The organism is Streptomyces sp. NPDC003032 (assembly GCF_053591415.1).
Genome location: NZ_JBSFTT010000043.1, coordinates 1 through 54,249 on the forward strand (window position 1 = coordinate 1; position 54,249 = coordinate 54,249).

The window sequence follows — 54,249 nt, forward strand, 5'->3', positions numbered from 1 at the left end:
GTCTTCCTCCCGCGTCAGCATCCAGGCCCCCGAGCAGGCCGAACCAGCGCACGCAGGCTTTCCGGACCAACCGCCAGATACGACGACACACCGGGTAAGATCACACGATGGATGGGGAGATCAACAGAGCAGGTTTGCCCCAGCCCTTAGCAGCAAGTGGGGAGATTCAAGAAGCGCCATCAGCACTCGATGGCGTGCACGGCGAGGGGGGCCGTGCCACTGGCCTGTGGCGCACAGCCAGACGGCGAGGAGCAGGCCGGACAGCCGCCAGCCCATGCAGTACGGACACGAGATGAGCGTGATGGCGGCCGTGCGGGTCTTGGATGTTTCCTTGCGGGCGTGCCAGTCGAAGACGAGCTACCTTTCGCCGCCCCCGAGCGCCTGATCGTCTCCCGGGGCTCCCCGGTGGGGCTGAGCAAACCCATCGGGCCAGGAGGGCGCCGACTGCCATGCCGAGGCGGTCGGCAGGCGTGAGGGCACGCCTGCGGCCGTCGGCGCCCCTTGGACCGCACACTCAGGGAGCCGTCATTTCCCGTACGTGCACCCGCACTTGGGTGCCGTGACGCGGAGCGTCGCACAGTATGTGGGGGCGGTGTCTGCGCTCTCGACGTTTCGCGGAACCCGTCACGCGCCCGACGGCGGCGTCCTAGAGTCAACGATGCGGCAAAGTCGCGTGCTCTCCCGGTCAACCTGTTATCGAACCCGGGAGGACCCCATGCGTCTCTGCCACCGACTACAGAAGAGCGTCAAGAAGGGGATGGACCGTCTCGTTCGGTTCATCAAGCTGGCGGCGGAAGCCATCCGCCGCCAGGCGAAGCGAAGCAGCTGGTTGTTGCCTCACATCGCGCTAGTGGCCGTGTCGGATCATCCTGACGGTGGACGTAGTCGCGCTGTACTGGATGATCCGACACGGCCACTAACCAGTCGTTCATCCGCCAGGGGCCCTCGGCAATTAGACACTGTTGGGAAATGGCCCAACTGACTGCGTCCCGCCGCCGTCAGGCGGCGGGACGCAGTGCTTCGAAGCGCGAGGTACGAGTTCCGCTTCGGGGGACGCCATTGGTCCAGGCGTCAAGGCGGGTGAGGTTCATCGCTGCGGCGGTGAACAGGTGCTGTAGCTGGGTTTTGTCCCGTCCCCGATAGCGGGACTGGCGCAAGCCGAAGGCCCGGACGCCCTGCGAGATGGCGCTCTCGATGCCGTTGCGGGCCCGGTGACGTTGCCTCCAGTCGTCGGTGTCCGTGGCGGCCCGCGCCGTGCGGATCGCCTCGTGTTCGTCCCGGGGGCGCAGGGTGATCCATCTGCCATGGGGGGAACTGGTGCACTGCTCCCGGGTGGGACAGACCGAACAGTCCCGCTTGGCGAATTTAGCCCGGACCACGGGTGTGCCCCGGTGGCTGGTCGTGTCCCGCCAGACCACGCTGGTCTCACCGTTGGGGCAGGTCACGGCTCGGTTGTCCCAGTCCACGGCGAAGGCGTCCTGGTGGTACTGGCCCTGTGCCCTGGCGGTGGTGTCGCCTTTCGGCGGCCCGAGGAGTTCGATGTCCCAGTCCCGGCGGGCGGCGACGAGGTTGTGCCCGTCGATGTAGTTGCCGTCCACCAGGTGCACAGCGGGAAGCCGGTCACGTTCGGCCAGCGCGGCGTGGATGACGCCGGTCATCTTCACGTCGCCGACCGAGGCGTCGGTGGTGGCGACGTAAGTGATCAGGTTCGGCAGATCTGGTTCGCAGGTCTCGGTCAGGTGGACGGCGTATCCCGTCCAGCCGGCGAAACCACGCTTGGCCCCGGGCCTGGCGCCGGGGTCATAAGGGGAACCGGACCGCATTCTTCCCGGCGGGAGGTCTTTCTCCTCCCGCCAGCGCACTACCCCCTCCACCACATGGAAGTGGTGCACCCAGACCTGTCGCAGCAACTCGACCGCCCCCAGACGCCGCAGACCGCCCGGGGCCGACGGGCCGAACACCGCCTCCAGCAGACGCATCCCGTCGCTGCCGGTCCGCTCGGCCCTCTCCCGGCGCTTGGTCTGGCTCTTGGGCAGCCTGGCGTCCTCGACACGATGCCCGTAGCGGTCGAACCACTTCGGGTCGGCCTGCGCCGACAGCCACTGGGGCGCGACCGCCGCCAGCGCGTTGAGCGCGGCGCGGAGCGTCTCTCCAAGGTTCTCCAACTGATTGACCGCCCGGATCGCCCCCAGCACCCGCGTGGAGTCTGTCCGGGCTCGCCCCGCCGGCTTCAGCAGGCCCCGGCCACGGGCGGTCACGAGCACCCGCTCGAAGACTTCCTCAGCCATGCCGCCCTCAAGCAGCCGGGCGCGGAAGTCGCTCAGCACCGAGTAGTCGAACCCGGTGTCCGTCAGGTCCACCCCTATCGCGTACTTCCAGTCGATCCGTGTCCGGACCGCTTCCGCGGTCTGCCGGTCAGACAGCCCCTCGGTGAACTGCAACACCGTGACCAGCATCAACACCCCGGGCGGCACTGCCGGACGACCTGCCGCCGGGAAGAGCTGCCCAACCTCCTCAGCGGAGAAGACTTCCGCGAACTCGTCCCGCAGCCGCATCGCCAGCGTGCCTCTTGGACACGCCGTCCACGCCACACGCGCCGTCTCCGCCGGAACCTCTCCCAGCCCCCACTGCCGCAGCGACACCGAACACCCTCCCCAAACACAACGTCGGCCTTCACCGCCACAACCAGGCGGTGAAGGCCGACGTCACGCTCAGCCCCCATTTCCCAACAGTGTCAATTAGCCGGGGGCTCTGCGCTTTCACCGGCCTGGACCGCGTCCACTGGAGAGGCGGCCGGTTCGTGGCCTAGGCCACGAACACCCGCACGCATAAGCTATGCGTGCAAATCCCGTGTCTCACAGCATGCCACGGCACTACGAACGTGCGACGGGGAATCCCAACCTGGGTTGCATTTCTTGTATCTGAAGCTGAATCGGGAGCGGGTGACCGGGCTACGCCGCCTCGTAGTGGTGAGCCTGTCCGCCGCGCCACTGCACCCACGCCTGGTCGTCGAGCAGTGCTTCACCGTGCGGCAGCCCGGCACGGCGCAGGAACTCGATCACGTCCGCATCCGAGTGCGCGAGGCCGAGGATCTGCCCGCGCACCGTCACCCGCCGGCCGCCCGTGCCGGACGGCGGGTGCACGACTATCGGCGCATCCATAGATCCAGGGTGCGGTGGAGGCGCACGATTCGCAGCCCGACCGGCGCCGCCCGAGTCGCGGTGGCGAGTGCGAGCCCTTAGACCGGATGCATGAGCGACGACGAGCAGGTCTTCAAGCCGGGTGAGATCGTCCCCGAGTCGGGGATCTACGAGTGCGAGTGCGAAGACCACGACCGGTACAGCACCGACGTGCGCGGCCACCGCTTCCCGCCCCCGCACCAGGGGTGCACGGGTACCGGGTGGAAGCTCGTCACCACCGCGCACGACTGACCGCGGGGCGAGCACGTGGTGCTGCGGCCGCCGGTCGAGCCGATGCTGGCGCAGGCGCGCGAGACCCTGCCCCCGCCCGCAGCACTCCCCGGCGAGCTGATCTTTCAGCCCAAGTGGGACGGCTTCCGCGCGCTGCTGTTCACGCCGGCCCCATCTCCTGGCGCCGTGCTGCTGCAGTCCCGCCGCGGCACCCTGCTCCAGGACCGGTTCCCTGATCTGGTGCGCGCCGCTACTGACCTGCCCGACGGCCTGGTCCTGGACGGCGAGCTGATCGTGACCGACGGGGGAATCATGTCCTTCGAGGCCCTGCAGCGCCGCGCCGCCGCCCGCGGCCGGACCGCGGCGCGGCTCTCCGCCGATCTGCCGGCGCACTTCGTCGCCTTCGACATCCTCCAGGCCGGGCATGAACTCCTCACCACTCCGTACAGCGAGCGCCGCGAGCTGCTGGCGGGCCTCTTCGCCGAGCGGCAGCTGGCCTGGCCCTGGACGCTGTGCCCCGAGACGACCGACACGACGACCGCGCACGAGTGGCTCACGACGTGGACGGACGTCCCCGGCATCGAGGGCCTGGTCGTGCGTGGCAGCCGCCAGCGCTACCTGCCCGGCGCCCGCGCCCTGATCAAGGTGCGTCGCCGGGATACGACGGAGGCCATCATCGGCGCCATCACTGGTAGGCCAAGCCGCCCTCGGAGTGTGGTGCTGGGGCGGTTCGACCAGGCCGGGGAGCTGCGGGCCGTCGGCCGCAGTACGCCGCTGCGGGACGACGCCGCCCGGCAGTTGGCCGCTTGCCTGACCCCGGCCGTCCCCGGCAGCGCCCATCCCTGGCAGGGCGTGCGCTTCACCGCCTCGTGGGGATCGCGTACGACGCTCGATGTCGTCCTGGTGGAGCCCGAGTTGGTTGCCGAGATCGAGGTCGACACCGCCCGCGAGCGTGGTGCGTGGCGACATCCGGTGAGGTTCGCTCGGCTGCGCACAGACCGCAGGCCGACAGAGGTGCCGACGCTCAACTCCTGACGTCAGCCAGAGGTCCTGGGCCAGTACTCGTCACCGAGGGTGCCGACGTGCCCGGTGATGGGGTAATCGGGGTCCACGCCGGAGAGGTCGCGGTAACCGTCGGTGCTGGCCGACGAGACACTCCGTGGGGGCTTTGCCTTGGTAGTCGGCGACCGGTGCGCCCTCCCGATCGGCAGCAGGTGCTACCCCACCGCCCTTGGGTCAGTACTCGTCACCGGCCAGCGCGATACCGCCGCCCCTGGGCCAGAGCTCCTCGCCGGTGGTGGCGATTTCGGCCGAGAGCGCGATCGCCCCGCCCGCGAGGACGGCGATGACGGCCTACCTGATCGTGCTGCGCATGACTTGCCCCGTGATGCTCGACAGCAGTCCCGTCACCATGCCCGAGCGCACGGCTTCGGGGAACGGGTTCGACGGAAGCTGCACAAGCGGGAGATCGCCATCACTCCACGCCGAGCTCGGTGTCAGGGCGGCAGTGCGGGCAGGCCTCGACCCGGCCCGCCGCGAGTTCGCGCCACACCTGCTCGCGCGTGGCGCCCTTCGATCGCTTGCCCGCCATGTGGCAGTCGCCCCGGTGGGCATAGACCGCGGCCCTGCCGTTGAGGCCCTTCTCGATCAGCCAGTCCGGGGCTGGAGGGCGGGCCTGTTCGCCGCGGAGTCGCTCAGCCTCGTGCTGCTCTTCCTGGGCAATCCACTCGTCGGTGCGCGCGAGATCCCGCATCTGTACGCGCCGTAGGAAGCGCAGCAGGTCGAGGCGGGAAACCGGAAGCTTATCGTTCACATGTTCGAGTCTAGCGATCGGGCGCTCTTGCGATCCGAGGCGACCTCGGCGACGAGGCCCTGCCCGTGACGCTCTCGCGTGTGAGGCGCGACGTCGCGATCCCCGACGACATCGACGCGCGACAGCTGCTGTTCACCGTCGCCATGCGCGCCGAGTGGCCGCGTCGGCGCCTCGCCAGTGGACCACGCCAGCAACAGGAGATCAGCGACGGGAGCAGACCCGGAGATAAGATCTGTTGAAACTCGAACAGACAGGACGCCATGACCACCCCCGCCTCCGAAGAGGTCACGTACGAGCCCCCGCTCACGGGCGCAGGCCCGTGCGCCCGCGGCGGGTGTGAGAACCACGCGCAGAAGTACGGCGACGCTACCGGCGGTCGACCCTCCAGCCCTCTGTGCAACGTGTGCCTGGCGGAAGTCCAGCGAGGTCAGAAGCGGGCTTCTGGTCGACAGTAGAGCGCCCCCCTGGGCCGTGTGCCGGTGCATCGGGACTGCGGCGTGAGACTGCGGGCCTACAGCAACTCGTCCCACTACACGCCGGGGGCCTGCACCCCGCGCAGGGACGTCGATCTCGCGTCGGGGTACGAGCGCTTCACGCCCCCCAGTGTCAGCGGATGCCAAGCGATCGCGATGGGGCGCTCAGCCAGCGGGAACCGCTCGCAATGGATCCCGTCCCACTGCTCGTGGAAGTGCTGCCACAGGTCGCCGACCTCCGTGGACCCGAGATGGCAGGGCTGCCCGCACGAGCCACAGAGGCGCACCTCACCTTGATACTCGCGGATCGACTCCATCAGGTGACTCCTCTTCGCTGACCGGATGCGGGGACCCTACGGACATCGCCGTCGCCTCACGCGGCGAACCCTCGAACGAGCTACATCGCCTCCACGCGCGGCCGGGCCGCGGTGCCGTCGAACCCGGGTTCAGGTGACAGAGCCGCCGGTAAGGTCCGGCACGTCAGAGGTCCAAGATTTTCTCCCGACAAGCCCGTTATCGGGTGTAACGTAGCGTCACCGGACGTTACTGCTGGGGGCAGCTGGACGGATGGCAACGTAAGAGCCCTCGGCGGACTGGACTCCGACGAGGGCTGAACCAGAGGAGATAGAGGCGCTCCCATGGTGTTCAGCAACACTAGCCGCACCACCCCCAGCCGCAGTCGGCGGTGCGCATGACGGCGCTCCTGGGCGGCGCCCAGGGGATAGCCCAGCGCCCACGGGTCAACGTGTACGTGGACGAGACCGGCGATCGCGGCCTGGGCCCACGGGCGTCGCCGTTCTTCGCCATGACGGCTCTGATGGTCCCCGAAGAGGACGACTGGACGGTCCGGGTCACCGCAGGTGGGTTGCGAGCACTGATCCACCAGAACAACCCCCACATGGCCAAGCCGCTCCACTGGGTAGACAACTTCAAGGCCAAGTACCCCGAGAGGCGCTCGCGAGCAGCTCTAACGCTGGCCCAGATGCCTTCCGCCAAGGTCGTCCACGTCATCGCCCCGAAGGTGTCGGCGCAGCAGTGGTCAGGGCTCCGGGACTCGACGCGGTTCTACAACTACACGACACGTCTCCTCCTTGAACGGGTCGCCTACGCGGCGCAGGCGTGGCCTGAGGGCCCCCGTACCGCCGTCGTGCGTCTCGGCACCGTCAAGGGGCTGGACCACGGCGACACCAGGGCCTACCTCACTTGGGTCCGGCAAGGTCGCGTGGAGACCTATGGTGTGCCGTGGGACCACATCAAGTGGCCGCCCACCTGGCATGGAACAGACTGGGACGGCATCCAGCTGGCGGACATCCACGCTGGCCTACTGAACGCGGCGCTCTCCGGATCTGTCTCCGACGACGAGTGCGCCGAGAACCTGCTCCTGTGCAAGCACCAGCTCTACCGTAAGCGGGAGCGGCTGCTCGGGTGCGGGGTCAAGGTGATGGGCGACACCAGCTTCGTTACCGGCCGCTGCTGGTGGCCTAAATGGCAGGTGGCGTGACACGGCGAAGCCCCTTGGAGGGACCCGGGGGCCTCTGCCGCTCGAAGCGGAGGATCCAGTTGCCTGGTTCCGGCGTATCCCGGCGTCCCACCAAGGGGCTCCGTCCTTCCACCGTAGCGTACGAAGGAGTACACCGCAGGGGTCGTGCAAGCCCGGCGTTGAGCGTCACCCTCACACGGCGGTGTCGTCGAGGAAGTTGTTCACGACCGGGGCGGAGCGGTGTTTCACGAGGGCGGCGCGCAGCTCGGCGAGGGCGCTGCCGGGCGGGGGAGAGCTTCTCCGTGCTTGTCGTGGTCATCGAATCGGCCGTCCTTCCCGCTCACGCTCAAGTTTCAACTGCTTCCTCGTCGCCTCCCGGGCCTTGTCCCGGAGATAGATCGCCTCCTTGTGCGTGATCGGCGCGTCGTGAAGGTTGTGCGAGCCCCGCAAGAAGTTCTCCGTGCGGTCGGCGATGGAGTAAGCCAGCGCCTGCTCGACCACCGCGCTGGTCTGGCGCACCTCGCCCAACTCGTTGCGCAGCTTTCGCAGCAACCCGTCCCGCTCGCGTTCAGCGACCTCGATGTTCGCCAGGCGTGCCACCACGCTGCCCAGCAGCGGGTCGCGGGAGCGGAACAGCTCGACGGCGCGCTCGGTGGCAGGATCGGCATCAAGGCGCAGGTCGAGCTGCGCCAGCAGGAACGCCGTCACCAGCGTGCCCTGACTCAGCCGCTGGCTGAACTCCCGGGCAGCGCTGTCGCTCACGCCCAGCTCACGGACTGCGGCTGCTTGCAGCTGTTCCCGCAGCGCGTTCATGATGCTCTCGGGCAGCGCCTTGATGTGCGGCTGGCTCTGCACGCCGGCAAGCCGGAAGCCCGACTGGGGGAGCGTCGCGGCTGCGTCGGTGGTGCTGCCCGTGCCCCCCTTTGAGGCCGCACTCTGCACGGCGTCCTGATGGTCGGTGAGCTGGAGCGAACCGGGCGTTACGTGCTCGGGTTCATCCGGTGAGGCGACGACGTCATGAGCAGCGACTTCGGCTGTAGCGGCGTCCTCGGCGTCCGGCTGTGCCCCGGGGGCCGGAACAGCATCAGCCGCAGGGCCCGCCGGCGCACCGCCCGGGAGCACCCCGTCTGCGGCGTTCTGTTCACCGCCGGCACCACCGCGCTGATTGGATCCGCCGGCCCGCTCGGAGTCGCCGGCGTCGGGCTCGTGGTCCGGCTCCAGGTTCGGGCGATCCGCTTCGGTGTCCACGTCGGTATCAGCCTGCGGGCCTTCAGCCTCGAGTTGAGAGTCGCCGTCGACGGCCTCATCGAGCCGCCCTTCCGGCTCGGGCGTTGCCACCTCAGGCTCTGGCTGTGCCGCCTGGGTCTGGACGCGCTTGAGCTCCTCGCTCCCGCCGCGCCGGTAGGCGTCGAGGAAGGACGTGTCTACCTCCATCACCTCGTCGGTGGGCGTAGCCGCTTCCAGTATCTCTGCGAAGTCCCGGCTCATACGAGCTCACCGTCCTCCTCGTCATCCAGGAGGTAGTTGTCGCCGCGGGTGAGCCCGATCAGCGAGTCGAAGCCCGTGGTGACGACGCGTTCAAGGTTCGCCGAGTTCTTCGCCAGCGCCGCGACCTGGTCGACGAGCTCGTTGAGCCGCGCGATCTCCAGGGTCGGCAGGTCGTAGTCGAGGTTCTCACGCCGGATCTTCTCGACCACCGCCTCTGCCACGTACTCGTTCACCGAGGAGAACCCGCGCTTGTTGGCCCAGTACTCCGCGCGCTGCTTGTCGTCGGGATCCAGCCGGACGAACATGCCGTGGCGGCCACTACTGCTGCTCTGCGTCGCGCCCGGCGGCTTCTTGTTCATGCCACGCACAGGCTGCGTCGTCTTCTCCGACTCCTGTGTAACGGTCATACGCGGCTTCTCCTTGCCTTGTTCGACGGACCTATGAGGGCATCGTATCAACGCTATTAGATAAGCTACCTGCGCTCTTTGCGCTTGGGCTCGAATACCAGTAGAGTCGCAGCCGCGCCCAGTCAGTCCCCCCTCTGGCGGTGCATCACCGCAGCAGGTGGCCCTGCTCGATTCCTTTCCTCTCGGACGGGGCCGCCTGCTGCGGACCACGCCCGCCTTCGCGTGACGGCGAGAAGAGAAAAGGGCCGGTGCGACACATCGCACCGGCCCTTCGTCTGACTGATGGACTCCCGCTCAGAAGCCGGGCATGGGACTCCGCGTCGGGTTCGTCGTGCAGTCGGCAAGCCCCTGGGTGAACTTCGGCGACTGCCAGATCGCCTTGTCCTTGTCGCTGGGCAGATGCTCGACGATTGACCCAGCGCCAAGGCGTGCGCCGCCGGCGAAGAAGTGCAGCGCCTCCTGGCTGAAGCCCGCGTCGTAGACCAGAGTCGACAGGCACTGGCCGGCCGCCGCGTAGGTCTTCTTCTGACTCTCGTCCCGGGCGTAGGAGGAGAACATCGCGGCCAGGCCCTTGGTGAACTCGATGGACGAGTTGACCGGCTGGTCCGCGCGGACCGGGTAAGCCGGCTTCAGGCTCGGCTTGCCAGCTACAGGCTTCGCGGCTGCCTTCGGCGGCGCGTAACTCTGAGTCTTGGGGCTGCAGCCGTTCGGAAGTGCAGCCTTGTCGATGCACGCGTCGAAGTCCTCGCGCAGTGACCGCGAGGCCAGGAGTGCAGCGTCGTCCTCGCTCACCTTGTTCAGTCCATCGATGACTGCACCCATGTCGTCGCTGTCGGCCTTGACGATGTGGGCCAGTGCTCCCTCCGGCATTCCCGCCTTCCGCACTGCTCTGGTTAGGCAGGCCTCGCCGTCCTTGCTGGAACTCTCAGTGCCCTGGAGAGTGAGCTTGTCCAGCGCCTCGCCGAGGGTCATATCGGTGACCTTGACGGTGCTCGCGGTCGGACTCGGCGCAGACGGCGCCTGGGTTGTGCTGCCGTCGCTACTGGAGCATCCGGCGAGCAGAGCGCCCGCGGCCACAGCGAGTGCTGCGGCCGAGGCCGCAGCCTTCCTCGTTCTCCCGGTCTTCATCGCTTCTCGCTTCGCCTCTCCTGTCGCCGTCCAGTCTGATTGGATCGACTGGTCTTAGAGGGTATCTTATCTAAATGCCTATTGAATTACAGTCTGTGGTGAGTCAGAATGCCATGAGATAGGGGGTGCAGAGGGCGCGCCGAGCGGGGCTCGGGCGCGCAGGGTGCCTGCGGGTCTGCTTGGTGCTTGGGGATCAACGGAGTTGATCCGGAGGGCTCTGTGACACGTCGTGCGCGTTTCGTCGGGCGGCCGTTCGTGGGCTTCTCATCTCCTCCTACGAAGGACTGCTCGACATGACTGCTCTTGCTTCTGCTCGGGCCACCACCGACGTCGATCTGCTGACGCTCACGCTGCACGTGAGCGATGACCAGAAGACCTGGCACTCGACCGTCTTCGAGGGTGAGAGCCCGGTCTACGTCGACAAGCAGGCCGACGCCTGGCTCAAGGAACGGCCGTACCTCGCCGTCGAGATGGATGGCTCGACCTGCTGCGGCCAGTTCCCTCGGGCCTTCAACGCGGTGTTCGCGTCCATCACCCGCGACCAGCAGCTCGTGCAGGTGCACACGCTCTGACGCGCGCCCGCTTCCAGAAGGAGAGCACCGGCCATGACTATGCATGCTGCGCACGCTCCCGCGCCCATGAAGCCCGGTCCGGTCGTCTACACCGACCGGCAGCTCCTATGCGTGCTCATCCGCCTGGCGCAGGGGGAGAGCACCCTCGGACGTCGCACGTTCGAACAGCGCCGCAGGGAGGCCGACCCGTCGGCTCCGCTCTACGAGCGCCGCTTCGGCAGCTGGAACCGTGCGATAGAGCTCGCGGGCCTCGACGCGGTCGCACAGCCCGAACAGCTGCAGGATGCGACGACGAAGTGGGCCCAGGAGCAGCTCATCGCCGCGATCCGCCGGTGTCTGCTGGAAACAGGATCCGCGACGCTGGCGGCCTACGAGGCCTGGCGCACGGATCCGGCGAATCCGAAGTCTGATGTCCCGCCGGCCACCACCATCCGCTTCCGGATGGGGAGTTGGTCGCGGGCCACAGAGCTGGCTTGCGGCTGAAATCCATCGGCATCTGCGACACCGTTCGATCCCCGAATGGGTCGCTGAACCGCAAGGATCTGGAAAGGGGAACTGTTATGTCAACCGTAAAGCGGCCTCTCACGGGTCTCCGCGTACGAGTCCATGTGAAGGGTGAGACCGTGTATGGGCTTGCCAGGGTCCGCTACAGGGATGGTCACGAGCACGCTGGCCATTACGAGGTGGAGCGTGTCTCGGCTCCCCCGATTCTGGTTCCGTTCGGGGATGCCGAACCGGGACCGAACGCCGATCAGATTCCGCCTGGGGTGGAATTTCCGGATCGTCGTGTGGCCTATCGCCCGCTGTTCGCTGAGCCGGGAGTCAAGGAGACAGCTGCCAGGGTCTCTGGTGCAAACGTTATCTTCCCCGGAAACATGGAAAAGCTCCGGGAACTGATCGCGCTTGTCCGATCAGGCTGGACCGTGCACTGGACCAGTCGCGAGGCCAATGAGTACCGGGGGCAACTGAGAGTTGCCGAAGTCAGTGCATCCGAGGTGAGGATGAATCCGACCAAGGGATCGCCGAGCCGGTACACATGGCCATTGGAAGGTGACGATTTCACCATCGAGAGTACTGCCATCACCAGGTACAAGGCTAACCATGCGTACACCGGCGATCGAGCGTCCACGCTGACGCTGCGGTTCGAAGCATCGCGCTAACCAACAGTCCTAGAGAGACGTCAAGGTCTCCTAGTCCGGTGCGAGTCCGGCTAAGGAAGGAATCCGCACCGCATGGCCATTTCCCGACGGAATCGGATCACCACAGTCGAGGGGCGGCAAGGGGCCTTGGCGCGCGGCCAGTCACCGACCCGTCACGAGTCGCACCTGGAGCCGGTGAATCTGACCAAGCCGTACGTCTACGGGCAGAGCGATCCGATATCCCGGCCGGTGGTGCCGGAGGTCAAGCGGCGTGAGCGGCGCAGCGCCCGGGACGTCGTCAAGTCCGTGCTGTCGCGGGCGACGCGCATGGTCGAGCGGCCCACCGACCGCTCGGAGGGTGAGCCGACGGTCCGGGAGCAGCTGACGTACGCGCGCATCGTGATCGACGACATGCTCCTCGGCCTGGACGCCGGTGACGTGAAGGAGCAAGACGCCCGGTCCCTGCTGCGGACGGTCGAGGACATCTACGCCCAGGTGTCGGGCGTCGAGGTGATCGAGGTTGAGGATGCGAGCGCGTCAGCAAAAGGGCGAGCCTCAGTTCCGAATGAAAGTCCGTGAGTAAGAGGGGCGCAATTTCAGTCAGGTGTTTGTTGTGCACATCGATGGAACGCGCACGCCCATCGGCGGGGAGGAATGAACGTGGCGAACAAGAAGACCGAGACGGAAAACGAGCCGGAGACGTATGTCAGGTATTCGGCGTTCAGCAGGGAGGTTCGGCCGATTGGTTACCCGATCACTCATGCCGAGGACTCAGCAGAAATGCTGGCGGAGAACGGGACGCTGGTGCGGGCCCGGCCGCATTACCACGTGCCGACCAGTCAGAGTTGCCTCAGGGTGGTCCGGTCGCCGTTCTCCTTTGAGGCGTACGTAAAGCGTGTGATCTGCGACGAAATGGTCCTGGTCGAATTCGTCTGGAAAACCGAAAGAGCACCTTGGCAGATGACGGGCGCGTTCAAGCCGAGCGAACTGCACAAGGCGCATTTCTGCGAGTGCGCCGCGCGCAAGGGAAAGAACGGAATTCAGGAAAGGGACGAGGCGTAATTCAATGTCGAAGATTACAGAGCTGGGCATGGATGACGGCCTTCCTGGTGCGCGATGGGCCCGCGAGACGAAGGCGCAGATGCTCACGGATGGTGCGGAGCCAGGCATCCACCGGTTCGAGCGGCTGCCGTCCTACGAGGGCTACGCCGGTATGTGCGCGTGCGGGTTCCGGACGCCGCAGCCCTTGTACGAGCATGTGGGCGACCTGACCAGGCTCATCTGGGAGCACCTGGAACAGGACGTCTTCCCGCCGGTCGATGAGGCCCTGCTGCTGAAGGAAGCCCAGTTGATCGAGCTCGGCGACCTGATCGGCTACCACCGCCTGGTCGAGGCGACCGAAGAGCACGGCATCCGGCACGTGGGCTGGCTCGTCGCGGGGACGCGCGGATCGATGCGCCTCAAAGACGGCGCGGAGTTCGGCGCATTCCAGGGCTCGTGCTCGTGGATCAAGTTCAGCACCGAGAAGCAGGAGGGCTGAACATGGCAGTCGTCGGCTACACGTATGGACACGACAACCTCTGCCCCTCCTGCACGGTCGGACGGATGCGAGTGAACGGCATCAAGGTCGCCCGCAGCAGTGAGCAGGATGAGGCCATCCGACGCGCCGCCGAGCGGGTCGGAGTCGACTACAGCGACGAGCGTTCCTACGACTCCAGCGACTTCCCGAAGACGATCACCAGCCAGCAGGCCCGCACGGAGCTGACTGAGCTGCCGGACGGAGAGCGCGGTGAGATCGAGGACGAGAAGTGCGACCGGTGCGGGAAGTGGATGAAGCTCGGGCAGAAGTCGCCGACCGAGGCCGGTCTGACCCGCTGGGTCCGTGACGACTACGAGCTGCCGCCGTCCCTGGCCCGAGAGATCGCCAGGAAGTTGCGCGAGTGGGGCCTGTCGCACCCGGAGTTCATCGCGGAGGACAACGTCCGCCAGGCCGCCGCGATGTTCCCGCACGACTACGTCACCGTGCACCTGTCCGGCGACGCGAGCCTCGGGCTGATGCTGGCGCCCGAATACGACGAGGACCCGTGCTTCTACTGCGAACAGCCCTGGGTGAAGCACACGTTCACCTGCACCACCTGCGGCAACCACGTGCCGGCCGATGCGCCGCACGGCCACGAGGTCCAGGTCAAGGGACAGATCAAGTTCCGTGAGGCCAAGTCCACGACATAAGAGGGAAAACACCCATGCCCGCCGTCTCCGAGCCGTACGACGCCAACGGATCGCACAACGTGCTGACCGGCATGCTGGCAGCGCTCCGCAGCACTCAACGCCGAGGCGTGAAGCTGACGCCGGTTCAGAGCGGCTTCCTGCAGCACTACGGCGCGATCGACAAGGCGGCCCGAGAGGGCGGCCAGCTTCCGGACGCCTGGTACGCCCAGCCCGGCATGCAGACCGACCACCCGCGCATGACGGTGCTCGTCTGCTCAGGGGACCGGGTGATCTCCGAGGAGAACCGCAACATCCTCAAGGTCAAGTGCGGGGAGCTGCGGTCGGCGCTCGAAGCGTGGAAGCAGCTTAGGGCGGAGGGCGACAGCCCGCGCGCCGAACGCGAGGAACTGGAGCGAGCGGCCGGCGAAGCAGAGAACGTCGCCAAGCACCTTCAGATCCTCGGCGTGGTGGACGGCCTTTTCGAGGGCTGGGAGATCTGAAAGCCCGCCCGGCCGACGAGCAGCGAAAGCCGTCCTCCCCTATGCGGCATTCGGCGGGTTCGATTCCCGCACCAGGCACTTACACACATTCGTCTCAGCAGCAGAAAGGGAAACCATGGGTGCGAATATGGGTGAAATGCGCGAGTCGGCTCGTGAATACCTCGAAGGAGAGGGTCGCGACCCGGAGCGGTACAACATCGACGGCATCGTTCGGGACGCCTGGGTCAACGGCGACGGGTCGGACGAGGTGTGGAAGGCGGCCGTCGAGAAGCACCACGTCTGGTTCATGGTCGGTGACTGGGTGCGCATCACGGTGGAGGTCGAGGACGGTTTCACCGAGCACCACTACGGTCCGATTGAGAACTTCCGCAAGCCCGACGGGAATTTCTACCGCCGTAACGTGGCCAAGCCGTACGCCGCTTTGCTCCACCCGGAGTACACCCGCAGCCACGTCGTGCCGCTGTCCGAGCTGGTCGCGGAGATCGAGGACTTCGAGATCGTCATCGAGTGGTCTCAGGTCCACGAGGGCGGGCCGCGGCACAACTACGGGGTCTACCAGTGCATCGGCGGTCACGGCCCCTACCCGCCGCCCGCCAGGGTGATGGTGACCCACAAGGTGTCCGGGCGGAAGAAGCGGTTCTGCGACGCCTGCAACACCCCGGAGAAGCGGGCCGACCTCGCCGGCGAGGCACTGATGTACCAGCGCAACGCCAAGCAGACGATCTTGAAGCTGCGCGCGAACCCGGAGCTGATCACCGGCCCGACCGGCGACCCCTTCTCCTCCTACGACAAGACCGAAGCCGACGTGTACCGGGAGTTCGCTGACACCTTCACCTGGCTCGTGCCGGCCAAGGCAGCCGAGGTGTATGCCGCGTGGAAGGAGCAGCAGGGTGCGCACGCCGCTGCGTAAGACGTGCACGACGGGCGGCTGCCAGAGCAGGGCGACCCACCTCCTAGAGTACAACGATGACTCCCCGCTCGCGGACAACGTGCGCCGGGTGCACGACCAGGTGTGCGAGGAATGCGGCAACAGCTACATGCGCACCAACCGGGTCAAGCGCTGGCGCCCGTACCTGGCCCGCAACGGTGGCGCAGAGCAGAGCATGTCGCCGAGGATCAGGGTCCGGATTCAGTTGGACGACGAGCCCGACGCGTACCCCCGGGATAGCGACTGGTGGGACGTCAAGGACGCAGCAGAAATGCGCGCGGGTCTGCTCCAGGTGTACGTCATCGACATCATCGACAGCGTCGGCGAGGTCATCACGGAGTGCCCGAACCGGCTGGCCGGCCCGGGCTTCGAGGGCGTCTACCAGCGGCCCGCCGAAATCGAAGAGAAGTGGCTGGCGTACTGCGCCGCCGATCACTGGACCCCGTATTTCGGGATCGGGCCCGGCGAATTGGTCACCTTCGGTGGAGAAAACCTGCTGGTGGTCAATTACGACCAGATCGACCAGGACTACGGCGACATCGGTGCCAACACCGGATTCATTCTCTGCCAGCCCACCACCACGACGGCCGTCCGCATCCTGGTGTGGGTCGAGGAACTGAAGAAGGTCAGGGAGGTCACGGCATGACGAAGGAAGAGCGCACCCCGAGAGCGACAGTCCAGGGTGGACGATCGTCCAGGCCCGGCGCTCGGAGTGGCGCGGCGAGTTCTACGGCGTGTTCCTCGGTGAGCGAGACGGCGAATGGATCGCGGGCCGCTCCACCGACGAGATGGATCGGGCGTGCGTGTACCGGGTGGTCAACGGGGTGACGGAGCCGAAGCCGTACATCACCTGGGACGCACAGCTCGTTGAGGCGGGGGAACTCATCAAGGCCAAGCCGATGCTCACACCGGGGTGGCTGTTCATCCTGGACGTGTCGTGACCGCTGCACCTTCGTGGAGGACATCAGGACGGAACCGCGAGAACAAACATCTGATGACCGCACGCGCAAGGCGATCTGGCGACTTCCCTGGAAGGGACGACCGATTGATGAGTCAGCACATCCTGCGCCACGACGGCGCCCGACCCACCACGGTGAAGTGTCCCGAGTGTGGCGACAGCTCCCTCAACAAGGGGACTTGTTCGTGGGTGCTGCCGCATCCGGCGACCCGTAAGAAGGACCGGAACATCGTTGAGGAGTTGCATAACGCGGGCCATCTTCCCGAGATCGACTACCGATGAGCTTCCTCGACGCTCAACTGCCCGGCGATCGCCTCGACACCGAGATGCGGCTGATCGCGGCCAACCTCACCCCACCTCACCCGGCGGTACAAGGTGCTCCCGGTCGGCCGCGCCTCCGTCGTCATCCAGCGCCCCGAGCTGTGATGCGTCACCACCGAGGACGAAAGCAACCTCACCCTCGTCCTCGGATCCAGCGCGCACGCCAAGGTTCCGTCCCATTCTCCGCATGAATGGGCGGACGAGACTGTTGCCTTCGCGCTGGACGGCAAGACCTACGAGATCGACCTCACCACCGCCAACGCGGACAAGCTCCGGGAAATCCTGGAGCCGTACGCCGAGGCAGGACGGAAGATCTCGGGTCGACGTAGATCGGCTACCGGAAGGCGTGTTGAGGTCGGTGCCGACTCGACGGCAATCCGGACATGGGCCAGGTAGAACGGGTGGCCCGACATCGCCAACCGCGGGCGGGTGACGGCCGAGGTCCGCGATGCCTTCGAGAAGGCGAACAAGGACAAGTAGCCCAACGCAGCAGAGAGAGGATCCTGCCGGTGGTCCGGCGGGCCCTCTGCTGTTTTGAGAGGAGAGGGCAGGAATGGAACAGCGCACCGACAGAAAGACGCTGGAACTGGCCAGAGAGATGGTCAAGGCCATGGCGGCGCACATCCAGGGAGGTACGAGCAGGTACCCGACGCTGCGCGAACTGGTGCCGTACGTGGGGGCTGGCAACAAGGAGGTTCCGATTGGTCCGATCCCGATCCTTCCGGATGAGCGCCGCGAGATGGCGGCCATGGGCCGCGACGCCGCGATCCACGAGTTTTGGAAAGACGGCAAGGCGGTTCTCGCGATGGATGAGTACCTGCTGGCCAACCTGTCGGAGTCGCTGGCTGAACTGCCGACGGCTGCGGTAAGGAGTCTGGAGTACAGGAATCCCCTCATCGTCCTCACCACCCCGGACTTCTCGGACGAGGACTCGGAGGGTGGCTACCCTCACGTCACCACCGAGAGGCAGTTCCGGAACTCCTGCGTCGAGGACACGGACGGCTACCTTCGCCGTACCTTCGGTGTCGAGGTTCCGGACGGAGAGACCGTTCACGTCATCACGTGCACCGGCAAGATCCTGCGTATCTACTGGAAGGAAGCGGAGAAGTGAGCCCGGCTCGAACGGTTGAAGTGGTCTGGTACTACCGGGACCCGCGCGGCGGCCTGGGGCAGGACGAGACCGCGGAGCGCAAGACGGACGTGGTGCTGCTGGAGAAGTACGCCGACGAGCACAACATGTCACTGGACGTGTTCGGCGAGGTCCGTCGATCCCTGGCCGTGAAGTACTTCGGAGAGAGCCTCAAGGGCAACAACATCTTCGCCGACAGCATTACGAGCGTCTGCAACTGCGAGTCGACCGAGGCGTGCGAGTACGCCGAGTTCGACGGACACCGGTTCAGCCTCAGCGACGGCTCGCGTATCGGCAGCATGACGATCCGCGAGAACGTGCCGAACCCACACGAGGGCTACCCGAACTCCAGGCTCGGGGTGGAGAACGTCAAGAAGCCGTGGGCAGAGCTGACGCTGGCCGCGATCATCGAGCAGGAGAGGCACCGGTGAGCGACGTGCAGGAGCACCTGGCAAAGATGCTGCGGATCATCGGCATCGAGAAGATCACCGCGCGGAGCATCGAGAAAGTGTAGGTCCGCATCCGGATGTGGGAGGACGCCGTACGGTGCTCCCGCTGGGACGCTGACGCCGGCGAGCAGCGGTTCACAACGCCTGAGGAAGTCCGAGAGAACGTCGGCGTGGCCGCAGCCGACGGCACGAAGAAGCTGTCGGACGTACAGTTCGACAGGCAGCGCGCCCACAACGTCCGGGTCGAGGCCGAGAAGTCGTACGCGTCCCTCACCCGCTTCAACTGAGTACGTGCTCAGGGAAGACGAGGCCTTCGTCCAGGAGAACGGGCATGTCTTCATCTCCAAGAGGAGCGCCTGACCAATGAAGATCGCCATTGTCAGCTCGACCGCGCTGCTCACCTTCCCTGGCAAGTCCTTCTGTTCACTTCCGCATCAAGGCATGCAGCGAACACCACCGGCGTTTAGGCGCCAAGCTAGGGCGCTCTACCTGCCGGGGAAAGCTGATTCAGCGCGTCAGGCGTTCGGAGCGTTCGCCGAGTCCGCTCGGGGTGCGAGACCGGTCCGGTCCCTGCGCAGCGGGCCCGAGGCCAACCCCAGCAGTCCGACGCCGACGAGCACGGTTGCGCACGCGGCAGTGACAACTGTCGGACCCTCGAGGTCAGCAAGTGCGCCGAGCAGGTTGTTCATGAGCAGCAGGGCGAGACTCTGTACGAGGACGAGTACGGCCTGCACGCGAGACAGATGGCTTGCGGGAGTTGCTGTGAGGATCAGCGGCGCGATGTGGGCAGAGAACATCCCGTTTCCCACGCCAATGACCAGGGCGGCGGTCGTCGCCACCGCCACGCCGGGCGCGAGTGCGAGTACGAGTACTCTCACCCCGGCCAGTGCCAGCGCGCTCGCCGACAGAAGCCCTGGGCGGCCCAACGGCCCCCGCTTCACGACAACCGCGGTGACCGCCACCATCCCTACTCCCTGCGCTCCGATCACGAGGCCAACGGCTCCCGCGCCCCACTGCTCCTGGCGCGCGAGCAAGGGGAGGAGCAGCGGGAGGACGGGCAGCAGCAGCCCGGCCGCGGCTCCGGTGAGACACAGCCCCGGGCGCAGCACGGCATGGGAAAACGCCACACGCACACCGTCTATGGCGTCCCTGAGGAGACTGGACGGCCCTGAGGGCGGCACGCGGTCTCGGGGCCGGACGGCCACCAGCACGAGCAGAGTGAGGGCGAAGGTAGCGGCGTTGACCAAAGCGGCGCCTGCCAGGCCGGCGAGGCCGACGAGTACACCGCCGAGTGGGCCACCGCCCATGTTGACGACCTGACCACCGATCTGCCGGAGAGACAGAGCGCGAGGAAGCTGCTCCTTTTCCACCAAGCGGCGAGGCATGGATCCGGAAGCCGGCAGGTAGAACGCGTCGACGACACCGACGGCTATGCCCGCGGTGATGAGCAGGAGAGGTGGAGCCCCCAGGTGAAACGCGACCGCGGCCAAGAGGAGTGAGAAGACCAGCATCGCCGCGTCGCCCGTGATCAGTACGCGTCGCGCGCTGAATCGATCGCTGACCGCACCCCCGATGAGCAGGAGAAGGACGCGGGGAAGCGTGATGGCACTCAAAGTCAGTCCTGCGACCGTGCCGCCGTGCTCGCTCGCGGCCCAGCCGAGGGCGAAGTAGAAGACCGAGTTGCCTGCCAGCGACACCAGAATTCCGGCCAGCCACAGCATGTAGGAGCCGGGCAGCCGGCCCTTGTCCCGCACCTCATCAACTGATGGGTGGGATGCTGCTTCATGGGGCTTGGTGGAGGGGCGCGCGAGGTTGTCGTCAGGTGCTGACACTGGGCGCCCCCGGCTTGGTCCAACTGGAGATTGAGATCACAGAGCGCACGGTCTCAGACAGCACTGACACTGGAGCTGTTGCGCCTGCAGCCAGCACTAATGGGAGCGCTGACTTCCACCTGCCATGCCGACAAGGCTGTCTGCTAGCCGCGCACCTTCAACGATCACCGTTCGACGTCCCCGAAGCCCACGGGTCAGGTTCTAGGGGCGGCGAGCCAGCAAGTGGGTGTCGAGGAAGCCCCGTTCGGAGGCCGGGTCGTGGAGCAGCCGGGCAACCATGACGAGCCCGGCTCCGGCCAGCAACTCGGAGAACAGGTCCGCCGGCCAGCTGTAGGCGGGTGCCACCTTGTGATCGAAGCCCACCGGCTCCCGTCCCTCGGTCCCGAAGAACGACACCATGAGCAGACCTCCCGGGGCTAGGACCCGTACCTGCTCGGCAAGCAGCGCGGGCAATTCCTCAGGCGGGGTATGGATCATCGAGTAGTGGGCGAGCACTCCGCCGAGGGTGCCGTCCTCGACCGGCAGGGCCTCCATGCGCGCCTCGTCGAACCGCAGCGTGGGATGGGCCCGCCGGGCATGGTCGATCATGGCGGGGGAGAGGTCGAGTCCGAAGGCGTCCAGCCCCAAGTCGTGCAGCATGGCCGTCAGATGGCCGGGTCCGCACCCGACGTCGGCTGCCCGCAGGTTCCCCGTCTCGCGTACGAGCTCGGCGAAGGTGCCGATCATGTTCCGTGCGAACGGCTGTGTCTCCAGCTGATTGGCGAACAGCGACGCATACAGCTCGACGACCCCGTCGTAGCCCGCCTTGGTCTTGTCCCGGTACTCCGTCACGGAAAGGGAAGCTAGCATCCGTGCACTTTCGCAGCTCCTCCGGCCCCGTGCCGCCCTCGCCTCAAGCCATGGTCCGATCTGCGTTGTTGTTCCAGGGAACGGGACGATGTTGTCGGCGGCCGGTCCGCGTTCTGCTGGCTCGTCGAGTTCCTGGGTGAGGACTGCGCCGGCGAGGGTAAGCCTGGTGACCAGTTGGCGAAGCTCTTGAATCTCGGCCTTCTGGTTGGCGATGGTCGTCTTGAGCTTGGTGACGGTTTCCCGGAGTCGCCTTTCGGGTTCTGGGGTCTGTCGGGCTTCTGTGCGGACTCGTTCGTAGAACTCGTTCTTCAGGTCGACGTGCCGTTTGAGGAGGGCCATGCGGTGGACTCCTGCCTCGGTGGCAAGGGAGGCAACGGTGAGGCTGCCGTTGGAGATAGTGGCGTGTCCGGTCAGGAGACGGTCCATCGCCTCACGGATGCGGGCGCGCTCGTCCTGGTGCTCTTGGTTCATGTCCATGCCTCGGCGGGTTGGGCGTTGGCGTCGTGGGTGTCGGCGGTCTCGTGGAGCCGGTCCGCGTTGGCCCGCATGCGCTTGCCCACGGGTTCCGGTGCGTGGGATGCCAGTTGGTAGATCTCATCAGCTCGCTCGCGCAGCAGACGGGCGTGGGTGTCAGTGCGGATGGTGTTGCCGCAGCCTGGTCGGCAGGCGTGTTGCCTGGGGGCGTTTGCGTGCGGTTCGGGATCGCAGAGTGCGTTGTCCCACTTGAACGCACAGATCAGGAACGCGTCGGGGTTGTCGAAGAGCACAACGCCGTCCCGGGCGAGGTACGCGGCGGCTTTCCTCACAAACGTGCTGGAGACGAGGCGGCCTGTGAAGCGAGGGACCTGTGCCGCTGCGGCGAGAGCTCTGCGGGCGGCGGGACCGGAGAGGTTTTCGCCTGCGGCGGCGCTGTCGCGCAGCCGTGCGGCAGTGTCGGCAGCGGCCAGTGCGGTCTCGACGTCGAGGACGCCGTGGATGCCCCGTCGGCTGCGGCTTGCGTAGCCGCTGGAGGTGCGGGCATCCAGGACCGTGCGCAGGTGCCCGTACTGGATGGCGAGCGCGATCAGCCCGCCGGGCCGGCGGGCGATATGCCAGGCAAGGTTGTGGACGGGGTTTGGGACTGACCGTTGACCGTTCCTGGTGCTGTTGAACGGGTCCTGGCATCTTCTAGCAGATTTGGCTCCCACCGCAGATGCCCCGTGGGGTCCTAGGTTGCGCTTCTCACCCCGGAGACCTCAGCGGAGTGCAATAGTTTGGCGCCATGGTCATGACCATGGTTGAGATGGATGATGGTGCACAGCTCCGGACCTGGACTACGGGCTCGGTGATCCTGCGTCGAGCTCCTGTGGTCCTGGTGCACGGCGGTCCAGGGGTCCGCGACTACCTCGCCCCGGTCGCCGACATCATCGACGACTTGTGTCTGGTCCATCGCTATGACCAGCGTGGCACCGGCGGATCACATTGGGAGGGAGAGCACACCATCGGCCGCCACGTTCACGATCTGACGTTGTTGCTCGATGCGTGGGGACACGACCAGGTTGTCCTGATGGGGCATTCATTCGGGACCGACCTGGCAACTCACTTCCTGCTCGCGCATCCCGAGCGCGTGGCCGGGTTGATCCAGCTTGCCGGGCCTTTCCTGGAGCCGTGGCGGGAAGCTGACCGTGCAGCCCAGCGAGCACGGCGCTCGGACGAGCAACAGGCCAGGCTCGATGAACTCGATGCGATCGAGTTCCGCACTCACGCCGAGGAGATCGAATTCCTCGCGCTGTCATGGTTCACCGACCATGCCGATCGGGAATGCGCATGGGACTGGGCACTGGCATCAGCCCATACGCAGAGGCCCATCAACTACGTGATGAACAGCCAGCTCAACGTCGCGAAGAAGACCGCTCCATTGGAATCGCATGTGGACGAACTTCGAGCGCACCTGCCACCCGGAGCGGTGATCATTGGCGGAGCCGGTGATTCTCGCCCAGCGGCTGCCCTGCTGCGTCTGGGAGCACAGCTCAACTGCGAGGTCATCATCATCCCGGACGCTGGGCATGATCCTTGGCTGGAAGCACCAGAGCTGTTCGGCGCAACGCTCCGTGCCGCTGTGAAGCGTCAGCCCCGAACGGCCCGCTGACCGGCGGAGCCTTGGCACTCGGAAGTTCTTGTCCGTCAACCCCGACGACGGTGGATGTTGACGGTCCTCTCGACGGGACACGTCCACCGGCAGCGGACGGACCTTCCCCCACTTGAACAGCTTCGTGAACGCCGCCGCCTCACGGTTCCACTTCGTCCCGCTGATCCGCCGCGGGTTCTCCGGGGCCCGGCACCGCCAGTCACGGAAGTCCGTCAAATCCTGCTCGGTCGCCTCACGCCACGACACCCCGCGAGACGACAAGAACTCCAGAAGTATTCGGATATCCGTCGCGTAATTCCGCTTCGATTCCCACTCCAGGCTGCTGAATTCCTTGGACCGCACGAAATCCAGCAGCCCCGTGTCGACCAATCCGTCCGGTCGCACGTACACAGGATCACCTGGCCTCAGGCCGATCCTGGCCACTGCCTCCGGCAGGTCCCGTACCCCCAGGACACCTTCATCTGGCAGCGGCGCCCACTGCTCGGGATCCGGCACCCGCACTACCTGCCACGTACTCAACCCACACCCCTCCTGGCGCTTGAACACGCCCAATCATCAGGGAAGGCGCCACGCCGTGGAGCGGCCTCCACCACATACCGCTTCCCGCAGCGAGCGACTTGGCCCAGGTTCTCGTGCGGTCCTACCGCCTGATCGGACGACTACAGCAGGCGCACCAGGCAGAAGGCAGCGCAGAAGAATGGCAGTCCGCAATGAGGATCATCACGGACGCAGCCGCGGCACGGGCCAGGACCAGCTCCGGCTATATCGAGAGAATCCGGAAGTTCGCTGCCGGCAAGACGTACCTGATCGACAACGGGCTCTACCACGAAGACGAGCGGTAGAACCAAGGACACCACAACGACTCGGCGGCTCACCAATTCTGGTGGGCCGCTTTTGTTATCCCTAGAAGGAGTTCCGCATGACCATTCACATCGGTGAGTCAGGCCAGACTGTGGAGCCGGGTCAGGAGTTCACCATCCCTAGCCTGAACTACACCCTCACCTACATTCGCACCGACGGCGACAACCTGATCCTCCGCGACAGCTCGGGCGAGTTCACGAGGCCGATCCGGCAGAAGTACCTGGCGGAATACGGGCACCGCCTGTCGAACACCGGCGAGAGTGTCGGCGACAACCCGGACTTCAAGACGTTCTCGCCCGACACGTTCACGTTCAAGTGCGCCGACTGCGAGAAGACCGCGCCGGTAGCCGCATTCCGCGAGATCAACTGCAAGCCCGACGTCACGGACCTGGCGCTGCTGATCTCCACCCAGTCCGGGGAGGCGGGGCAGTCCGGCTCGTGGGACGACCCCGGCGTGGCGATGGAGCTGGCCGAGCTGGTCCTCAAGGAGAAGGGCCTCAAGTAGGCCGACAGAGATACCAGAGCGCATCGTTTACCTTGCCCTTTTGGCGTAGCGATTCACTGGCCGATCCTGTGCGGAGTTGTCGGCCCTTTTCATTCGTGAGGAGAAACCCATGGACAAGATGAAATGCACAACGCCCGGCTGCGAGGGGACGGTAGAGATTTCCCTGTTCGCCTACCTCGACGGATTGGAAGACGGCACGGTGAGCATCGGAAACCTCTGCCTGGAGCAGGGTGTCGAGACCGAATGCGGCCGGTGTGGCAACGAGCCCGTCGCCCCGACCGACTACACCGACGCGATCCGCCGCCTCGGCCCAGTCGACACCGGTCAGAAGGATCTGCTGCCGAAGATCGGGACCGGGCTGCCGCGGACCGACGTCATCACGTACGTCGATTCCGACGGCAACCCCGGCACGGAGCTGTTCATCGACGGCGTCAAGATCGCATGCCCGCTGCTGCACAACATCCACAAGCACACCATCGACGGCGGCCGGTCCGGTGAGGACCACGCCTGGGCGTGCTCTATGTGGCAGCAGGCGAACGACCCCAGCCTTCCCGCCGCGGTCCGCGCCGAGTTCGCCTCCACCTTCGCGCGCACGCGCCACGACTGCACGAGCGAGTGGGAGAAGTGCGAGTCCTGCGAGAACTGCGGCGACGAGCCGTGCCCCGTGATCACCGCCGCCAACAACACTGAGGAGACCTCCCAGTGAACGACACCCTGATGCCCGTCGCCGAAATCCGTGCCGCGCAGAACAAGCGTCTGGCACTGCTTGGTCTCGACCCGGTGTCCGAGACCGAGTACGAGAACATGCACCACCACTCCGGCGACGACTTCATGACCGAGTACCGCTTCAACCGGCGCGGTACGGCCGACCGGGTCGTAGGCACCGTCACTGAGTGGGCCCGCGGGGTCCTGGGCACCGTCACCGAGTGGGTCCGCGTCGGCAAGTTGGTGGAAGCGACGAAGCACGAGGTCCACATCGGCGGCACGGACGCGGGCACCTACACCGTCATCGAGACGCCGAAGGCCACCTATGACGGTGCGGACTGCCGCATCTCCCTGGACGGCAAATACATCGGCCACGCCGCGACGCTTCCGCGGGCGCTCTACCTGATCCAGCGGCACTATATCTACGGCACCACCGAGCACCACGAGATCATGGACCGGCCGATGTTCATGGAGCACATGGGCGACGGCCTCGACATCGTGGTCACCGAGGGCCCGGACTTCGACATCGACCAGTACCCCGACGGCGGGTCGTTCATGTTCACGTACATCAACGACTACGACCCGTGCCGCGGCGAGTACTCCTACCTCGTCAATGACAACGAGGCCATGGCCACCGCAAACTGGGCCTTCATCGACGACAACGAGGAAGACCCGGCCGAGTGGCGGATCAAGTCCATCGACTACCACCCCGGCGAGCCGGCCGTCACCTACTGCTTCAACGACGCCCGCGTGCCCGTCGACAAGGACGCCACCTGAACGTCCGGACTGCTTCCGTCCGCTCCTTCGGGGGCGTGGCGGTGGCCGTCCGGCCAGCACGTAGCGACGAGAGGACAGCCGTGACCAGCAAGACTCAGGCATCCGAGCTCGACGGCGTGAACTGGCGCAAGTGCGCTGCCGAGCGGCCCGGCCGCTACCAGTACAACGTCGGGATGCTCAAGCCAGAGGAGACCACCAGCGGGCTCGGCTACATGGTCGACTGCAACCAGAGCGAGACGAAGTGGGCCGCGTACCGCTACACAACCGACAACTCCCAGTGGTGGGCCGCGCAGGGGGACGGCAACCCGCGGGACCTCGTCGCCCGCCTGGAAGTCGCCGACGGCAAAGACTATGCCGCCGTACAGCAGATCGACGACCGCACCGCCACCTTCGCACAGCTCGCGGCGATCGACTGGAACAACGTTCCCGTCGCGGCCGGCGACCACCACGTCTCCCGCCTGCTCGCCGGCAAGATCGGCGACTTCAAGGACTACTACCAGCCTGAGCACACGCACCTGCGCTCGATTGTCGAGGGCTGGCTCACCCGCTACTCCGCCGCCCACGCCTACCGACCGGAGAACTGACCACAACCCGACAGCTCTGGACCGCCGCTCACCTCCGCGCCGGTGACCTCGTCGAGAACGACGTGATCTCCACAGCGGACAGGTGGAGATCACGTAACCGAGGTCTGGCTGGAGGAGGCGAGTCGAGTTCTGCAAGAAGTACCCCGACACCGCGTGCCGGGTGGACCACTGCGGACGAGAGGGGCCGAGCGCCGTTTCGGAAATGCGCTTGAGCTGGAGGTCCTCGGGGCCGGCCGGAGCGTTGATTAGGTCGATGTCGCGACGGAGCTGCTCGACTGGTGTGCCTAGGACGCCGGCGTGGCCTCCGTAGAGTTGTTTGGCGTGTTCGGCCGACTCAACTCCGGCATTGTGTGCGGTGAGCTTGGCGTGGTGCAGCCATGGGTCGCATGGCTCGCCCTGGTCGAGGAGATGGGCAGCGTGGTACGTGGTCACCTCGGCCGTCATCAGGCAAGCCTGCATCTTGGCGACTCGGTGGCGGGCGGTATCCAGATCGCAGAGGTGGTCCCCGTAGCGCTTCCGCGTGGAGACCCATCGCACGGTCTCTTCCAGCATCCGCTCGTGGGTGCCGAGCGCGACGGCGGCCAGGTTCAGGCGGCCGTAGACGACGCTGGCTGTCTGGGCGATGTCGAAGCCGTCACCGACCTCGCCGATGATCTGGGTCTTTGGTACGTGCACGCCGCTCATCCGTAGGGTGTCGACGCTGAATCCATGCAGTCCGTTGACGCGCTGCGGTACGACATCGAGGCCGGCTGTCCCCTTTTCGACGAGGAAGGCGGTCAGGCTGCGCTTCTCTCCGGGCGTTCCGGTGCGGGCGACGACGCAGTGGACGTCGGCGAGAGCGGCATTGCCGGTGAACGCCTTCTCCCCGTCCAGCACGTAGCCCGTGCGCGTGTGGCGGGCAGTGACCTCCATGCCCAGGATGTGGCTGCCCTGTTCGGGATCGGTCACTGCGATGGTGGGCCAGCACCGTCCTGCAGCGATCTCGGGCAGCCATGCGTGCTGCATGTCCGCGCTGCCGTACTCGGCGATGGGCGCGGCGCCGAGTATCGACGCCTGGAGGATGGCGCCGGCCGCCGGGCTGGTGCGGGATAGCACTTGGATGATCACCGTCTTGGCGACGTGGCCCAGGCCCAGACCGCCCTGCTCGGTATTGATCAATACACCGAGCAAGCCAGTGGCGCTGAGGATCTTCCGGATTTCAGGGTCGGTGTGCGGCCCTCGGGACTCCATTTCGCTCGCGAGCGGCGCGATTTGGGCAGCGGTGAGCGCTTCGACTTGGTCCTGGAGGCGGCGGTGCTGCTCGGTCAGGAACGGCCGAGAGAGGAGGGCGATGGGCATCGGGATCTGCTCAGTGTGGGCAGGGCGCAGCGTTCTGCTTCGTCGTGCTCGGCAGGGTCGAGGGGTGATCGCGGGGAGCGCGGCGCTGCTGGTCTGCGCCGGGCTGTGGGGAGTGCTGCCGCAACTGGTCCAACGGCACGCGGCGCGAGCCGCGGCCAGGGCGGCGGAGGAACCGTCAGCAGGATCAGGCCGGTAGAAAGAGGCAGCGCGTAGCCCGTAGCGCCGAAGGCTGTCGCACGGCGTGGCCGACGGCAGGAGGCGATCCTCCCACCAGGACAGGGCCATGACGGTGCCGAGTAGGACGAAGGGTGCCAGAACCGGGATGAGCAGCGCGTACATGCGTACCGCCTGTGGTGAGACGGGTGCGACACTGCGGGGCAGCAGAACAGAGTCAAGATCAGAATGCGTGGTGATTGATCACAGAAGAAACCGCGGAGTTCGGATCGAGAGCTCGCCCTCAACCGGTACCCGAGGCGGCCCGCACGGCTGCGGCCTCGTCCCGGGCGCGCTCTGCGGCCACGGGATCGCCTGCCAGGGTGTGGGCCCTGGCCAAGGTGGCGAGGCCGACGGCCAGCCAGGTCCGGGCGCCGATCTGCCGCCACAGATCGACGGCTGCTTCGGCCCGCCGACGGGCCGGCCCTGGACGCCCGGCGACGAGTTGCGCCTCCGCCAGCGCGTAGAGCGTCGCCGCCTCGCCCCAGAGGTTGCCGAACTCCCGGTAGGCCCAAAGGGCACGGGCCAGTAGTCGGCGTCCCTCTCGTTGAGCACCCTGGCGCACCAGGACGTCCCCGAGCCAGCAGTTGGCGTGTGTGGCACTGAGCCGGTCGCCGAGGCCCTCGCTGATCGAGGCGGCCTGCCGGAAGGAGTCGGCGGCGTCCGGATAGGCGCCGAGTGCGCGGTGGCTCTGGCCCAGGCACCGCAGGGCCTGGGCTTCGCCGGGGCGGTAGCCCGCGTCCCGGCTCGCCTGAAGACACTGCGCGAACCGCTCCATGGCCGCCTCGATGCGCCCCTGCTCCAGGTCGATGACGCCGATCCCATTGGTGGCGTAGACGAGGCAGTTGACATTTCTCGCAATACGGGCCAGCTCGGCTGCCTGCCCGAAATGATGTACGGCCAAGGAGTACTGGCCGAGCAGGCGGTGGACGTAAGCCAGCCCGGCTGTGGCACTGGCCAGGTAGGCCGGGCCCTCGCCGTGGGCGAGCGCAAGCGCCTGCTCGAAGTGGTTCAGTGCCTCCGGGTACCGGTCGAGGATCGTGGTGAGTTCACCGAGGCATCGGTGGAGCTGGGTGGCGCTGCGTGTGTTGCCGCTGCTCAGCGCTGCCTTGAGCGCCCTGTTCTGCAGCCGCTCCCAGTCGTCGAAGTGGCTGCCGATCTGGAAGAGAGTGGTCAGGGTGGTCGCCAGCCCCGCGGCCGATGCCATCTCGGCCCCGTCGAGCGTTCGGTCCGTTACCTCGATGAGGAACTGGCGCTCGTCGTTGAACCAGGCCAGCGGGTCCCTAAGGAGTTGACCGCTGTCCGCGGCGGAGGGCCGCCAGGACGCGAGGGCGGTCTGGGAGATGCCCTGGAAGTCGACGCTGAGGCTGTCCGCGGCCAGGTCGGCGAGGTGCAGGCTGGCGCCCAGGAGCCGGGACAGTGCGGCGGCACGGTCCTGCGGCGACACTTCCCGCTCCGCCCGCTCCCGGCCCAGCAGCCGCACCAGGTCATGCAACCGGTAGCGCATACCGGCGGCACCTGTCGAACCGGTCTCCACCAGATGGACCTCGACCAGGTCGTCCAGCACGGCTTCCGCCCGGCGCAGGTCCAGGTCCAGGAGTGCGGCCAGGGCCCAGACCGCGAAGTCCGGGCCGGGCAGCAGCGCGAGCATACGCAGCGCGTGCCGACTCGTGGGAAACATCGCCCGGTACGTCAGTTCGAGGCTGGCTCGTACGGCTATGTGTCCCACGGCGAGTTCGTCGAGCTTGCGCTGCTCGTCGGCCAGCGCGCGGGCCACCTTGCCCAGCGGCCAGTGCGGCCGTGCGGCCAGCCGCGCACCGGCGACCCACACGGCGAGCGGGAGGCCCCCGCAGGTGTCCACTATGGCCTGGGCCGCGCCGGGATCCGCGACGATCCGGTCGGCGCCGAGCATCTCACGCAGGAGGGCGAGTCCTGTCGTGGAGCCCAGAACCCCTAAGGGAAGCCGATGACTGCTGAGGTCTGCCAGGGTGGTCCGGCTGGTGACGATGGCGGCACAGCGTGCTCCACTGGGCAGGAGGTAGTTCACCTGCTGCGCATCGGCCGCGTTGTCCAGCACGACGAGCGTCTTCCGCTGGGCCAGCAAGGTGCGATAGAGGTGGACCCGGCCGGTGAGGTCCGGTGGCACCGCACCGCCACGTACGCCGAACGCCCGCAGGAAGGCGCCCAGGACCGTGAACGGCTCGGCCCGCTCGGTATCGAAGGCCCGCAGGTCCACATAGAGTTGGCCGTCCGGAAACCGGGGGGCCAGCAGATGTCCCGTGTGCACGGCCAAGGCTGTCTTGCCCACCCCTGCCGACCCCGTGACCAGCAGGGTTACTGAGCTGGGCGTCTCCTGGCCGAGAACCCGGCAGGCCATGGCCAGCTCCTCGTCTCGGCCTACGAACAGGGTTGGCGCCGGTGGAAGCAGGCGCGGCGGAAGCTGCCGCCCGTTCGCTCCGCCCTGGACCTCAGGACTGCTCCCGCTGGTGTCGTCGGACGCGTCCGGATCCCGGGGGAGCGCGGCCGCCGCCGGGGTGGCCCGAGGGCCTGGATCGCGCGCCGGTGCGGAGGCGTTGGCCGTGGCGTTGGCGGCCGCGTTGGTGATCGTGGTGACCGTGGTGCCTGGGGCGGCGAGGGCGGGGTCGGCGGTGAGGATCCGCTGGTGGAGCTGGATCAGCGCGGGGCCGGGATCGGTGCCCAGTTCCTCGGCCAGGCGTCGGCGCTGGACCTCGTAGTGATGCAGGGCGTCGGAAGCCCGTCCGCTGCGGTACAGACCCACCATGAGCTGCTCGGCCGCCCGTTCGTCCAAGGGGTGCTGGTCCGCCAGGGCCGAGAGCTGGGCCAGCAGCACTCCGTGATGGCCGAGACACAGTTGTGCGTCGTTGAAATCCAGCGTGGCGGCGAACCTCTCCCGCAGCAATCCCTCACGCAGCGTGCCGAACCATGGCGTGTCACATGCCATGAAGGGATCCCCCTGCCACAGTTCCAGCGCCTGTTCGAAGAGCTCTGCGGCCTGGGTGACCTCAGCGGCCGCGCGGGCCTGTTTGACGAGGGCACGGAACCGGTGCGCGTCCACGGCATGGCGTTCGACCAGCAGCGCGTAACCCCCGGAACGCCGGACGATCAACGCGTCTTCGCCGGTCGGCTTCAAAGCCTTCCGTAAGCGGGACACGTAGCTGTACAGCGTGTCCCTGACGCGCTGCGGTGCACGGTCGCCCCAGACCCGGCTGATGAGCGTGGCGGCCGGAACCGCGCGAGGGGTCTCGACGAGCAGCGTGGCCAGCACAGAGCGCTGCTGTGGAGGACCGAGCTCCACGGCCACGTCGCCGATGCGCGCCGTGATGTCACCGAGCACGCGGAACTGGACCGCCATCGGGCCTCCTTGAACCAGGTCCCAGCTTGCCCAGCCGACCCTCACCAGCCAATTCCAGATCGCGCCAAGCTTCCGCCAAGACCGGCCAGAGACCGTTCACTCGTGGCTCGGCAGAACCTGGAACGCAACCGAGAACAACGTTGAGAGGCATGAACACGACGGCTCCCTACCGGGCGCCCGCACCGTTCGGCATGACCGGTCGTCAGTAGGTGGAGACGAGGAAGCGGGGGAACAATGGACGCGCGGTACCAGGAGTTCTGTCTGGTCGACCCGGTGTTCTACGACACGCTGGCCCCCGGCGAAGGCCGTGGTGACGAGTTCGAGGTCCACCGCCGTCCGCTGCCGCCGGGCTGGCAGCGCATCGCCCTGGAGGGCTGGCGCTCGTACGCTCCGCCTGACGCCCCGATGCCCGCCCAGGGCTGGAAGGTGCACGCCTGCGCGACGCCGGGGAACGCGCAGGCCACAGCGGCCATCGTGTGGGAGTACTGCCTCGCACACCGGCTGCCGTTCAAGATCGTGACGGGCCTGCGGCAGTATCTGATGAAGAACTCCAAGTACACCGACCGGGCAGGCAGCGGCAAACTCGTCACGGTGTACCCGGCCGACGAGGAGGGCCTGCGACGGGTACTTGAGGGACTCGGCGCACTCCTGGACGGCTGGCCGGGGCCGTACATCCTCAGCGACCTGCGCTGGCGCGAAGGACCGCTCTACGTGCGGTACGGCTCCTTCCTCCACCGCCCCTACGCCGACGAGGCGGGGCAGCTCCACTCCGGCATCGAGGATCCGCAGGGAAACCTCGTGCCCGACCCCCGCGGACCGGTGTTCCGCACACCGCCCTGGGTGAGGGTCCCCGCCCTGCTCCAGCCGGAACTGGACCGCCGGGGACAGCTGACCGTCGACGCCTTCCCCTACGAGATCGTGCGTGCCCTGCACTTCTCCAACGGCGGCGGAGTCTACGAGGCCAAAGCCCCGGCCACCGGCCGCAAACTGATCGTCAAGGAGGCCCGGCGACACGCCGGCCTCGACGCCGCGCAACAAGACGCGGTCACCCGGCTGCGCCACGAACGCGACATCCTCCAACGGCTGAGCGGACTGTCATGCGTTCCGGTCCTGGAGGACTACTTCACACTCGGCGAGAACGAGTACCTCGTCGAGGAGTTCTCCGACGGAGTGGCCCTCAACGAGTGCTACGGGCAGCGTAATCCGCTGATGAGAGCCGGCAGCACCCCGGAGGATTACGCCGCGTACGGCCGGTGGGCCCAGAGCGTGTGGAGCGCCGTGGCGCGGGCCGTCGAGGACATCCACGGCCGCGGCATCGTCCATGGCGACCTGCATCCCTTCAACATCATCGTGCACGAGGACACGGCGCAACCACGTGTCGTCCTCGTCGATCTCGAAGTGAGCGCACCCGTGGAACAGTCACGGCGCCCCACCCTGGAGCACCCTGGCTTCGGCGCGCCGCGGGACCGGCAGGGCTTCGCCGTGGACCACTACGCGCTCGCCGCACTACGCCTCGCCCTCTTCATGCCGCTGACCACCCTGCTGCGACTGGACCGCGACAAGGCACACGGCCTGGCCGACCTGATCGCCGCCACATTCGGCCTCCCGCGCGGCGACTTCGACGAAACGGTGGCCGTGCTCGGCGGTGGACTGTCCGAGGCAGGTGCTCCTGGCGTTCGCGACCACGCCCCCATCACCTTGAGGCCGGAGGCGTGGCCGCGATCCCGGGACTCCCTCGCCGCGGCAATCAGCGCGAGCGCCACCCCGGACCGCACCGACCGGCTCTTCCCGGGCGACGTCGAGCAGTTCACCGCCCACGGCGGACTCGGCTTCGCCCACGGCGCCGCCGGCATCCTGTGGGCGCGGCACGTCAGCGGCGCGTCAGCTGATCCCGAGGGCGCCGCGTGGCTGGCCCGGCGCACCAGCCAGGCCGGCCGGCTCATGCCACCAGGATTTTACGACGGGGCACACGGCATCGCCCACGCCCTGTGGGAGCTCGGACACCAGGACCAGGCACTGACCCTCGTCGAACGCACCACGAGCCTCAGCGCTGAACAGCTTGACAGCAGCCTGCACTCCGGCCTGTCGGGAATCGGCCTGAACCTGCTCTCATTCGCCCACCACGGCCACAGCGTGCTCTGCCGCGCGGCCGCCGAACGGATCGCCGTCCTGGTACGCCGCCGCATCACCGCCCGCACCACCCATCCGGACGCTACCGGCAGGGGACAGGCCGGACTGCTGCGAGGGGCCAGCGGTCCCGCGTTGTTCCTGACCGCCATGTACGAGGCAGACGGTGACCCGTCCTGGCTCGACGCCGCCGCCGACGCGCTGCGTCTGGACTTGCGGCGCTGCGTTACCGACACCACCGGAAGCCTCAAGGTGAACGAGGGATGGCGCGTGGTGCCCTACCTCAGTGTCGGCAGCGTTGGCATCGGCTTCGCCCTGCGGCGCTACCTCAGACACCGCCCGGAGCCGGAGATGGCAGACGCCCTACGTGCCATCGGGGGCGCGGCCTGCGGCGCCTACTACGCGTTCAGCGGTCTCTTCGACGGACGTGCCGGCATGGTCCTATTCCATGCCACCGCCGACCCCGGCCATTCCACTGGTGCCGCCCAACCACCGGACGCGCTCGCCCGGCAGGTGCGGGCACTGAACTGGCACCGGCTGCACTGGCAGGGCCACCTGGCCTTCCCCGGTGACCAACTGCTGCGGCTGTCGATGGACCTGGCGTCCGGCAGCGCCGGAATTCTGCTGGCCCTCGCAGCGGCCCACGGCGTCAGACAGCAGGGCCGTCCGGTGAGCCTTCCCTTCCTTCAGTGACCGCCCGGCGGGCCTGACCCACAAGTTTCCCGAGCCGGCCGGCCCGGGGGAAAGAGGCCTCTTCCGTTCCGTACGGGGCGAGGCCGGACCAAGAGGAGCGAAAGATGAGCATGTACGACCTTCAGGGCCTGATCCAGCGCGAGGAGACCGAGGCGCAGATGGGCAGCGACGGCAGCTGGTGGAACTGCAGTGGCGCCTCGTGGTTCATGTGCTGAACGGACACACCGGCACACGCTGACCAGCAGTGATCCGAGGGCGTACGGCCGCGCACTCCAGCGGCCGTACGCCCGCCACTCCGCGAGCCCACCTTGTGCCACGCCGCCACTCCCGGCCCTCCGCCCTCCGTACGCCTTCGACAAAGGGACCGCCCATGGCACCCGAGGACTCCTACGCGTCCCTCGCCCGCTTCCTCGCCCGGTTCCATGGCCGGGTCGCTCTGGCGGCCCTGCTCGTCACCGTGAACGCTGCGGCAGCGGTGCTTCCGGCCTTCATCGCCCAACGCCTGATCGACGGAGGCGCGATACCAGGGGACCTCTCGCGCGTCTACGCGCTGGGCGCCGCCCTGGTGGCCGCGGGGCTGCTGGCCGCCGGCGCCGCGTTGGGCGAACGCTGGCTCGTGGTCCGGCTCGCGGAGGACGTGACCGTACGTCTGCGCTGCGATCTCTTCCAGCACCTCCAAAGCCAGTCCGACGCCTTCTTCAGCGCCGCACGCACCGGTGCGCTGGTCTCCCGGCTGAGCGGAGACGTCCAAGGCGTCCACGACCTCATCGCCCGCACCCTGCGCACGGTCGTCTCCTCACTGGTCACTCTGGCTGTGACGGGCGTCGCCCTGTTGCTCCTCGACTGGCGCATCGCGCTGGCCGTCGCAGTCCTCGTCCCGGTCGTGTACGCGCTCACCGCGCACGCGGGCAGCGTCCTGCGGGGCATCGCCCAGAGGCAGTTGGGAGCCACTGCGGACCTCGACTCGCTGGCCGCCGAGCAACTGAGCGCAGGCGGCGCAGAGACCGTCCGGCTCTTCGGCGCCGCCCCCCGCGAGGCCGCCCGGTTCCGGGCCGCGGCCGTGCGGCTGCGGCAGACGATGATGCGAGGCGCGTTGCTGGACGCCCGGATCGGAGCCGCGCTGACGGTAGCGACCACGTCCGCGACCGCCGCGGTCTACGTCGGCGCCGGCGCGATGGTCAGTGACGGCACCATGTCCGTGGGCACCCTGGTGGCCATGGCGAGTCTGCTCACGCTCCTGTACGGGCCGGTCGCGGCCCTTCCTGTCTGCCGTCTGGAACTGGTCAGAGGAATGGTCAGCTTCGACCGGGTCCGGGAAATCATGCAAGTCACGCCTCTGATCGCCGACCGCCCCGGCGCCCGAGCCGTCGCCGGGACCGATCTGGCTTTCGCCGACGTTGCCTTCACCTACCCCCCGCCGGACCGCAACACCCCCACGTCGCTGCTGGCCGCCGGGACGGAGGGCGAGGACACGCGGAAGAACGGGGAAACAGACGAACCCCGTCCGGTCCTGCGCAACGTCACCTTCACCGTCGAGGCAGGCATGACCGTGGCGATCGTGGGCGGATCGGGGACCGGGAAGTCCACCCTCGCCCGGCTGCTCACCCGCTCATGGGAACCCACAGCCGGCCGGATCGAGATCGGAGGCCAGGACATCGCCGGTCTCTCCCTGGACGGCTTGCGCCGTCACATCGGTGTCGTCACGCAGGAACCCTTCCTCTTCCACGGCAGCATCGCCGACAACCTCCGCCTGGCACGCCCCGACGCCACCGACGACCAGTTGCTCGCAGCCTGCGAGACCGCCCAGATCCTGGATCTGGTCCAACGCCTCCCGGCGGGACTGGGCACCGTGCTCGGCGACCGTGGCGTCCAACTCTCCGGCGGGGAGCGTCAACGCCTCGCGATCGCCCGCATGCTGCTGTGGGAGCCGCAGATCGTCATCCTGGACGAAGCCACCTCCCATCTGGACAACGCCACCGAACGTTCTCTGCACCTGGCGCTGCGGCCCTTCCTGAGCGAACGAACCTGCCTGGTCATCGCACACCGGCTCTCCACCGTCCGGCACGCCGACCTGATCCTGGTCCTCCACGACGGGCGGATCAGCGAACAGGGGTCACACGACCAACTCGTCCGCCACGACGGCCACTACCACCGGCTCCTGAACGCCCAGCCCGCGCGGCAGACCGCTGGTGTGGAATCGCCCTGGGCGCCCGGGCCCGTGCGACCGGCCCGGGCTCCCGCGAAGCCAGGGGCCAGGACATGAACGACAACGCCGTCCCGCTCCTCGGCCGGGTCTCGCCGCCTGGCCGAACGCGTCCGCGCGGAGCTCTGCCTCCCGGGGGCCCCGTAGGCCACCCGCCCGGACCACGTACCACCGGATGCGGCTGATCCCGCACGTACCAAGCCGCAGGTTGCGGCAGGGGCTGCGATGTGGCGGCCGCAGCTCTTGGCCCGACGCCGGTGGCCCGCAACGCCGCGACTATCGCCAGGGCCTCCGCCTGGTCCACGGTCGCCATCACCGGCTGGATCGGCGGCGCCATCTGCGCCAGCACCTCCAGCAGCAGAGCCCACCGCTGCTCCAGGGGCAGGTCCATCACCGGGTGCCCGTGAGGCACCACCAATGCGTCGAACGCGATGAAGGACACCAGAACGCCGTCGGGTGTAGTTCCTTTCGAGGGATAGCTGAGCTGGGAAGACGCTGATGGGTGTGTGGTCGGTGCCGTCGTACTTCTACCGTGGTGGGGTGGAGGTGGGGTGTCATGGCGTCTTTGCCGGAAGAGCTTCAGGCGCGGGAGGCACTTCCACGCGGCCCGCGAACATCAACACCTCTACCCCAGCCATGACCAGCAGAACTGCAGCCTCAATGCCTGATCCCGACCATCACTTCGAAGGAACCGCACCCGAGGCGGAAGGGCCGATGCCGCCACAGATTGGCGTCCTGCTCGGTGGGCGCGGGCGCTCGGCCGTGGGGAGGTCGCGGCTGATCACGCGAGGACTTCATGTGCCATCCCCTGCGCTGTCTCGCACGTCCGTCTCGGGAGTGGTGTCCAGGTATCCGGCGGCCTGGAGGGCGAACATCGAGGCGGCCGGACGGCGATGGCTGGCTGGACGTCGAGCCCGGACGGCACCGCAACGGCCCGCCTGACCGGACCGCCCGGATCGTGGATTGCGAAGTTCAACGGCACCCCGAGCGTCAAGGAGGTCCGGCGATGAACCCGATCGGGCTGCGCACGCTGATCCACAAGGACCTGAACGCGCAGGCCGACACGCAGGGCAGAGACATCCTGACCGTCGAACCGATCCCGCCGGTGCCAGGCGAGCCGGTGCGCCTGCGGGTGCAGGCGCCGGACCCAAGGGCGCGAGCCGCACCTGATCGAGAGCATCCGCCTGCTTCCGTCGCCCCCCGGTCGATGTGGACGGGGGCTCCGGCGCCTACGGTGCCGGGCTCGCCCGGGTGCTGGCTGCTGCCGGTGTCACCGTCGGGGACATGGACCGTCCGGACCGCAAGACGCGGCGGATGAGGGGCAAGTCCGACCCGATCGACCTCAACGCCGCCGCGACGGCCGTGCTGTCCGGCTGGCCACCGGCACACCGAAGAGCCGGGACGGCGTGGTCGAGGCGGTGCGGGTGCTGCGGACCGCCCGCCGCCACCAGGCCCTGGACGCCGAGATCGGCCCGCTAGTCAAGCAGGCGGCCCCCACGCTGGCGGAGCTGTTCGGCATCGGCCCCAAGACCGCCGGCCAGCTGCTGGCCTCGGCCCGGGACAATTCCGAACACATGCGGTCTGAGGGTGTTCACGCACCTCGCCGGTGTCGCTCCGATCCCGGCCTCGTCCGGCCGCGCTCACCATCGCCGCCTCAACCGCGACGGCGACCGGGCCGCGAACAACGCGCTGCACACCATCGTGCTGGTCCGAATGCGCTTCGACGAACGCACCCGCGCCTATGTCGAACGCCGTACCAAAGCAGGGCTGTCCAAGAAGGACATCATGCGCTGCCTCAAGCGAATCGTGGCCCGAGAGGTCCACCGCGCTCTGACCAACACACCGGCCACGCACATCACTCAAAACAACCTCGCTTCAGCTGCCTGACAGCTATATGAGCGTCCCGAGAACGGAAAATCCGATGAGCGCCAAGCTGTACGACGGGCTGCGGCTGACCGCGCACACACCCGGCCTTTTCGAACTCACCCGCGTGATCTCCAAGCGCATGCGCGAGGTCTTCCGCGAGCTGACTGTACCCATCATCGCCAGGAACGTCGCCCGCGTCGTCGACGACGCCGAGGTACGCGAACGCGACATGGGCGGCCCCCTGCACAATTACCTCGTCTACCGGGCCCGGAAGCTCTGGCTCGACGAGCAGGCCGGACTTGATGACCGCATGACGTTCCACGATCCGCTGCGCTTCAGCATCGTCTTCGGTCAGGTTGACGACGAGTGGGGCACACACCGGCTGGCGTACCCCTTCGCCGGGAACCGCGCGTACACCGACGCACTCCTGGCCCCCGAAGCCGATGGCCACCCGATCTTCGTCGACTCCACTAGGGGTTGTGTGTCGTTGTGATCAGCCAGTTGCCTTCAGGAGGTCGTTGATCCAGAGCATCGAGGCACGGAGGTGGAGGCCGGCGAGGTAGCTCTCGGGCGTCTTGTCGTATCGAGTCGCGATACCGCGCCATGCCTTCAACTTGTTGATGAGCCGCTCGACGGTGTTCCGCTCCTTGTAAAGATCGCCGTCGTGGCGTGTGGGGCGGCCCTTCTTCTTCCGGTTGGCGGACTGGTCCTTCTTCTCCGGGACGACTGCCTTGATGCCACGTTTCCGCAGGTAAGAGCGGTTAGCGCGGGACGAGTAGGCCTTGTCCGCGGCGAGATGAACCTTGCTCGTCAGCCCACCACGGGATCTGCCGTTCTGTTCTGGCGGGCCGCCCCCTTTTGCCGGGCCCGCTCCTGCTCGGTGGCGGCTTCGTCGAGGGCGGCAACGTCAACAACGACCTCACCAAGAGCTGGAGGAGCGGGAGAAGTAACGAATCGGACAGCTGTGGCTGCCGTATTCGTCTCTGGCTGGACGTTCCGCTACCGAGGCACAGGCCGGCCGGCGGGCCGAGCAGCAGGGTGCCGGCTTCAGGTGGTGAGGTCCGGTCCGGCCGTGGTTCCGGCGGCGTACCGCAGTCCGTGCCCGAAGGGGTAGAGCGGATCAGGGCTCTCCTGAGGGACGTCGGGCCGGCCGGCCTCCACCTCGGCCATGGACCGGGGAAGCTGGAAGGGCAGCGTGCCCTGGGGGGCGGCCCGGCCGAACAGGACGTCGAGCAGCGCCCGGTCGCCCGCGCCGTACGCGGCGAGCAGTGCGGCGCAGCGATCGGCGATTTCCGGGATGACGGCTGGCCGTTCGAGGTGGATGGTGACGACGGTGGGCACCGTGTCGAGCAGGGTGAGGATCTGCTCGAGGCGGTCGTGGTCGAAGTCGAGCCGACCGGCGTGGAAGAAGGACTCGAACAGGCCCGAGCGGGGCTCGTACGGGGTGTTCAGGCGCAGCAGCGCCAGATCGGCGTGGGCGGAGTCGGTGACGATGTCGGCGTACTCGGCGGCCACGGCCGGGTCGACGCCCTCCACGTACAGTCGCGGGCGGCCGGACAGCGGCAGTACGGCGGCGCGGTTCTCCAGCAGGGTCAGTGAGCGGCGCTGGGCGGCCTCGCCGGCGGTACGGAAGTCGGCGCGTCCTACGATCTCTTCGGCGGCGTCCGGGTCGACGTAGCGGCGGTCGTCGAACAGGCCGAGGCGGAATTTCTCCGCCAGCAGGCGAGTGACGGAGGAGTCGAGCCGGGGTTCCGCCAGCCGTCCGTCGCGGACCAGGCCGGTGATCAGCTCGGGGCACGCTTCGCCACCGATCTGGTCGGCACCGGCGTGCAGCACCCTCAGTGCCCGCTCCGCGGGCGTGAGGTGTTCCACGCCCCAGGCGCGAGCGGCATGCGTCTCGCCCATGATCGGGCCGTCGGTGAGCAGCCCCCAGTCGGTGCAGACGATGCCGTCAAAGCCAAGTTCCTCGCGCAGCAGCCGAGTGATGATGCTGTGGTTGAAGCCGAATCCGACCTCTTCGTACGGGGTGCCGACCGGCATGCCGTAGTACGGCATCACCTGCGTGGCCCCGGCGGCGATGGCCGCCTTGAACGGCTTGAGGTGGTAGTCGAAGAAGCCGCCCGGATAGACCTGCTCCCTGCCGTACGGGAAGTGCGGGTCCTCGCCGTCCTTCTGCGGGCCACCGCCGGGGAAGTGCTTGACCATCGCGGCCACGCTGCCCTTGCCGAGTTGTTCGCCCGGCCCGCGCAGGCCCTCGATGTACGCGGCGGCCAGGCGGGAGGTCAGGTCGGCGTCCTCGCCGAAAGTGCCCGGGATACGGGACCAGCGCGGCTCGGTGGCCAGGTCGATCTGTGGGTGCAGGGCGACGCGCAGACCGACGGCCAGGTACTCGCGGCGCACGGTGTCGCCGTACTGGCGCATGAGGTCGACGTCATCGGCGGCGGCCAGGCCCAGGGCCTCGGGCCACTGCGAGAACGGGCCGGCCATCATCGCGGTGCCCGGGTTGTCGGTGAACGCGTGGCGCGGATCGGTGGACAGCGTGACCGGGATACCGAGCCGGGTGGCGGCGGCCTGCTCCTGGAGGCGGTTGTGGAGCTGCGCCATCTCGCGCGGGGTGCCCGCTCCCAGCAGGTTGAAGTGGGACATGAGATGGTCGGACATCATCTGCTCGGCGGTGAGGCCGACGGGCGCGGGGTTCGCTCCGATGCCTGTCGCGTGGTGGAACAGCAGCCCGGCCTTCTCTTCCAGGGTCATCCGGGGCAGCAGGTCGGCCACCCGTTCTTCGATGCTGCGGCCGGCGTCCTGGTACGGGTGGGTCACTGCTGCTCCTCGGTGGTGCGGTGGAGGGTGTGGAAGGTGTGGGTGCCAGGCCCGGCGCGGGTGGGTTCGGCGCCCGGCAGATCGATGGTGGCCTCGGTGCCCTGGGGGACGGTGACGTCGACGGTGAGCCGCTGTTCGTGCAGGCGCCACGCCACCTCGGCCCGGCCGTACGGTGTTTCGTGCGCGGCCTTCGCCCAGGTGAGGCCCCCGCCGGGGCGGGGCCGGACGAGTAGGCGGCGGTAGCCGGGGGCGGCCGGCGCGAGACCCGCGACGGTGCGGTGCAGCCAGTCGGCGATCGCGCCGAGCGCGTAGTGGTTGAAGGAAGTCATCTCTCCGGGGTTGACGCTGCCGTCCGGGAGCAGGCTGTCCCACCGCTCCCAGATCGTGGTGGCACCCATGTCCACCTGGTAGAGCCACGAGGGGCAGGAGCGTTCAAGCAGCAACTTGTACGCGGTGTCGGTGTGGCCGGTGGCGGTGAGCGCGTCACAGACCAACGGCGTGCCGAGGAAGCCGGTACCGATCCGGTGGCCCCGCTCGGCCACCAGGGCGGCCAGCCGGTTTCCGGCCTCGGCTCGCTCGGCGGCGTCCTGGAGCAGGCCGAAGCCGAGGGCGAGGGCGTAGGCGGTCTGGGTCTCTTCCACCAAGTGGCCGCCGCCGGTGTGGAATCGGGCGCGGAAAGCTTGCCGTACGGCATCGGAAAGAGCGTGGTAGCGCTCGGTATCGTCCTTCTCGCCCAGCACCTCGGCGGTGCGGGCGAGCAGGCGGGCCGAGTGTGCGAAGCAGGCAGTCGCGACGAGTCGGGAAGACGTCGTCGCCCCGCCCGGGTCGTCGGGGGACGCGGTCGGGTCGAGCCAGTCGCCGAACTGGAAGCCCTCGCCCCACACGTGTCCGGGGCCGGCGATCCGGTCGACGGCGTCGACCCAGGCACGCATGGACGGGTACTGGGTGCGCAACACCTCCGCGTCGCCGTACCGCTCGTACAGGACCCACGGGACGATGACTGCGGCATCGCACCAGCCGGCCATCGGGGGATTGCCGGGAGGCACCGGGACGGGGATGTTCAAGGGAATGGCGGGGCTGATCACCGGTGGGATGCCGTCGGGGTCCTCGCTCTGGTCGGCGGCGAGGTCGCGCAGCCAGGAGCGCAGGAAGTCCTTGGTGTCGTAGAGGAACGTGGCGGTGGGGGCGAAGACCTGGATGTCGCCGCTCCAGCCGAGGCGTTCGTCGCGCTGGGGGCAGTCGGTGGGGACATCCAGGAAGTTGCCTCGCATCCCCCACACCACGTTCTCGTGCAACCGGTTCAGCGACGGGTCGGAGGACTCGAACCAGCCGGTCCGGCGCAGGTCGCTGTGCAGGACCACAGCGGTGACGTCCCCAGGGGCGAGTTCGCCGGGCCAGTCGTCGAGTTCGGCGTAGCGGAAGCCGTGGAAGGTGAAGCGGGGCTCCCACTGCTCGCCGTCGGTGTCGCCGCGCAGGGTGTAGCGGTCGGTGGCCGTGGCACCGCGCAGCGGACGTACGCACAGCTCCCCGTCCTCCAGTACTTCGGCATGCCGCAGAGTCACTGTGCGACCCGCCTCTCCGCGGACGCGGATGCGGAGTCTGCCGACCAGGTTCTGCCCGAAGTCCACGATGGTGCGCCCGGTGGGCGAGGTGGTGACGGCGACCGGAGGGAGGCACTCGATGCGCCGTACCGGAGGGCTGTCGGCCGGGAAGAGCACCGAGGTGTCGAAGTCCACCACGCGAACGCGCCGCCAGTGTGCGTCGTCGAAGCCCGGTTCGCTCCAGTCGGGGCGTTCGCGGCGGGCGTCGTAGTCCTCTCCCTCGTACAGGCCGACGGCGGTGATCGGCCCGGCCGCCGCTCGCCAGCCGGGGCCGGTCGTGACCGTCTGGAGGTTGCCGTCGGCGTACTCGATCCGCAGCTCGGCGAGCAGGCCGGTGTGTGGTCCGTAGATGTCGCGGTTGCCGCCGTTGAATCCGAGCAGCCCCCGGTACCAGCCGTCCGCGAGGTGTGCGCCCCAGGCGTTGGGGCCGCGGCGCAGCATCCGGGTCACGTCGAAGGACTGATAGCGGTGGCGGTGGTGGTAGCTGGTCCAGCCCGGTGCCAGGACGTGGTCGCCGACGACGGCGCCGTTGAGTCGCATCTCGTACACCCCCAGGGCGGTGACCCGCAGCTCCGCCTGTCTCACCTGGCTGCCCACGGTGAACACACCGCGCAGCAGGGCGGCCGGGCGGCCCGCCGTACCCGGCGGCTCTTCCGGCAAGTCGGGGGTGATGACCTGAGCGGTCCAGGTATGAGACATGTCCGACTTTCTCGTGGTGGGTGGGCTACGGTCGTCCAGGCGAAGGGCGTTCAGATGACGGGGGCGGCGTCGGTTTCCGCGGGGTCCCGCAGTGGGGGGATGAGCAGCGAGAGCGCGAGGGTCAGCGCGGTGAGCAGCGCTCCTGTCCAGAAGAGCCAGGCGTAGCCGCTGTCCTGGTAGAAGGCGGTGCCGTCCACGACGGTGCTGTGGGTCGCGAGGGTGGCGAACGACAGGGCGGTGACGAGGGCGCCGAAGAAGTTGATGAGCATGTTGAGCATGCCGCTGCCCAGTCCCTGCTCCTCCTTGGACACCACGCCGACGACGAGGGCCGGGGCTCCCGCGACGACGAGGCCGGAGCCGAGGTTGGCCAGGCACGAGGTGAGGATCAGTTGGGTCTCATCGGCGTGGAAGCAGCCCACCAGGCCGTAGCCGAGTGCCATCAGAGCCAGCCCCGTCCACCAGAGCAGGCGGGCGTCGGTCGTGCGCAGGAGGCGGCTGGCGACAAGTCCGGCACCGAACATCACCACGTTCCAGGTGACGCTGACGGCGGCGTTGTGCTGTGCCGTCCACCCGAGACCGGCGGAGACCCCGGGGATGCGCGGGTAGAGGGCGAGCAGGATCGCCATGCTCGGCAGGGTGTACGCGACGGCCTGCGCGAGCCCTCCGGTGACGAGGACCAGCGCGACCGGGCGGCGGCTGAGCACCTTCAGGTCCAGGATCGGGTGGGCGCTGGAGCGCTCCACGAAGATGAAGGCGACCAGTGCGACAAGCCCGGCGGCGAGCCAGCCGAGGGTCTTGGCGTCGGCCCACCCCCAGCTCTGCCCCTGGCCGACCGCGTAGACGACGGCGGTCAGCCCTCCGCCGAGGACCAGACCGCCGGGCCAGTCGAAGCCGGGCCGGAAGTCATGCCGGGGAGTCCGCGGCACCAGGACGGCGATCAGCGCGAAGCCGACGGCGGAGGCCGCGGCGAGGAACCACATCACGCCCTTGTAGCCCCAGCCGTCGACCAGCCGGCCGGCCAGGAACGGCGCGGCCAGGGCCACCAGGCCGATGCTGCTGCCCAGGACGGCGCTGGCGGGCTTGACCAGCCGGGGAGGGAAGATGTCGCGCACGGCCGGGAAGGACAGGGCGGCGAACGGGCCGTAACAGCCGGCGATCGCCCGCCCGGCCAGCAGGAGCCAGAAGCTGCCCGCGGCCGCGGCGATGACGTCTCCGACGACTCCCAAGCCGGTCATCACGAGCATGAGCCGCTTCTTGCCGTACCGGTCACCCAGTTTCATCACGAACGGCGTCAGCAATGTCGAGACGAGGACGACGGTCAGCGTGAACCAGGCCACATGGGTGGTGCGGAAGCTCTGCGCCACGTCAGCGGTGGCATTGGCGCCCAGGATGCCGGCGGCGGCGAGGAGTTGGGTCGGCCAGATGAGCGCCAGGAGTACGGCGATCAGCCGCGGAGTCCATCTCGCGGTGTCGTCGGACGGTGCTGCGTCGAGCGGGGGGCTCGCAGACGTCGATGTCATGAAGCCGCTCCTTTCGCGAACAGGGAAGGTCGGGTTCGTGTGCGGAACGGCATGCCGTCACCCAGGGCTCACATCCGGCCGCGGGCTCGAAACGTTCCCTCGCTTTTGGACGATGATGAAGCCAATACCTAGTGTTCGCTAGGTGTTGTGGCTGTGGCGCACGTCACGCCGCGAGGACGTCAGGGCGCCCCTGTCGGGCGATGACAGCACTCCTCGCGAGAGCGGGGGCGACGGCCTCGGTACCGTTGTCCGCATGGGGACACCACGGGGGCCGCGCGGCGGCTACGCAACGGGACTGGCCAGGCGTAACCAGATCCTTGAGGCCGCGCTGCTGCGCTTCGGCCAGGACGGTTACCGCAAGACCTCACTGGCCCGCGTCGCCCGCGACGCCGGAATCACCGACGCCGGGCTGCTCCATCACTTCCGCGACAAACAGCAACTGCTGCTGGCCGTGGTGCAGTACTGGCACGAGCGGCTCGATGAGCAGTGGGTACGCGTGTCCGACTCCGTGCGGGACGCCTTCCGCTGCCACCTGGAGGACACCGCCGGAGCGCTGAACATGCCGGGGATCCTCGAACTCGCCGTCGTGGTGGGTGCCGAGGCCACCGCTCCCGACCATCCCGCGCACGAGTTCTTCTCCCACTGGCAGGAGAAGGGCGTACGGGAACTCGCGGACCGCCTGCGTGCCGGCGCCGAGTCGGGTGAACTCAAAGCGGGCCTGGATTACGAGAACATCGCCAGGGAGTGCGCGGCGGTCGACGCCGGACTACGGCTGCAGTGGTTGGCCGGCGGGCGTACCTTCGACTTGATCGCCGTGATGCGCTCGCACCTGGACCGCCTGATGAGCAGGATCGCGGCCGACGGTAAGGGGCTGTAGCGCTCGGAGCACGCAGGAGCCGGCCGCCAGCGCACATGCCAGGTGCCGGCGGGTCACAGATCCAGGACGAGGCGAGGGCAGGCGGCGCGCGAGACGCAGAGGAACATCGTGTCGTCGCGTGCCCGTTCGGCGGGAGTGAGCAGAGAGTCCCGGTGGTCCACCACCCCGTCGAGGACGGTGGTCTCGCAGGTCCCGCACGTGCCCTCCCGGCACGACGACAGGACCCGCACGCCGGCCTCCTCGACCGCTTGGAGGACGGTCTTGTCCGGCGGAACGGTCACCGTGATGCCGCTCCGGCAGAGTTCCACCTTGAAGGAGACCGAAGGGGCGTCGTCCTCCTGCCCCTTCGGCGTGAACCGCTCGATGTGGAGCGTGCCCTCCGGCCAGGAGGCACACCGCCGTTCCACCGCGTCGAGCAGGGGCTCAGGACCGCAGCAGTAGACGAGGGTGCCGGGGGAGGGGCTGCCGAGCAGCCCGTCCAGGTCGAGGAGGCCGCTCTCGTTCTGTGGGCACAGTTCCACCCGGTGGGGGTGGTCCTCGGTGAGCCGCGAGGCGAAGGCCATGGTGGCGCGGCTGCGCCCGCCGTACACCAGACGCCAGTCGGCGCCACGCCGCTCGGCGGCGGCGATCATCGGCAGGACCGGGGTGACGCCGATACCGCCGGCGACGAACAGGTAGCGCGGGGCGTCGACCAGCTGGAAGTGGTTGCGGGGGCCGCTCACCCGGACCGCGTCGCCCTCGGCCAGCGTGTCGTGCACGTAGCGGGAGCCGCCCCGGCTCTCCGGCTCGCGCAGCACGGCCACTTGGAAGAGGGAGGTGTCCTCGGGGTCGCCGCACAGCGAGTACTGCCGTACCAGGCCGGGGCCCAGCGTCAGGTCGATGTGGGCCCCCGGACTCCATGAGGGCAGCCGCCCACCAGAGGGGTGGGTCAGGGTGAGCCGGGCGACGTCCTCGGCGAGGGGCTCCTTGCGCACCAAGGTCAGATCGAGGTCGGGTTCGCCCCCGGTGCGCTGTGGGCTCGTGACGGTCATGGTGATTCTCTTTCCGGGCCGGGACAGATCAGGCGAAGACCGCGTGGCGAGGCTGAGGGGCGGACGCGGGAGCGGATTCCGTGGCCGGGCCGGGGTGGTGGCCCTCGGGGTGGCCCAGCAGCCGGTCGGTACCGAGCACCCAGTGGATCCGGTAGATCTCCTCGCCGGAGAGGACGGGAGGATGGAGTGGGCTCATCGGGCCACCGGCCGGGCCTGCGTCGCGTCCCCTTCCTGGATTTGCCTCGCTTCGCCCTCCTGGGCCAGGCGGGCGAGGATGCGCCGGGCGGCGAGTCCGCCCGTGTCGATGTCGACGCTCAGCTCCTGATAGCCGGCCTTCTCGGTGTCCAGGGACTTCTGCAGCACGTTGAGGGCCACGACGTCCTGCATGACCACCGTGTGGTTGTTGTTGTGCAGGAAGTCGGTGACCTCCTGGTCACCGAGGGCGAAGTCGCGGGCCACGGCCCAGAAGTCGTACGTCGTCTTCTCCGTCGAAGGGGTGATGCCGTAGACGACCTCCACGTGGAAGGCGTGCGGATCGCTGCCGTCGGGATGCGGACCGGGCGCTCCGACGGGCGCGATGCGCGAGTGGAGCAGGTAGAGGCACGGCGCGTGGTATTCGATGTCCTGCCAGCGGGTGATCCGGCCCTCGATGCCCGTGGAACTGGCGTAGAAGGGAGGGCACTCGGCGTCGTCCATGTGACGGCTCACGCGGACGACGCCGGCCGCGTCGTCGACCTCGGTGTTGATCGGGGTCTCGGCCACCTCGGGAGTGCCGATGTAACCGCCGTGCAGGTACGTCTCGTGGGAGAGGTCCATGAGGTTGTCGACCAGCAGGCCGTGGTCGCCGTCGATCGGCTCCATGCCGGACACCACGGTGTAGCCGGGCGAGTCCATCCACGGAGCGCGGGGCGGCAGGGCACCCCCCGGTTCGCGGTCACCGATCCATACCCACACGAAGGAGTCCTGCTCGACCACCGGGTACGTCTTCAGGCGCGCTGTGCGCGGGATGCGCCGCTGGCCGGGCACGAAGACGCAGCCGCCGTCGGGGCCGTAGGTGAAGCCGTGGTACCCGCACACCACCCGGTCGCCGTCCAGCCGGCTCGGCGCCTGCGACAGCGGGAAGCGCCGGTGCACACAGCGCTCCGACATCGCCACGGCCCGGCCGCTCTCCGTGCGGTACAGCAGGATCGGCTCACCCAGCACGGTGCGCCCGAGCAGCTCGCGCGCGACTTCGCGGCCGTAGGCGGCGACGTACCACTGATTACGTACGAAAGCAGTCATGACCGTCTCCTTCGGAGCGGGGAGTTCAGTGCGCGGTGCCGGCGGACCGGGCCGGGTGTCGACTGGTGCGGACCATCGTGGGGTCACCGTCCCCGGGGCACCAGGGGCCTTTCCGGATGCCGGGAAACAACCGCGGCCGCCTACGCGCGGCCGTGGCGTTCAGACCTGCGGCGTGATCATGGCGCGGGAGATCGCGCGGGCGCTGGTACGAATGAGCCGGGCCAGCGCGTGCGCGGAGGTGCTGCCATGGCGTACCACCAGCGATACAGAGGCGATCACCGCATCACCGCCGCCGTACACCGGGGCGGCGACCGACAGGGCGTCCATCGTGACCTGGCGGTCGCTGACGGCGTAGCCGTTGGTCCGCGCCTCGGCCAGCATGCGCCGCAACGCGCGTGGATCGGTGACCGTGCCCGGCGTGAAACGCTGGAGGGGTCCGGCGAGCACCTGCTCCTGCACCTCGGCGGGGGCGTGCGCGAGCAGCACCAGCCCGACGCCGGTGGCCGTCAGGGCGAAACGCCCGCCCACGCGCGTCAGCACGGGCACCGCACCGGACCCCGCGATGCGCTCGACGAAGACGACTTCGGTACCTTCGCGCACGGCGAGCTGTACGTTTTCGCGGGTGATCCGGGAGAGGTCCTCCAGGAACGGCAGGGCCCGCTCGCGCAGGCCCTGCCCGCGCGGCGCGAGGGAGGCGACTTCCCACAGCCGCAGGCCGACGCGGTAGCACCCCTTGTCACCGCGCTCCAGCGCTCCCCAGGCGATGAGGTCGCCGAGCATCCGGTGCACGGTCGACACCGGCAGCCCCGACCGCCGGGCCAGCTCACTCAACGTCATCTCCGGACAGTTCACGCTGAACGCACCGAGGATCCGCAGTGCGCGGCCCAGCACAGGCCCGGTGTGCGACTCGGAACCGCGGCGGGCCATCGGGGCGCCTCCTTCCTCCGCCGCCGAAGGCTCCTCATCGGGATGCCGCGGCTCACCTACGAGTGAGTCGTCCAAGGTGCTCTCACCCATTCCCAACGGTGCGACTCGTCCATGGCTGTGGCGGTCAGTGTGCAAGAAGGCCACGGCCACGTCGAGACGTCCGTACCGGGCCAAGAGCCCCCGACCACGTAGCCGAAGGACTGCGCTCGACCCGTTGGCCCTGCCCTGAGCCGCCTCTACGCGCTGGCCGCGGAGCTGGACGGCCCGGGACCGGTCGAGACCCTCCCGCGCAGGCCGGACACCCCGGACGACGCCGAGACGATCCTCTCGGCCGCGGTCCAGACGTTCGGCGACGTGCCCGGTCTGTTCGTCGCCTCGGGTATGAACCACGTCGCGCCGATCATCGAGATGGATGTCGAGGACTTCGACGCCGTCCAGTCGGCGAACGTGCGCGGCTCATGGCTGATGTGCCAGGCGGCGGGGCGGCACATGCTCGGTCGCGGCGGCGGGGGAAGCGTGGTGCTCGTGTCCTCCACCCGCGGCCGGCTGGGTCACCCCGCCGGATACTCCGCGTACTGCCCGTCCAAGGTCGCGGTCGACCTGCTCGGCCGCAGCCTCGCCGCCGAGTGGGGCGGTGCCGGAATCCGGGTGAACGTGCTGGCCCCCACGGTGTTCCGCTCGGAGTCGACCGCCTGGATGTACGAAGACGACGAGAAGGCCACCGCGACCCGCGACGCCATGCTCGCACGCGTCCCGCTGGGCCGGCCGGCCGAACCGGAGGACTTCGCCGAGGCGTTGATCTACGTGCCCAGCGACGCCTCCTCGTTCGTCATGCCCAGGCCATCCCGTACGGCTGCACGACGCCGACGCCGACGCTCTGCGCGGCGCGGCGCGGTGCGGTGGACGGCCTGCGGGACATCGACGGGGCCGTGGACGGCAGCACCGACCTGGCCGGGCGTTCGACAGGGATCTGACGCACATCCTGCTGGCGAATCACCGCTGGCGTGGACGGGTCCCGCCCGGTGGCAAGGTTGATCCCGGCGAGACACAACGCGAGGCGGCCCAGCGCCATACTCCCCTGGTTTCGGAAGAGGGACAGACTGCCGCGTGGCTGAGGTCGGACGAGCCGTGGGAGGGCTGGTTCCCGGACGACCGCCTTCGGATGCAGCAGTGCGCCATGTGGCTCGGCGAGAACACGTCGAGCCCATCTGTGATCAAGCAGCCTCTGGCATGACGTAGCCGTGGGCGAGGTCACGGAGTTCGGCGGGACGGTTCGTGCGTCGGGTGAGGCGTCGGGTCATCAAGGTAATCGAGGCCCAGGTGATGAGTGATTCGCTCATCTCGTGGAGGCGTTCGTGTCCACGGATGCGGCGACGAGTCCTCATGACCCATGACCAAGATCGTTTAGATCCGGTGGTCGATGGTCACGCGCATGAGCGGCTGGGCGGGTGCGGGAACGTTGTCCTGGGTCATGATGCTGCTCCCTTGCGCAGGGGGATCGAGGACGGAGGACACCTGTGGTGGTGTCCTCCTCGTGGGGGTGGTGAGCGCCTCGCGGTGGGCGTTCCTGTGGCTCTCTCTGTGCGGGAGAGCGTCCCTGTGGGGCTTCGGCCCTGGCCCAAGGTGGCGTCGTGTTCAACGTAGTGGCGATCGGGGCGGATGTTGCCAAATGACTGGCGGGTGGTCATCGGTACTGCCTCCGGCGTGAGTTCGACATGGCGGGCGGGCAGTGATCAGGACTCAGGTGCTTGCGTCTCGTTATGGCGGGCACGGCTCCCTCACCCCGTAAGGCCGGAGTCCGGGCCCCGGCAGCAGCGACCGGGAGGAAGATTCCGGGGCACGACGAAGGCCCGGACACGATGCCTCGGTTCACCCACCCACATCAGGTGGTGTGGTCCGCCGGTTCCTAACTACGCTGCCGAGCATGACGGACCTGCCGATCATTGCCTTCCTGAAAGCCCGCTTCGACGAGGCCGAAGCGCACTCTGCGGACGATCACTCTGAGAGCGCGGGGGCTAGGCGCTCCGATCTCTGGCATAAGCGAGGGATCCTCGAAGCGGTCGAGGCCATGTACGTACTTGGCGCAACACAGCCGCAAATCGCCTCGGACGGAACTGCGTTGGAGCGTTTTGCGTTGGCGAGCGCCCGGCGCACTGTGCTCATGCTCGCTGGTGAATATCGCGAGCACCCGGACTTCAATAGTGAGTGGCACGAATTCCGCTTTCCCCTGTTTGAGAGCAGGGACCGTCGGGTTCTCTGTCAGGGGCGTCTGACTGGACACATAAGCGACACTCTCGAACCAACTCCGGCTGAGCTCATCAAGCTGCTTACGGTGCACCCGGAAATGGTCGACGCGACCGTCACAGCACCTGCGTACTACGCGCCGGGTGAAGTCCACCCTCTCTCGCATGTCTGGGAGACCGTGCTGATCACACTCACCCTCGGCCCCTTCATACAAGCGATCACGGCCGGATTTGGCGGAGCCGTAAGCGAACTGTCGCAGAGCGCACTCCGCAAGGCCATCGGGAAATTCATGAGGGAACGCGAAGAGGGGACGAACAGGGCCCTCGAAGGAGGAAGATACTTCAATCGCCCAGCGCCGAACTACGCCATCGCACTACGCCCCGACGGTTTGAACGTGTCCTTCATGCTTCCCCTGCAGGACAAACCTGATCGCCGAACTGCCGCTGCTCTTATGCTCCTTGAGGTAGACATCAGTGCGTTCGGCACCGACGAAGTCGCCATTGTCTGGGACGACGACACATGGAGTGCACTCATTCACCCCAACCCCGATATACCCAGCATCACGATCTCCGCTCGATGGCAGCCGACCACGCGGCAGTGGATCTTCCCCAATGGCGAGGCGTGGCGCTCCCCCTCGGCCTCACCTGAAGGGCCAGATGCCCAGTGACCGCGACGCGCTCACACATCAAGCGGGGCTCACCGGGCGAGGAGGGCCTTGATTGGCCGCCAGGGGCTACTCAGCGCCTCTGGTGGGATCGCGCTGGCGAGTGGGGGAGCGTGGTGCTTTAGTAGTTGTTTCTTAGAGCTCGTAACACGATCATGATCTGAGCTTCTTGAGGCGTCTCCAGCAGATCAGGCCGCAGGCCGCAGGCCAGAGAGGTGAAGGCGTCGTGGAGTTCAGCGCGACGTTCCCAGCGGACTGATCCCTTGCGGGAGATGACGGGCAAGATCCGCCGGTGACGCAGCTCGTCACGGTGCGCGTTGGAATCGTAGCCTTGTCGCCGGGTAGGGCGTCGGGTCGTCGGCGTGGCCGACCGGGGCGGCCCGCTACAGGCGGGATGCCGTCGACCAGGGCGAGGGTCTGGGTAACGTCGTTGACGTCGGCCGCAGTCGTGATCACCTCAAGCGGGGTGCCGCGTCCGTCGCAGATCAAGTGGTGTTTGCTGCCCGTCTTCCACCGGTCGACCGGTGACGGGCCGGTCGCGGCTCCCCCTTTTTTCGCGCGGACATGGGAGCCGTCCACGCAGGCGCGAGACCAGTCGAGTTCGCCGACTGCGTTCAACTCGGCGAGCAGGAGACGGTGTAAGCCGTCGAAGACGCCCGCCTGCTGCCAACGATCCAGGCGGCGCCAGCACGTCTGCCCGGAGCCGAACCCCGGCTCCAGCGGCAGGAGTTGCCAGGCAATGTCGTTGATCAGGACGTACAGGATGTCCTGCAGACACAGCCGGTCATCCACCGGCCGAGGCCCCGGCGACCGCTGCGGCCACGGTGGCAGCAGCGGCTCGATCAGCTCGTACAAGTCGTCGTCCACGATCCACGGTCGAGCCTCACACCGTCACGAATGGCCGCAGCGTCACGCTGGTAACGCCCAACCAGGGCATCTCGACAAGATCGTGTAACGAGTTCTTAGGCCGCCTTCTTCCGGACCGTCACCCACGCGGCGAAGTCCTCGATGCCGTCGATGAGCGCCTCAGACCGGAAGGAGTGGAAGAGTGTCGAAGGCATGGTGTGCGCCAGGCAGTTCGACGTACACGACTGGCGAGGTGGAGACGGAGCGCAGGGCGGTGACAAGGACCCTGGAATTCTCGGTGTCCACCAGCTCGTCCCGGTCCCCGTGCGCGATGAGGAATGGTGGCGCATCCGTCCGGACGAGGTTCACCGGCGAGGTCGCCAGGTCGCCGTCGAAGTACCCCGCGAGAAAGCCGTTGAGTGCGACGGCGGCAGTCACGGAGGTAGGTGTGCGTTCGCGTCAGGCAGGCGGGATTCGCGGCTGCCCCCTCAACGAACGGCATCGTCACCCTCCGCGACGGCTCCCCAAGATCTGTGCCAGGGCCCAAAACTCACCGACGCTCGTACCCGGCAACTCAAGGCGTTCACGCCGCTGACCGTCACGCTGTTCCTGGAGCTTTCTGACTATGCGCTGGCGATCATCGACGACCCGGTGGTCCGGCGCGAAGCACTGGAGACCATCAGCGCAGGGACACCTCCGGCGTAAGGCAGTACCGGGCTGTGAGCCCCAACGCCCCGCAGGGTTCGGCGGGGTGATGGGCGTCGCGTGTTGTGCATTAAAGGGCCCCGGGGCGGCGGGCGGGTCTCGGATGAGACAAACATGGTTGCGTACTGGACAAGATCTGTTTCTCGGAGTCGCTGCTGGCAATTTCCTGTCAGGGTCCAGATACTCAGCCCGCATCAGGGCGGGGTTTTATGGAGAGGGGTACATCATGCGTGTTCGTCATGTTCTCGCCGTTGCGGGGTTGGGAGCCACGCTCGCAGTTGGGGCGACAGTAACTCCAGCTTCGGCTGCGACAGCCGGGGAATCTGGGGTGGCCGTAGGGACCGCGACCTGTGACGAGTGGAGCAATGGGTCCACCTCGCCCGCGCCCGACTGGGAGACGATCCAGCGTATGGAGGCGCACGCCCGTCACATCGCAGGTATGTACGTGTGACCGGCCCTCAACGGCGGCGATCGTCAGGACCATACGGCAGTTGTCGTAGGCCATACGGAGTGACCTGTGTCCTATGACACGGGCGCGCGCCGTGTTCATAACGTTTCGACAGAGAATTACCAGGTG

Annotated in this window: 53 protein-coding genes and 4 pseudogenes; 34 read left to right on the plus strand and 23 right to left on the minus strand. The window is 67.8% G+C overall.

Features of this window, described 5'->3' with window-relative positions; translation table 11 throughout:
* Positions 1 to 998: 998 nt before the first annotated feature.
* The gene (locus tag ACWDZ7_RS36555) at positions 999 to 2,642 is read right to left on the minus strand and encodes an IS1182 family transposase (RefSeq protein ID WP_451803053.1); all 1,644 of its coding nucleotides are present in this window, start codon (positions 2,640 to 2,642) and stop codon (positions 999 to 1,001) included.
* 309 nt (positions 2,643 to 2,951) lie between these two features.
* Positions 2,952 to 3,161 carry a hypothetical protein gene (locus ACWDZ7_RS36560; protein WP_451803054.1) on the minus strand — a complete coding sequence of 70 codons (210 nt, stop codon included), beginning with the start codon at positions 3,159 to 3,161 and terminating at the stop codon, positions 2,952 to 2,954.
* 90 nt (positions 3,162 to 3,251) lie between these two features.
* Between ACWDZ7_RS36560 and ACWDZ7_RS36565 the strand changes: the two genes are divergently transcribed.
* Positions 3,252 to 3,431 (plus strand): hypothetical protein, encoded by a 180-nt coding sequence (locus ACWDZ7_RS36565; RefSeq protein ID WP_451803055.1) that lies wholly within the window; start codon positions 3,252 to 3,254, stop codon positions 3,429 to 3,431.
* Positions 3,432 to 3,446: 15 nt separating this feature from the next.
* Entirely contained in the window at positions 3,447 to 4,445 is a 999-nt protein-coding gene (locus tag ACWDZ7_RS36570; RefSeq protein WP_451803056.1) for an ATP-dependent DNA ligase, read from the plus strand.
* Between the two features lie 439 nt (positions 4,446 to 4,884).
* On the opposite strand, the gene ACWDZ7_RS36575 is transcribed toward ACWDZ7_RS36570, so the two are convergent.
* Entirely contained in the window at positions 4,885 to 5,223 is a 339-nt protein-coding gene (locus ACWDZ7_RS36575; protein ID WP_451803057.1) for a DUF6233 domain-containing protein, read from the minus strand.
* A gap of 80 nt (positions 5,224 to 5,303) precedes the next feature.
* On the opposite strand from ACWDZ7_RS36575, the gene ACWDZ7_RS36580 reads away from it, so the two are divergent.
* Positions 5,304 to 5,462, plus strand: coding sequence for a hypothetical protein (locus ACWDZ7_RS36580; protein WP_451803058.1), 159 nt, complete (start codon positions 5,304 to 5,306; stop codon positions 5,460 to 5,462).
* Positions 5,463 to 5,752: 290 nt separating this feature from the next.
* On the opposite strand, the gene ACWDZ7_RS36585 is transcribed toward ACWDZ7_RS36580, so the two are convergent.
* Positions 5,753 to 6,013, minus strand: a complete 261-nt coding sequence (locus tag ACWDZ7_RS36585; RefSeq protein WP_451803059.1) for a hypothetical protein — start codon at positions 6,011 to 6,013, stop codon at positions 5,753 to 5,755.
* A gap of 374 nt (positions 6,014 to 6,387) precedes the next feature.
* Here ACWDZ7_RS36585 and ACWDZ7_RS36590 point away from each other — a divergent pair, with 374 nt between their 5' ends.
* Positions 6,388 to 7,197, plus strand: a complete 810-nt coding sequence (locus ACWDZ7_RS36590; protein ID WP_451803060.1) for a DUF3800 domain-containing protein — start codon at positions 6,388 to 6,390, stop codon at positions 7,195 to 7,197.
* Between the two features lie 294 nt (positions 7,198 to 7,491).
* Here the strand turns inward: ACWDZ7_RS36590 and ACWDZ7_RS36595 are convergent, their stop codons facing one another.
* From ACWDZ7_RS36595 to ACWDZ7_RS36605, 3 genes are all read right to left on the minus strand, one after another.
* The gene (locus ACWDZ7_RS36595) at positions 7,492 to 8,664 is read right to left on the minus strand and encodes a hypothetical protein (RefSeq protein WP_451803061.1); all 1,173 of its coding nucleotides are present in this window, start codon (positions 8,662 to 8,664) and stop codon (positions 7,492 to 7,494) included.
* Positions 8,661 to 9,071, minus strand: a complete 411-nt coding sequence (locus ACWDZ7_RS36600) for a hypothetical protein (protein ID WP_451803062.1) — start codon at positions 9,069 to 9,071, stop codon at positions 8,661 to 8,663. Before ACWDZ7_RS36600 ends, ACWDZ7_RS36595 begins: the two co-directional genes overlap by 4 nt.
* Before the next feature lie 294 nt (positions 9,072 to 9,365).
* Entirely contained in the window at positions 9,366 to 10,043 is a 678-nt protein-coding gene (locus ACWDZ7_RS36605) for a hypothetical protein (RefSeq protein ID WP_451803063.1), read from the minus strand.
* 449 nt (positions 10,044 to 10,492) lie between these two features.
* Between ACWDZ7_RS36605 and ACWDZ7_RS36610 the strand changes: the two genes are divergently transcribed.
* From ACWDZ7_RS36610 to ACWDZ7_RS36680, 15 genes and pseudogenes are all read left to right on the plus strand, one after another.
* Complete coding sequence (locus ACWDZ7_RS36610; protein ID WP_451803064.1) at positions 10,493 to 10,771, plus strand: hypothetical protein; 279 nt, start codon at positions 10,493 to 10,495, stop codon at positions 10,769 to 10,771.
* Positions 10,772 to 10,804: 33 nt separating this feature from the next.
* Positions 10,805 to 11,254 carry a homing endonuclease associated repeat-containing protein gene (locus ACWDZ7_RS36615; protein WP_451803065.1) on the plus strand — a complete coding sequence of 150 codons (450 nt, stop codon included), beginning with the start codon at positions 10,805 to 10,807 and terminating at the stop codon, positions 11,252 to 11,254.
* 125 nt (positions 11,255 to 11,379) lie between these two features.
* Positions 11,380 to 11,931 carry a hypothetical protein gene (locus ACWDZ7_RS36620; RefSeq protein WP_451803066.1) on the plus strand — a complete coding sequence of 184 codons (552 nt, stop codon included), beginning with the start codon at positions 11,380 to 11,382 and terminating at the stop codon, positions 11,929 to 11,931.
* A gap of 72 nt (positions 11,932 to 12,003) precedes the next feature.
* Positions 12,004 to 12,489 (plus strand): hypothetical protein, encoded by a 486-nt coding sequence (locus ACWDZ7_RS36625; protein ID WP_451803067.1) that lies wholly within the window; start codon positions 12,004 to 12,006, stop codon positions 12,487 to 12,489.
* A gap of 81 nt (positions 12,490 to 12,570) precedes the next feature.
* Entirely contained in the window at positions 12,571 to 12,972 is a 402-nt protein-coding gene (locus ACWDZ7_RS36630; protein WP_451803068.1) for a hypothetical protein, read from the plus strand.
* Between the two features lie 4 nt (positions 12,973 to 12,976).
* A complete protein-coding gene (locus ACWDZ7_RS36635; protein WP_451803069.1) occupies positions 12,977 to 13,450 on the plus strand; it encodes a hypothetical protein in 474 nt (157 codons plus the stop codon).
* Positions 13,451 to 13,452: 2 nt separating this feature from the next.
* Positions 13,453 to 14,139, plus strand: a complete 687-nt coding sequence (locus tag ACWDZ7_RS36640) for a hypothetical protein (RefSeq protein ID WP_451803070.1) — start codon at positions 13,453 to 13,455, stop codon at positions 14,137 to 14,139.
* A 14-nt stretch (positions 14,140 to 14,153) separates the two neighbouring features.
* Positions 14,154 to 14,618 (plus strand): hypothetical protein, encoded by a 465-nt coding sequence (locus tag ACWDZ7_RS36645; RefSeq protein ID WP_451803071.1) that lies wholly within the window; start codon positions 14,154 to 14,156, stop codon positions 14,616 to 14,618.
* A 136-nt stretch (positions 14,619 to 14,754) separates the two neighbouring features.
* Positions 14,755 to 15,528: a hypothetical protein gene (locus tag ACWDZ7_RS36650; protein WP_451803072.1), complete on the plus strand. Its 774-nt coding sequence runs from the start codon at positions 14,755 to 14,757 to the stop codon at positions 15,526 to 15,528.
* Positions 15,509 to 16,192 (plus strand): hypothetical protein, encoded by a 684-nt coding sequence (locus tag ACWDZ7_RS36655; protein WP_451803073.1) that lies wholly within the window; start codon positions 15,509 to 15,511, stop codon positions 16,190 to 16,192. Before ACWDZ7_RS36650 ends, ACWDZ7_RS36655 begins: the two co-directional genes overlap by 20 nt.
* An 88-nt stretch (positions 16,193 to 16,280) precedes the next feature.
* Positions 16,281 to 16,487, plus strand: a complete 207-nt coding sequence (locus ACWDZ7_RS36660) for a hypothetical protein (protein WP_451803074.1) — start codon at positions 16,281 to 16,283, stop codon at positions 16,485 to 16,487.
* 107 nt (positions 16,488 to 16,594) lie between these two features.
* Positions 16,595 to 16,786, plus strand: coding sequence for a hypothetical protein (locus ACWDZ7_RS36665; RefSeq protein WP_451803075.1), 192 nt, complete (start codon positions 16,595 to 16,597; stop codon positions 16,784 to 16,786).
* A 234-nt stretch (positions 16,787 to 17,020) separates the two neighbouring features.
* A pseudogene (locus ACWDZ7_RS36670) lies at positions 17,021 to 17,305 on the plus strand (histone-like nucleoid-structuring protein Lsr2); the annotation flags it as partial.
* A 73-nt stretch (positions 17,306 to 17,378) separates the two neighbouring features.
* Positions 17,379 to 17,936 carry a hypothetical protein gene (locus ACWDZ7_RS36675; protein ID WP_451803076.1) on the plus strand — a complete coding sequence of 186 codons (558 nt, stop codon included), beginning with the start codon at positions 17,379 to 17,381 and terminating at the stop codon, positions 17,934 to 17,936.
* On the plus strand, positions 17,933 to 18,385 hold the full coding sequence (locus ACWDZ7_RS36680) for a hypothetical protein (RefSeq protein WP_451803077.1): 453 nt from the start codon (positions 17,933 to 17,935) through the stop codon (positions 18,383 to 18,385). The genes ACWDZ7_RS36675 and ACWDZ7_RS36680 overlap by 4 nt, the downstream gene beginning before the upstream one ends.
* A gap of 533 nt (positions 18,386 to 18,918) precedes the next feature.
* Here the strand turns inward: ACWDZ7_RS36680 and ACWDZ7_RS36685 are convergent.
* From ACWDZ7_RS36685 to ACWDZ7_RS36695, 3 genes are all read right to left on the minus strand, one after another.
* Positions 18,919 to 20,157 carry an MFS transporter gene (locus tag ACWDZ7_RS36685; protein ID WP_451803078.1) on the minus strand — a complete coding sequence of 413 codons (1,239 nt, stop codon included), beginning with the start codon at positions 20,155 to 20,157 and terminating at the stop codon, positions 18,919 to 18,921.
* A gap of 279 nt (positions 20,158 to 20,436) precedes the next feature.
* Positions 20,437 to 21,084 carry a class I SAM-dependent methyltransferase gene (locus ACWDZ7_RS36690; RefSeq protein ID WP_451803102.1) on the minus strand — a complete coding sequence of 216 codons (648 nt, stop codon included), beginning with the start codon at positions 21,082 to 21,084 and terminating at the stop codon, positions 20,437 to 20,439.
* A gap of 467 nt (positions 21,085 to 21,551) precedes the next feature.
* A complete protein-coding gene (locus ACWDZ7_RS36695) occupies positions 21,552 to 22,271 on the minus strand; it encodes a hypothetical protein (protein ID WP_451803079.1) in 720 nt (239 codons plus the stop codon).
* Between the two features lie 74 nt (positions 22,272 to 22,345).
* Between ACWDZ7_RS36695 and ACWDZ7_RS36700 the strand changes: the two genes are divergently transcribed.
* Positions 22,346 to 23,212 carry an alpha/beta fold hydrolase gene (locus ACWDZ7_RS36700; RefSeq protein WP_451803080.1) on the plus strand — a complete coding sequence of 289 codons (867 nt, stop codon included), beginning with the start codon at positions 22,346 to 22,348 and terminating at the stop codon, positions 23,210 to 23,212.
* A gap of 120 nt (positions 23,213 to 23,332) precedes the next feature.
* On the opposite strand, the pseudogene ACWDZ7_RS36705 reads toward ACWDZ7_RS36700, so the two are convergent.
* Positions 23,333 to 23,758 (minus strand): annotated as a pseudogene (locus ACWDZ7_RS36705) (integrase); the annotation flags it as partial.
* Between the two features lie 164 nt (positions 23,759 to 23,922).
* Between ACWDZ7_RS36705 and ACWDZ7_RS36710 the strand changes: the two are divergent.
* The 5 genes from ACWDZ7_RS36710 to ACWDZ7_RS36730 all read left to right on the plus strand — a co-directional run bounded on the left by ACWDZ7_RS36710 (position 23,923) and on the right by ACWDZ7_RS36730 (position 26,644).
* Entirely contained in the window at positions 23,923 to 24,054 is a 132-nt protein-coding gene (locus ACWDZ7_RS36710; protein ID WP_451803081.1) for a hypothetical protein, read from the plus strand.
* A gap of 77 nt (positions 24,055 to 24,131) precedes the next feature.
* Positions 24,132 to 24,578, plus strand: coding sequence for a hypothetical protein (locus tag ACWDZ7_RS36715; protein WP_451803082.1), 447 nt, complete (start codon positions 24,132 to 24,134; stop codon positions 24,576 to 24,578).
* Positions 24,579 to 24,687: 109 nt separating this feature from the next.
* Entirely contained in the window at positions 24,688 to 25,284 is a 597-nt protein-coding gene (locus tag ACWDZ7_RS36720) for a hypothetical protein (protein ID WP_451803083.1), read from the plus strand.
* Positions 25,281 to 26,060 (plus strand): hypothetical protein, encoded by a 780-nt coding sequence (locus ACWDZ7_RS36725; protein WP_451803084.1) that lies wholly within the window; start codon positions 25,281 to 25,283, stop codon positions 26,058 to 26,060. Before ACWDZ7_RS36720 ends, ACWDZ7_RS36725 begins: the two co-directional genes overlap by 4 nt.
* An 80-nt stretch (positions 26,061 to 26,140) precedes the next feature.
* On the plus strand, positions 26,141 to 26,644 hold the full coding sequence (locus ACWDZ7_RS36730) for a hypothetical protein (protein ID WP_451803105.1): 504 nt from the start codon (positions 26,141 to 26,143) through the stop codon (positions 26,642 to 26,644).
* A 249-nt stretch (positions 26,645 to 26,893) separates the two neighbouring features.
* Here ACWDZ7_RS36730 and ACWDZ7_RS36735 read toward each other — a convergent pair.
* Both ACWDZ7_RS36735 and ACWDZ7_RS36740 read right to left on the minus strand, forming a co-directional pair.
* A pseudogene (locus ACWDZ7_RS36735) lies at positions 26,894 to 28,321 on the minus strand (acyl-CoA dehydrogenase family protein); the annotation flags it as partial.
* Between the two features lie 118 nt (positions 28,322 to 28,439).
* Positions 28,440 to 31,568 (minus strand): AfsR/SARP family transcriptional regulator, encoded by a 3,129-nt coding sequence (locus ACWDZ7_RS36740; RefSeq protein ID WP_451803085.1) that lies wholly within the window; start codon positions 31,566 to 31,568, stop codon positions 28,440 to 28,442.
* Positions 31,569 to 31,802: 234 nt separating this feature from the next.
* On the opposite strand from ACWDZ7_RS36740, the gene lanKC reads away from it, so the two are divergent.
* From lanKC to ACWDZ7_RS36770, 6 genes are all read left to right on the plus strand, one after another.
* Entirely contained in the window at positions 31,803 to 34,388 is a 2,586-nt protein-coding gene (lanKC, locus tag ACWDZ7_RS36745; protein ID WP_451803086.1) for a class III lanthionine synthetase LanKC, read from the plus strand.
* Between the two features lie 104 nt (positions 34,389 to 34,492).
* Positions 34,493 to 34,603: a SapB/AmfS family lanthipeptide gene (locus ACWDZ7_RS36750; protein WP_451803087.1), complete on the plus strand. Its 111-nt coding sequence runs from the start codon at positions 34,493 to 34,495 to the stop codon at positions 34,601 to 34,603.
* 155 nt (positions 34,604 to 34,758) lie between these two features.
* The gene (locus tag ACWDZ7_RS36755) at positions 34,759 to 36,651 is read left to right on the plus strand and encodes an ABC transporter ATP-binding protein (protein WP_451803088.1); all 1,893 of its coding nucleotides are present in this window, start codon (positions 34,759 to 34,761) and stop codon (positions 36,649 to 36,651) included.
* A gap of 1,224 nt (positions 36,652 to 37,875) precedes the next feature.
* A complete protein-coding gene (locus ACWDZ7_RS36760) occupies positions 37,876 to 38,070 on the plus strand; it encodes a hypothetical protein (RefSeq protein WP_451803089.1) in 195 nt (64 codons plus the stop codon).
* 108 nt (positions 38,071 to 38,178) lie between these two features.
* A complete protein-coding gene (locus tag ACWDZ7_RS36765; RefSeq protein WP_451803090.1) occupies positions 38,179 to 38,478 on the plus strand; it encodes a transposase in 300 nt (99 codons plus the stop codon).
* A 34-nt stretch (positions 38,479 to 38,512) separates the two neighbouring features.
* Positions 38,513 to 38,950, plus strand: coding sequence for a hypothetical protein (locus ACWDZ7_RS36770; protein ID WP_451803091.1), 438 nt, complete (start codon positions 38,513 to 38,515; stop codon positions 38,948 to 38,950).
* On the opposite strand, the pseudogene ACWDZ7_RS36775 reads toward ACWDZ7_RS36770, so the two are convergent.
* From ACWDZ7_RS36775 to ACWDZ7_RS36790, 4 genes and pseudogenes are all read right to left on the minus strand, one after another.
* Positions 38,951 to 39,357, minus strand: a pseudogene (locus ACWDZ7_RS36775) (transposase); the annotation flags it as partial.
* 147 nt (positions 39,358 to 39,504) lie between these two features.
* Positions 39,505 to 41,277 (minus strand): glycoside hydrolase family 3 N-terminal domain-containing protein, encoded by a 1,773-nt coding sequence (locus tag ACWDZ7_RS36780; protein ID WP_451803092.1) that lies wholly within the window; start codon positions 41,275 to 41,277, stop codon positions 39,505 to 39,507.
* The gene (locus ACWDZ7_RS36785; protein WP_451803093.1) at positions 41,274 to 43,577 is read right to left on the minus strand and encodes a family 78 glycoside hydrolase catalytic domain; all 2,304 of its coding nucleotides are present in this window, start codon (positions 43,575 to 43,577) and stop codon (positions 41,274 to 41,276) included. Before ACWDZ7_RS36785 ends, ACWDZ7_RS36780 begins: the two co-directional genes overlap by 4 nt.
* 50 nt (positions 43,578 to 43,627) lie before the next feature.
* A complete protein-coding gene (locus tag ACWDZ7_RS36790; protein WP_451803094.1) occupies positions 43,628 to 45,097 on the minus strand; it encodes an MFS transporter in 1,470 nt (489 codons plus the stop codon).
* A gap of 253 nt (positions 45,098 to 45,350) precedes the next feature.
* On the opposite strand from ACWDZ7_RS36790, the gene ACWDZ7_RS36795 reads away from it, so the two are divergent.
* Positions 45,351 to 45,974 carry a TetR/AcrR family transcriptional regulator gene (locus tag ACWDZ7_RS36795; RefSeq protein ID WP_451803095.1) on the plus strand — a complete coding sequence of 208 codons (624 nt, stop codon included), beginning with the start codon at positions 45,351 to 45,353 and terminating at the stop codon, positions 45,972 to 45,974.
* Between the two features lie 53 nt (positions 45,975 to 46,027).
* Here ACWDZ7_RS36795 and ACWDZ7_RS36800 read toward each other — a convergent pair whose 3' ends face one another.
* The 4 genes from ACWDZ7_RS36800 to ACWDZ7_RS36815 all read right to left on the minus strand — a co-directional run bounded on the left by ACWDZ7_RS36800 (position 46,028) and on the right by ACWDZ7_RS36815 (position 49,213).
* The gene (locus ACWDZ7_RS36800; RefSeq protein ID WP_451803096.1) at positions 46,028 to 47,005 is read right to left on the minus strand and encodes a PDR/VanB family oxidoreductase; all 978 of its coding nucleotides are present in this window, start codon (positions 47,003 to 47,005) and stop codon (positions 46,028 to 46,030) included.
* A gap of 28 nt (positions 47,006 to 47,033) precedes the next feature.
* Positions 47,034 to 47,201: a hypothetical protein gene (locus tag ACWDZ7_RS36805; RefSeq protein WP_451803097.1), complete on the minus strand. Its 168-nt coding sequence runs from the start codon at positions 47,199 to 47,201 to the stop codon at positions 47,034 to 47,036.
* Positions 47,198 to 48,286, minus strand: a complete 1,089-nt coding sequence (locus ACWDZ7_RS36810) for a Rieske 2Fe-2S domain-containing protein (RefSeq protein ID WP_451803098.1) — start codon at positions 48,284 to 48,286, stop codon at positions 47,198 to 47,200. Before ACWDZ7_RS36810 ends, ACWDZ7_RS36805 begins: the two co-directional genes overlap by 4 nt.
* A 159-nt stretch (positions 48,287 to 48,445) precedes the next feature.
* Complete coding sequence (locus ACWDZ7_RS36815; protein WP_451803099.1) at positions 48,446 to 49,213, minus strand: IclR family transcriptional regulator; 768 nt, start codon at positions 49,211 to 49,213, stop codon at positions 48,446 to 48,448.
* Between the two features lie 255 nt (positions 49,214 to 49,468).
* Between ACWDZ7_RS36815 and ACWDZ7_RS36820 the strand changes: the two genes are divergently transcribed.
* Complete coding sequence (locus ACWDZ7_RS36820; protein WP_451803103.1) at positions 49,469 to 50,248, plus strand: SDR family NAD(P)-dependent oxidoreductase; 780 nt, start codon at positions 49,469 to 49,471, stop codon at positions 50,246 to 50,248.
* An 889-nt stretch (positions 50,249 to 51,137) separates the two neighbouring features.
* Positions 51,138 to 52,124, plus strand: a complete 987-nt coding sequence (locus tag ACWDZ7_RS36825) for a hypothetical protein (RefSeq protein WP_451803100.1) — start codon at positions 51,138 to 51,140, stop codon at positions 52,122 to 52,124.
* Between the two features lie 118 nt (positions 52,125 to 52,242).
* On the opposite strand, the gene ACWDZ7_RS36830 is transcribed toward ACWDZ7_RS36825, so the two are convergent.
* Both ACWDZ7_RS36830 and ACWDZ7_RS36835 read right to left on the minus strand, forming a co-directional pair.
* Positions 52,243 to 52,991 (minus strand): IS5 family transposase gene (locus tag ACWDZ7_RS36830; RefSeq protein ID WP_451803104.1). Its coding sequence is split into 2 segments (ribosomal slippage): positions 52,243 to 52,454 and positions 52,454 to 52,991, totalling 750 coding nucleotides; the frame shifts between segments, so codons are not numbered across the junction.
* Positions 52,992 to 53,147: 156 nt separating this feature from the next.
* Positions 53,148 to 53,405 (minus strand): alpha/beta hydrolase, encoded by a 258-nt coding sequence (locus tag ACWDZ7_RS36835; protein WP_451803101.1) that lies wholly within the window; start codon positions 53,403 to 53,405, stop codon positions 53,148 to 53,150.
* Positions 53,406 to 54,249 lie beyond the last annotated feature (844 nt).

What these genes read in the sequence shown, in the direction of transcription:
- ACWDZ7_RS36825 (WP_451803100.1), top strand. Translation starts at nt 51,138, where the DNA reads ATGACGGACCTGCCGATCATTGCCTTCCTGAAAGCCCGCTTCGACGAG.
- ACWDZ7_RS36715 (WP_451803082.1), top strand. Translation starts at nt 24,132, where the DNA reads ATGACCATTCACATCGGTGAGTCAGGCCAGACTGTGGAGCCGGGTCAG.
- ACWDZ7_RS36650 (WP_451803072.1), top strand. Translation starts at nt 14,755, where the DNA reads ATGCGCGAGTCGGCTCGTGAATACCTCGAAGGAGAGGGTCGCGACCCG.
- ACWDZ7_RS36750 (WP_451803087.1), top strand. Translation starts at nt 34,493, where the DNA reads ATGAGCATGTACGACCTTCAGGGCCTGATCCAGCGCGAGGAGACCGAG.
- ACWDZ7_RS36640 (WP_451803070.1), top strand. Translation starts at nt 13,453, where the DNA reads ATGGCAGTCGTCGGCTACACGTATGGACACGACAACCTCTGCCCCTCC.
- lanKC (WP_451803086.1), top strand. Translation starts at nt 31,803, where the DNA reads ATGGACGCGCGGTACCAGGAGTTCTGTCTGGTCGACCCGGTGTTCTAC.
- ACWDZ7_RS36755 (WP_451803088.1), top strand. Translation starts at nt 34,759, where the DNA reads ATGGCACCCGAGGACTCCTACGCGTCCCTCGCCCGCTTCCTCGCCCGG.
- ACWDZ7_RS36795 (WP_451803095.1), top strand. Translation starts at nt 45,351, where the DNA reads ATGGGGACACCACGGGGGCCGCGCGGCGGCTACGCAACGGGACTGGCC.
- ACWDZ7_RS36665 (WP_451803075.1), top strand. Translation starts at nt 16,595, where the DNA reads ATGAGTCAGCACATCCTGCGCCACGACGGCGCCCGACCCACCACGGTG.
- ACWDZ7_RS36585 (WP_451803059.1), bottom strand. Translation starts at nt 6,013, where the DNA reads ATGGAGTCGATCCGCGAGTATCAAGGTGAGGTGCGCCTCTGTGGCTCG.
- ACWDZ7_RS36710 (WP_451803081.1), top strand. Translation starts at nt 23,923, where the DNA reads ATGAGGATCATCACGGACGCAGCCGCGGCACGGGCCAGGACCAGCTCC.
- ACWDZ7_RS36810 (WP_451803098.1), bottom strand. Translation starts at nt 48,286, where the DNA reads ATGACTGCTTTCGTACGTAATCAGTGGTACGTCGCCGCCTACGGCCGC.
- ACWDZ7_RS36565 (WP_451803055.1), top strand. Translation starts at nt 3,252, where the DNA reads ATGAGCGACGACGAGCAGGTCTTCAAGCCGGGTGAGATCGTCCCCGAG.
- ACWDZ7_RS36785 (WP_451803093.1), bottom strand. Translation starts at nt 43,577, where the DNA reads ATGTCTCATACCTGGACCGCTCAGGTCATCACCCCCGACTTGCCGGAA.
- ACWDZ7_RS36635 (WP_451803069.1), top strand. Translation starts at nt 12,977, where the DNA reads ATGTCGAAGATTACAGAGCTGGGCATGGATGACGGCCTTCCTGGTGCG.
- ACWDZ7_RS36720 (WP_451803083.1), top strand. Translation starts at nt 24,688, where the DNA reads ATGGACAAGATGAAATGCACAACGCCCGGCTGCGAGGGGACGGTAGAG.
- ACWDZ7_RS36615 (WP_451803065.1), top strand. Translation starts at nt 10,805, where the DNA reads ATGACTATGCATGCTGCGCACGCTCCCGCGCCCATGAAGCCCGGTCCG.
- ACWDZ7_RS36760 (WP_451803089.1), top strand. Translation starts at nt 37,876, where the DNA reads ATGGACCGTCCGGACCGCAAGACGCGGCGGATGAGGGGCAAGTCCGAC.
- ACWDZ7_RS36600 (WP_451803062.1), bottom strand. Translation starts at nt 9,071, where the DNA reads ATGACCGTTACACAGGAGTCGGAGAAGACGACGCAGCCTGTGCGTGGC.
- ACWDZ7_RS36800 (WP_451803096.1), bottom strand. Translation starts at nt 47,005, where the DNA reads ATGACCGTCACGAGCCCACAGCGCACCGGGGGCGAACCCGACCTCGAT.
- ACWDZ7_RS36645 (WP_451803071.1), top strand. Translation starts at nt 14,154, where the DNA reads ATGCCCGCCGTCTCCGAGCCGTACGACGCCAACGGATCGCACAACGTG.
- ACWDZ7_RS36740 (WP_451803085.1), bottom strand. Translation starts at nt 31,568, where the DNA reads ATGGCGGTCCAGTTCCGCGTGCTCGGTGACATCACGGCGCGCATCGGC.
- ACWDZ7_RS36595 (WP_451803061.1), bottom strand. Translation starts at nt 8,664, where the DNA reads ATGAGCCGGGACTTCGCAGAGATACTGGAAGCGGCTACGCCCACCGAC.
- ACWDZ7_RS36805 (WP_451803097.1), bottom strand. Translation starts at nt 47,201, where the DNA reads ATGAGCCCACTCCATCCTCCCGTCCTCTCCGGCGAGGAGATCTACCGG.
- ACWDZ7_RS36700 (WP_451803080.1), top strand. Translation starts at nt 22,346, where the DNA reads ATGGTCATGACCATGGTTGAGATGGATGATGGTGCACAGCTCCGGACC.
- ACWDZ7_RS36770 (WP_451803091.1), top strand. Translation starts at nt 38,513, where the DNA reads ATGAGCGCCAAGCTGTACGACGGGCTGCGGCTGACCGCGCACACACCC.
- ACWDZ7_RS36625 (WP_451803067.1), top strand. Translation starts at nt 12,004, where the DNA reads ATGGCCATTTCCCGACGGAATCGGATCACCACAGTCGAGGGGCGGCAA.
- ACWDZ7_RS36610 (WP_451803064.1), top strand. Translation starts at nt 10,493, where the DNA reads ATGACTGCTCTTGCTTCTGCTCGGGCCACCACCGACGTCGATCTGCTG.
- ACWDZ7_RS36790 (WP_451803094.1), bottom strand. Translation starts at nt 45,097, where the DNA reads ATGACATCGACGTCTGCGAGCCCCCCGCTCGACGCAGCACCGTCCGAC.
- ACWDZ7_RS36815 (WP_451803099.1), bottom strand. Translation starts at nt 49,213, where the DNA reads ATGGCCCGCCGCGGTTCCGAGTCGCACACCGGGCCTGTGCTGGGCCGC.
- ACWDZ7_RS36560 (WP_451803054.1), bottom strand. Translation starts at nt 3,161, where the DNA reads ATGGATGCGCCGATAGTCGTGCACCCGCCGTCCGGCACGGGCGGCCGG.
- ACWDZ7_RS36605 (WP_451803063.1), bottom strand. Translation starts at nt 10,043, where the DNA reads ATGACCCTCGGCGAGGCGCTGGACAAGCTCACTCTCCAGGGCACTGAG.
- ACWDZ7_RS36690 (WP_451803102.1), bottom strand. Translation starts at nt 21,084, where the DNA reads ATGCTAGCTTCCCTTTCCGTGACGGAGTACCGGGACAAGACCAAGGCG.
- ACWDZ7_RS36590 (WP_451803060.1), top strand. Translation starts at nt 6,388, where the DNA reads ATGACGGCGCTCCTGGGCGGCGCCCAGGGGATAGCCCAGCGCCCACGG.
- ACWDZ7_RS36675 (WP_451803076.1), top strand. Translation starts at nt 17,379, where the DNA reads ATGGAACAGCGCACCGACAGAAAGACGCTGGAACTGGCCAGAGAGATG.